General features: G+C 70.6%; 53 protein-coding genes (2 of these 53 running past the window's edge). 39 read left to right on the top strand and 14 right to left on the bottom strand.

The features are described from left to right. A protein-coding gene (locus ACFSKW_RS40510) for a hypothetical protein (RefSeq protein WP_379579250.1) crosses the window boundary here: on the top strand, positions 1–912 show its 3' portion. Its footprint begins 1,014 nt before the window's first position; 912 of the gene's 1,926 nt are visible here — the last part of the coding sequence; the start codon falls outside the window, past its left edge; its stop codon occupies positions 910–912. Positions 913–1,166: 254 nt separating this feature from the next. Here the strand turns inward: ACFSKW_RS40510 and ileS are convergent, their stop codons facing one another. Next, positions 1,167–4,313: an isoleucine--tRNA ligase gene (gene ileS / locus ACFSKW_RS40505; protein ID WP_379579248.1), complete on the bottom strand. Its 3,147-nt coding sequence runs from the start codon at positions 4,311–4,313 to the stop codon at positions 1,167–1,169. A 430-nt stretch (positions 4,314–4,743) separates the two neighbouring features. Between ileS and ACFSKW_RS40500 the strand changes: the two genes are divergently transcribed. The 3 genes from ACFSKW_RS40500 to ACFSKW_RS40490 all read left to right on the top strand — a co-directional run bounded on the left by ACFSKW_RS40500 (position 4,744) and on the right by ACFSKW_RS40490 (position 6,615). After that, entirely contained in the window at positions 4,744–5,133 is a 390-nt protein-coding gene (locus ACFSKW_RS40500) for a TraR/DksA family transcriptional regulator (protein ID WP_379579246.1), read from the top strand. Positions 5,134–5,204: 71 nt separating this feature from the next. Further along, positions 5,205–5,693 carry a signal peptidase II gene (locus ACFSKW_RS40495; protein ID WP_379579244.1) on the top strand — a complete coding sequence of 163 codons (489 nt, stop codon included), beginning with the start codon at positions 5,205–5,207 and terminating at the stop codon, positions 5,691–5,693. Beyond that, positions 5,686–6,615 (top strand): RluA family pseudouridine synthase, encoded by a 930-nt coding sequence (locus ACFSKW_RS40490; RefSeq protein ID WP_379579242.1) that lies wholly within the window; start codon positions 5,686–5,688, stop codon positions 6,613–6,615. The genes ACFSKW_RS40495 and ACFSKW_RS40490 overlap by 8 nt, the downstream gene beginning before the upstream one ends. On the opposite strand, the gene ACFSKW_RS40485 is transcribed toward ACFSKW_RS40490, so the two are convergent. From ACFSKW_RS40485 to ACFSKW_RS40475, 3 genes are read right to left on the bottom strand one after another with little or no spacing between them, the layout of a single operon-like run. Beyond that, entirely contained in the window at positions 6,612–8,057 is a 1,446-nt protein-coding gene (locus tag ACFSKW_RS40485; protein WP_379579240.1) for a serine/threonine protein kinase, read from the bottom strand. The two genes, ACFSKW_RS40490 and ACFSKW_RS40485, sit on opposite strands and share 4 nt — an antisense overlap. Before the next feature lie 31 nt (positions 8,058–8,088). Further along, the gene (locus ACFSKW_RS40480) at positions 8,089–9,633 is read right to left on the bottom strand and encodes a serine/threonine-protein kinase (protein ID WP_379579238.1); all 1,545 of its coding nucleotides are present in this window, start codon (positions 9,631–9,633) and stop codon (positions 8,089–8,091) included. Between the two features lie 9 nt (positions 9,634–9,642). Continuing rightward, on the bottom strand, positions 9,643–11,502 hold the full coding sequence (locus ACFSKW_RS40475; protein ID WP_379579236.1) for a serine/threonine-protein kinase: 1,860 nt from the start codon (positions 11,500–11,502) through the stop codon (positions 9,643–9,645). 242 nt (positions 11,503–11,744) lie between these two features. On the opposite strand from ACFSKW_RS40475, the gene ACFSKW_RS40470 reads away from it, so the two are divergent. Then, a complete protein-coding gene (locus ACFSKW_RS40470) occupies positions 11,745–12,569 on the top strand; it encodes a chorismate mutase (RefSeq protein WP_379579234.1) in 825 nt (274 codons plus the stop codon). On the opposite strand, the gene ACFSKW_RS40465 is transcribed toward ACFSKW_RS40470, so the two are convergent. Further along, positions 12,532–13,899 carry an amino acid permease gene (locus ACFSKW_RS40465; protein ID WP_379579232.1) on the bottom strand — a complete coding sequence of 456 codons (1,368 nt, stop codon included), beginning with the start codon at positions 13,897–13,899 and terminating at the stop codon, positions 12,532–12,534. The two genes, ACFSKW_RS40470 and ACFSKW_RS40465, sit on opposite strands and share 38 nt — an antisense overlap. Before the next feature lie 184 nt (positions 13,900–14,083). Between ACFSKW_RS40465 and dnaE the strand changes: the two genes are divergently transcribed. Continuing rightward, on the top strand, positions 14,084–17,611 hold the full coding sequence (dnaE, locus tag ACFSKW_RS40460) for a DNA polymerase III subunit alpha (RefSeq protein ID WP_379579231.1): 3,528 nt from the start codon (positions 14,084–14,086) through the stop codon (positions 17,609–17,611). 102 nt (positions 17,612–17,713) lie between these two features. Here dnaE and ACFSKW_RS40455 read toward each other — a convergent pair whose 3' ends face one another. Continuing rightward, positions 17,714–19,915 carry a transglycosylase domain-containing protein gene (locus ACFSKW_RS40455; protein WP_379579229.1) on the bottom strand — a complete coding sequence of 734 codons (2,202 nt, stop codon included), beginning with the start codon at positions 19,913–19,915 and terminating at the stop codon, positions 17,714–17,716. Positions 19,916–20,009: 94 nt separating this feature from the next. Beyond that, complete coding sequence (gene murA, locus ACFSKW_RS40450; RefSeq protein ID WP_379579228.1) at positions 20,010–21,320, bottom strand: UDP-N-acetylglucosamine 1-carboxyvinyltransferase; 1,311 nt, start codon at positions 21,318–21,320, stop codon at positions 20,010–20,012. Between the two features lie 66 nt (positions 21,321–21,386). Here murA and ACFSKW_RS40445 point away from each other — a divergent pair, with 66 nt between their 5' ends. After that, positions 21,387–21,905, top strand: coding sequence for a hypothetical protein (locus ACFSKW_RS40445; protein ID WP_379579226.1), 519 nt, complete (start codon positions 21,387–21,389; stop codon positions 21,903–21,905). Here the strand turns inward: ACFSKW_RS40445 and ACFSKW_RS40440 are convergent. Beyond that, complete coding sequence (locus ACFSKW_RS40440; protein WP_379579224.1) at positions 21,900–23,270, bottom strand: amidase; 1,371 nt, start codon at positions 23,268–23,270, stop codon at positions 21,900–21,902. The two genes, ACFSKW_RS40445 and ACFSKW_RS40440, sit on opposite strands and share 6 nt — an antisense overlap. A 64-nt stretch (positions 23,271–23,334) precedes the next feature. Next, the gene (ybaK, locus tag ACFSKW_RS40435; RefSeq protein WP_379579222.1) at positions 23,335–23,832 is read right to left on the bottom strand and encodes a Cys-tRNA(Pro) deacylase; all 498 of its coding nucleotides are present in this window, start codon (positions 23,830–23,832) and stop codon (positions 23,335–23,337) included. Positions 23,833–23,952: 120 nt separating this feature from the next. Here ybaK and hisD point away from each other — a divergent pair, with 120 nt between their 5' ends. From hisD to ACFSKW_RS40385, 10 genes are read left to right on the top strand one after another with little or no spacing between them, the layout of a single operon-like run. Then, complete coding sequence (gene hisD / locus ACFSKW_RS40430) at positions 23,953–25,260, top strand: histidinol dehydrogenase (protein ID WP_379579220.1); 1,308 nt, start codon at positions 23,953–23,955, stop codon at positions 25,258–25,260. After that, entirely contained in the window at positions 25,257–26,327 is a 1,071-nt protein-coding gene (locus tag ACFSKW_RS40425) for a histidinol-phosphate transaminase (RefSeq protein ID WP_379579218.1), read from the top strand. The genes hisD and ACFSKW_RS40425 overlap by 4 nt, the downstream gene beginning before the upstream one ends. Then, positions 26,324–26,920, top strand: coding sequence for an imidazoleglycerol-phosphate dehydratase HisB (gene hisB, locus ACFSKW_RS40420; protein ID WP_379579216.1), 597 nt, complete (start codon positions 26,324–26,326; stop codon positions 26,918–26,920). The genes ACFSKW_RS40425 and hisB overlap by 4 nt, the downstream gene beginning before the upstream one ends. Next, positions 26,917–27,072: a hypothetical protein gene (locus ACFSKW_RS40415; protein ID WP_358123422.1), complete on the top strand. Its 156-nt coding sequence runs from the start codon at positions 26,917–26,919 to the stop codon at positions 27,070–27,072. Before hisB ends, ACFSKW_RS40415 begins: the two co-directional genes overlap by 4 nt. After that, complete coding sequence (gene hisH, locus ACFSKW_RS40410) at positions 27,069–27,701, top strand: imidazole glycerol phosphate synthase subunit HisH (RefSeq protein ID WP_379579214.1); 633 nt, start codon at positions 27,069–27,071, stop codon at positions 27,699–27,701. Before ACFSKW_RS40415 ends, hisH begins: the two co-directional genes overlap by 4 nt. Before the next feature lie 37 nt (positions 27,702–27,738). Then, complete coding sequence (locus ACFSKW_RS40405; protein ID WP_379579212.1) at positions 27,739–28,068, top strand: hypothetical protein; 330 nt, start codon at positions 27,739–27,741, stop codon at positions 28,066–28,068. 5 nt (positions 28,069–28,073) lie between these two features. After that, a complete protein-coding gene (priA, locus tag ACFSKW_RS40400; RefSeq protein ID WP_379579210.1) occupies positions 28,074–28,796 on the top strand; it encodes a bifunctional 1-(5-phosphoribosyl)-5-((5-phosphoribosylamino)methylideneamino)imidazole-4-carboxamide isomerase/phosphoribosylanthranilate isomerase PriA in 723 nt (240 codons plus the stop codon). A 21-nt stretch (positions 28,797–28,817) separates the two neighbouring features. Further along, positions 28,818–29,222, top strand: coding sequence for a Rid family hydrolase (locus ACFSKW_RS40395; RefSeq protein WP_379579208.1), 405 nt, complete (start codon positions 28,818–28,820; stop codon positions 29,220–29,222). Then, positions 29,219–29,980, top strand: a complete 762-nt coding sequence (gene hisF / locus ACFSKW_RS40390; protein ID WP_379579206.1) for an imidazole glycerol phosphate synthase subunit HisF — start codon at positions 29,219–29,221, stop codon at positions 29,978–29,980. Before ACFSKW_RS40395 ends, hisF begins: the two co-directional genes overlap by 4 nt. A gap of 33 nt (positions 29,981–30,013) precedes the next feature. Beyond that, the gene (locus ACFSKW_RS40385) at positions 30,014–30,331 is read left to right on the top strand and encodes a nuclear transport factor 2 family protein (protein WP_379579204.1); all 318 of its coding nucleotides are present in this window, start codon (positions 30,014–30,016) and stop codon (positions 30,329–30,331) included. A gap of 9 nt (positions 30,332–30,340) precedes the next feature. Here ACFSKW_RS40385 and ACFSKW_RS40380 read toward each other — a convergent pair whose 3' ends face one another. The 3 genes from ACFSKW_RS40380 to ACFSKW_RS40370 form a co-directional block, all read right to left on the bottom strand. Then, the gene (locus ACFSKW_RS40380) at positions 30,341–31,669 is read right to left on the bottom strand and encodes a glutamine synthetase family protein (RefSeq protein WP_379579202.1); all 1,329 of its coding nucleotides are present in this window, start codon (positions 31,667–31,669) and stop codon (positions 30,341–30,343) included. A 77-nt stretch (positions 31,670–31,746) separates the two neighbouring features. Then, on the bottom strand, positions 31,747–31,908 hold the full coding sequence (locus tag ACFSKW_RS40375; protein WP_354910408.1) for a hypothetical protein: 162 nt from the start codon (positions 31,906–31,908) through the stop codon (positions 31,747–31,749). Between the two features lie 343 nt (positions 31,909–32,251). Beyond that, positions 32,252–32,881 carry a TIGR03085 family metal-binding protein gene (locus ACFSKW_RS40370; protein WP_379579199.1) on the bottom strand — a complete coding sequence of 210 codons (630 nt, stop codon included), beginning with the start codon at positions 32,879–32,881 and terminating at the stop codon, positions 32,252–32,254. A 119-nt stretch (positions 32,882–33,000) separates the two neighbouring features. Here ACFSKW_RS40370 and ACFSKW_RS40365 point away from each other — a divergent pair, with 119 nt between their 5' ends. The 15 genes from ACFSKW_RS40365 to ACFSKW_RS40295 all read left to right on the top strand — a co-directional run bounded on the left by ACFSKW_RS40365 (position 33,001) and on the right by ACFSKW_RS40295 (position 49,687). Continuing rightward, a complete protein-coding gene (locus ACFSKW_RS40365; RefSeq protein WP_379580249.1) occupies positions 33,001–34,797 on the top strand; it encodes an ABC transporter ATP-binding protein in 1,797 nt (598 codons plus the stop codon). Then, a complete protein-coding gene (locus ACFSKW_RS40360; protein ID WP_379579197.1) occupies positions 34,794–36,569 on the top strand; it encodes an ABC transporter ATP-binding protein in 1,776 nt (591 codons plus the stop codon). Before ACFSKW_RS40365 ends, ACFSKW_RS40360 begins: the two co-directional genes overlap by 4 nt. 58 nt (positions 36,570–36,627) lie before the next feature. Beyond that, positions 36,628–36,825, top strand: coding sequence for an STAS domain-containing protein (locus tag ACFSKW_RS40355; RefSeq protein WP_379579195.1), 198 nt, complete (start codon positions 36,628–36,630; stop codon positions 36,823–36,825). Positions 36,826–36,833: 8 nt separating this feature from the next. Continuing rightward, positions 36,834–37,175, top strand: coding sequence for a phosphoribosyl-AMP cyclohydrolase (hisI, locus tag ACFSKW_RS40350; protein WP_379579194.1), 342 nt, complete (start codon positions 36,834–36,836; stop codon positions 37,173–37,175). Further along, positions 37,172–37,726, top strand: a complete 555-nt coding sequence (locus tag ACFSKW_RS40345; protein ID WP_379579192.1) for a Trp biosynthesis-associated membrane protein — start codon at positions 37,172–37,174, stop codon at positions 37,724–37,726. Before hisI ends, ACFSKW_RS40345 begins: the two co-directional genes overlap by 4 nt. Next, positions 37,612–37,989 carry an HGxxPAAW family protein gene (locus ACFSKW_RS40340; protein WP_379579190.1) on the top strand — a complete coding sequence of 126 codons (378 nt, stop codon included), beginning with the start codon at positions 37,612–37,614 and terminating at the stop codon, positions 37,987–37,989. Before ACFSKW_RS40345 ends, ACFSKW_RS40340 begins: the two co-directional genes overlap by 115 nt. 39 nt (positions 37,990–38,028) lie before the next feature. Beyond that, positions 38,029–38,544, top strand: a complete 516-nt coding sequence (locus ACFSKW_RS40335; protein WP_379579188.1) for a DUF4190 domain-containing protein — start codon at positions 38,029–38,031, stop codon at positions 38,542–38,544. 14 nt (positions 38,545–38,558) lie between these two features. Further along, entirely contained in the window at positions 38,559–38,972 is a 414-nt protein-coding gene (locus ACFSKW_RS40330; protein WP_379579186.1) for a DUF2752 domain-containing protein, read from the top strand. Between the two features lie 123 nt (positions 38,973–39,095). Further along, the gene (trpC, locus tag ACFSKW_RS40325) at positions 39,096–39,935 is read left to right on the top strand and encodes an indole-3-glycerol phosphate synthase TrpC (RefSeq protein ID WP_379579184.1); all 840 of its coding nucleotides are present in this window, start codon (positions 39,096–39,098) and stop codon (positions 39,933–39,935) included. Between the two features lies 1 nt (position 39,936). Continuing rightward, positions 39,937–41,166 carry a tryptophan synthase subunit beta gene (trpB, locus tag ACFSKW_RS40320; protein ID WP_379579182.1) on the top strand — a complete coding sequence of 410 codons (1,230 nt, stop codon included), beginning with the start codon at positions 39,937–39,939 and terminating at the stop codon, positions 41,164–41,166. Between the two features lies 1 nt (position 41,167). Beyond that, on the top strand, positions 41,168–41,965 hold the full coding sequence (trpA, locus tag ACFSKW_RS40315) for a tryptophan synthase subunit alpha (protein WP_379579181.1): 798 nt from the start codon (positions 41,168–41,170) through the stop codon (positions 41,963–41,965). 327 nt (positions 41,966–42,292) lie between these two features. After that, entirely contained in the window at positions 42,293–43,630 is a 1,338-nt protein-coding gene (locus tag ACFSKW_RS40310; protein ID WP_379579178.1) for an ABC transporter substrate-binding protein, read from the top strand. Between the two features lie 491 nt (positions 43,631–44,121). Next, entirely contained in the window at positions 44,122–45,063 is a 942-nt protein-coding gene (locus tag ACFSKW_RS40305; protein WP_379579176.1) for a carbohydrate ABC transporter permease, read from the top strand. Beyond that, on the top strand, positions 45,060–45,896 hold the full coding sequence (locus ACFSKW_RS40300) for a carbohydrate ABC transporter permease (protein WP_379579174.1): 837 nt from the start codon (positions 45,060–45,062) through the stop codon (positions 45,894–45,896). The genes ACFSKW_RS40305 and ACFSKW_RS40300 overlap by 4 nt, the downstream gene beginning before the upstream one ends. 35 nt (positions 45,897–45,931) lie before the next feature. Next, positions 45,932–49,687 carry an endo-alpha-N-acetylgalactosaminidase family protein gene (locus ACFSKW_RS40295; RefSeq protein WP_379579172.1) on the top strand — a complete coding sequence of 1,252 codons (3,756 nt, stop codon included), beginning with the start codon at positions 45,932–45,934 and terminating at the stop codon, positions 49,685–49,687. A gap of 114 nt (positions 49,688–49,801) precedes the next feature. Here the strand turns inward: ACFSKW_RS40295 and ACFSKW_RS40290 are convergent, their stop codons facing one another. Further along, positions 49,802–51,544 carry a glycoside hydrolase family 35 protein gene (locus ACFSKW_RS40290; protein WP_379579170.1) on the bottom strand — a complete coding sequence of 581 codons (1,743 nt, stop codon included), beginning with the start codon at positions 51,542–51,544 and terminating at the stop codon, positions 49,802–49,804. A gap of 104 nt (positions 51,545–51,648) precedes the next feature. Between ACFSKW_RS40290 and ACFSKW_RS40285 the strand changes: the two genes are divergently transcribed. From ACFSKW_RS40285 to ACFSKW_RS40255, 7 genes are all read left to right on the top strand, one after another. Further along, the gene (locus ACFSKW_RS40285; protein ID WP_379579168.1) at positions 51,649–52,494 is read left to right on the top strand and encodes a helix-turn-helix transcriptional regulator; all 846 of its coding nucleotides are present in this window, start codon (positions 51,649–51,651) and stop codon (positions 52,492–52,494) included. Positions 52,495–52,616: 122 nt separating this feature from the next. Then, entirely contained in the window at positions 52,617–53,108 is a 492-nt protein-coding gene (locus ACFSKW_RS40280) for a MauE/DoxX family redox-associated membrane protein (RefSeq protein ID WP_379580247.1), read from the top strand. Then, complete coding sequence (locus tag ACFSKW_RS40275) at positions 53,101–53,865, top strand: DsbA family protein (RefSeq protein ID WP_379579167.1); 765 nt, start codon at positions 53,101–53,103, stop codon at positions 53,863–53,865. The genes ACFSKW_RS40280 and ACFSKW_RS40275 overlap by 8 nt, the downstream gene beginning before the upstream one ends. A 26-nt stretch (positions 53,866–53,891) precedes the next feature. Beyond that, complete coding sequence (gene lgt, locus ACFSKW_RS40270; RefSeq protein ID WP_379579164.1) at positions 53,892–54,905, top strand: prolipoprotein diacylglyceryl transferase; 1,014 nt, start codon at positions 53,892–53,894, stop codon at positions 54,903–54,905. Then, on the top strand, positions 54,905–55,612 hold the full coding sequence (locus ACFSKW_RS40265; protein WP_379579162.1) for a VIT1/CCC1 transporter family protein: 708 nt from the start codon (positions 54,905–54,907) through the stop codon (positions 55,610–55,612). Before lgt ends, ACFSKW_RS40265 begins: the two co-directional genes overlap by 1 nt. Beyond that, entirely contained in the window at positions 55,609–56,397 is a 789-nt protein-coding gene (locus tag ACFSKW_RS40260; protein WP_379579160.1) for a hypothetical protein, read from the top strand. The genes ACFSKW_RS40265 and ACFSKW_RS40260 overlap by 4 nt, the downstream gene beginning before the upstream one ends. Before the next feature lie 11 nt (positions 56,398–56,408). Continuing rightward, positions 56,409–57,020, top strand: a complete 612-nt coding sequence (locus ACFSKW_RS40255; protein ID WP_379579158.1) for a hypothetical protein — start codon at positions 56,409–56,411, stop codon at positions 57,018–57,020. Positions 57,021–57,118: 98 nt separating this feature from the next. Here the strand turns inward: ACFSKW_RS40255 and ACFSKW_RS40250 are convergent, their stop codons facing one another. Then, positions 57,119–57,326, bottom strand: partial view of a bis-aminopropyl spermidine synthase family protein gene (locus ACFSKW_RS40250; RefSeq protein WP_379579156.1) — the end only. 1,328 nt of this gene lie beyond the right edge of the window; the window shows 208 of its 1,536 coding nt (coding positions 1,329–1,536); its start codon lies beyond the right edge, outside the window — the gene reads right to left on this strand; the stop codon is at positions 57,119–57,121.

Here is a 57,326-nt window from a genome sequence, read left to right as displayed (position 1 = left end):
GTCAAGAGCGGCGAAAGACCTCAAGGCGTCAGGACCGGTGGAAAGCCGGAGGACGCCACGACCGGCGCACGGCCGGCCCAGCCCGCCGGCAAGCCGGAGGCGAGCCCTGCTCCCAAACGGCCGGAATCCCCTCAGGTGGCCGAGCGCCCCGAGGCGAGCCCCGCCCCCAAGGCCGCTCCCGCCAAGGACGGCCCGCAGGCCAAGGACGAGCGCGCTGAGAGTGCCCTCGCCGGGGCTGAGGACGACGAGGGCGACACCGCGCCGGGGGGCCTGCCCCTGCCACCCAGCGCCCCCGGCAGGCTCGTGGCGGGCACTCCAGGCGGCTCGACCGTTCCCGACCTCGGCCGGCCTCCCTCTCCCACCGCCAAGGGCGACGACGCGCCGGCCGAGAAGCCGGCGAAGGGCGGCGCCGTACCCGACGAGGACACCGCCAGTGGGGAGACCCAGCGGCTGCGCCCGCCTGCGGGCGTGAGCCGCCCGTCCGAGGCCAAGGCCTCCACCCCTGGACGGGAGCCGGAGCCCGAGCGCCCCAGCGGCGGCGCCAGGCCCGCGGAATCCGGCCGAGGGTGGTTCGACCGCCCCGAGTCGCCGGCCAAGGAGCCGGTGGAGCCGGAGGCGACCGCACCCGGGCGCGCCGGGCCTCCGGTCGCCTCCGGTCCCACCCCGACCCCCGGCGGCACGGCGGGCGCGCCCCCGGCCAGGAAGGGCGAGAGCGCCAACGAGACCGTCAGGCTCGACCGTCCCGGCATCGTCAAGGTGATCGGCGGCACCAGGCGCTTCCACAACTCCTCCTGCCCGCTGGTGAGAGCGGCCGAGGCGAGCGGGGTGCTGTCCATGCCCCAGGCCGAGGCCGAGGCCAAGGGGCTGACGCCCTGCTCGGTGTGCATGCACGACCACCAGACCGTCGGCTGACGCGCACCTCACAACCGTCCGGCGCCGCCGCCCGTGGACTTCTCGCGGGCGGCGGCGTCTTTCTGTGACCGGCACGGGCCGTACCGCACGTGGCGATTCCTCCGGCGGGCGCGGGCCGTGCCCGGACACGACGCTTGCTCCGGCGAGCGCAGGCCGTTCCCGGACACGACGCTTGCTCCGGCGGGCGCGCGGGCCGTGCCCGGACATGACAAGAGCGCGGCCCCTCGCGGGAGGGGGCCGCGCTCCTTCGTTCGTCAGGCGCGCCGCAGCTGGAAGGTCAGCCCCAGGTCGGCGTCCGACAGGACGGGCAGGCCGTCCGCCTGACCCTCGGTGAGGCTCGCGGCCAGGACCTCATCGGCGACCAGCGAGCCGCCCGAACGCAGCGCCTCGGCCAGCTCGGGCGAGGCGGCAGACCACCACAGGTCGATCCTGTCGGTGATGGACAGCCCCGTGGACTTGCGGGCGTCCTGCACCAGGCGGATGACCTCGCGGATCAGTCCCGCCCTGCGCAGCTCGTCGGTGATGGCCAGGTCGAGCGCGACCGTCTCGCCGGTGCCGGTGTCGACGGCGCCGGTCTCCACCGCCCATCCCGACTTGGGCTGCTCGGTGACGATCACCTCGTCCGCCGTGAGCGAGACCGTGCCGAGCTCGCCCGCCTCGACCGAGACGGCGCCTGCCGCGCGCAGCGTCGCCGCCAGCGTCGCGGCGTCGGCGGCGGACACGGCCGCGGCGACCAGCTTGGTCTGCGAGCCGAACCGCTTGCCGAGCGACCTGAAGTTGGGCTTGACCGTGAAGGACACCAGGTCCGAGCTGAAGCCGGACATGTCCTCCAGCGCCTGCACGTTCAGCTCGTCGGCGATCAGGTCGCGCAGCTCCGAGGTGAGCCCCGCCCAGCCGGGCGCGCCCACGAGCGCCCTGCCGAGCGGCTGCCGTGTCTTGACGCCCGAGGCGGCGCGGGCCGAGCGGCCCAGCTCCACCAGCCGCCGCACCAGCGCCATCTGGGCCGACAGCTCGGGGTCGAGCAGCTCCTCCTTCACCTCGGGCCAGGCGGTCAGGTGGACCGACGACGGCGCGTCGACGCCGCGCAGCACGTCCCACAGGTAGTCGGTGACGAACGGCGTGATCGGCGCCATGAGCCTGGTGACGGTCTCCAGGCACTCGTACAGCGTCGCGAACGCCTCGGGCGAACCCTGCCAGAACCTGCGGCGCGAGCGCCTGACGTACCAGTTGGACAGGTCGTCGAGGAACTCGGCCAGCCTGCGTCCCGCCCGCACGGTGTCGAAGGCGTCGAGCGCGCTCGACACCTCGGCGACCGTCCTGTGCAGCTCGGCCAGTGCCCACCTGTCGATGAGCGGGCGCTCGGCGACGGGCGGCGCCTCGGCGGCCAGGGAGGGCGACCACGACTCGGCGTTGGCGTACAGGGTGAAGAAGGAGGTGGTGTTCCAGTAGGTCAGCAGGACCTTCCTGACGATCTCCTCCAGCGCGTTGTGGCCGACCCTGCGGGCCGCCCACGGCGAGCCCGAGGCCGCCATGAACCAGCGAAGGGCGTCGGCGCCGTGCTCGTCCATCAGCGAGATGGGCTCCAGCACGTTGCCCAGGTGCTTGCTCATCTTGCGGCCGTCCTCGGCCAGGATCAGGCCGAGGCAGAGCACGTTCTCGTAGGAGGACTGGTCGAAGACCAGCGTGCCGACCGCCATGAGGGAGTAGAACCAGCCGCGCGTCTGGTCGGTCGCCTCGCAGATGAACTGCGCCGGATAGACGCCCTCAGGCTTGCCCTTGGCGCCCCACTGGGCGAACGGCATCGAACCCGAGTCGTACCACGCGTCGATGACGTCGGGCACCCTGCGCGCCTCGGCGCCGCACGAGGGGCACGGGAAGGCGATGTCGTCCACGAAGGGGCGGTGCGGATCGAGCGCCGACAGCTCCTGGCCTGCGTAGGAGCCGAGCTCCTCGAGCGAGCCCACGCACGTGATGTGCGACTCGTCCTCCGAGCACACCCACAGGGGGAGCGGCGTGCCCCAGTACCGCGAGCGGGACAGCGACCAGTCGACGTTGTTGCGCAGCCACTCGCCGAAGCGGCCCCACTTGATGGTCTCGGGGTACCAGTTGGTCTTCTCGTTCTCCGCCAGCATGCGGTCCTTGACCGCGGTGGTGCGGATGTACCAGGCGGGGAGCGCGTAGTAGAGCAGCGGGGTGTGGCAGCGCCAGCAGTGCGGGTAGCTGTGCTCGAAGTGGCCGCCGCGGAACAGCAGGCCGCGGGCGCGCAGGTCGGCGGTGAGCTCCTCGTCGGCGTCCTTGAAGAACGTGCCGCCCACCATCGGGACGTCGGGCAGGAAGCGGCCGTCGGGGCCGATCGGGTTGACGATCGGCATGCCGTAGGTCTTGCAGACGGTCATGTCGTCGGCGCCGAAGGCGGGAGCCTGGTGGACCAGACCGGTGCCGTCCTCGACGGTGACGTAGTCGCCCAGGACCACGTAGTGCGCGCCGGGGATGTCGACCAGCTCGAACGGCCTGGAGTAGGAGGTGCGCTCCAGCTCGCGGCCGGTGAAGCGGGCGACCTCGGTGAAGCCCTCGCCGAGGACCTGCGCCAGCAGCGGCTCGGCGACGACCAGCACCTCGCCGTCCGCGGTGCGGGCGGCGACGTAGGTCACCTCGGGGTGGACGGCCACGGCCGTGTTGGACACCAGGGTCCACGGCGTGGTGGTCCAGATCAGCAGCGAGGCGTTCAGCTCGGCCAGCGGGCCCGAGGTGACGGGCATCCTGACGTAGACCGACGGCGAGGACACGGTCTCGTAGCCGCCGGGCTGGCCCAGCTCGTGGTCGGACAGCCCGGTGCCGCAGCGCGGGCAGTACGGCGTGATGCGGAAGTCGCGGAACAGCAGGCCCTTGTCGAAGATGACCTTGAGCGACCACCAGACGGACTCGACGTAGTCGGGGTCCATCGTCCGGTAGGCCGTGGACAGGTCGATCCAGTAGCCCATCCGCTCGGTCAGCTCTTCGAAGGCGTCGACGTGGCGCAGGACCGACTCGCGGCACTTGGCGTTGAACTCGGCGATGCCGTACGCCTCGATGTCCTTCTTGCCCGTGAGGCCGAGTTCCTTCTCGATGCCCACCTCGACAGGCAGGCCGTGGCAGTCCCATCCGGCCTTGCGCGGCACGCTGAAGCCGCGCATGGTCTTGTAACGGGGGAAGAGGTCCTTGAAGACCCGCGCCTCGACGTGGTGGACGCCCGGCAGGCCGTTGGCGGTGGGCGGGCCCTCGTAGAAGACCCAGGAGGGGGCGCCTTCGTTCTGCTCGATGGAGCGCTCGAAGATCTTCCCGTCCCGCCATCGGTCGAGCACCTCACGCTCGAGCGCGGGCAGGTCGACCTGCGCGGGTAGAGAGCGGAAATAGTGGGACATCTCGGGCGGGACCTCCACATGTCAGACTCGGTGTGACGGTGTGAAGGGACGAAGCCGCACGGCTCCGCGGTACCACCCCTCTTGACCCCCGGAGGGACCCACTTCATTTGGTCTGCGGCCGGGTCTAGTGAGCTCAGGCGAGCCGTTCTTCCGGCGGCTCGGGAGTGATCTCCCTGTGATGTCCGTCACAGGGCTCCGTCAACGCCTTGCAGGCTAAAACCATAACGCAGAGTGGAGGCTGCCTGCTTCCCGCTATCCATCGGAGCAAATGGCGACAAAGAACCGGGAATGGATGCTTATGGTGAGGAGTTGATTGGTCGAGGCGGGATAGTACGGGAGGGGTAATACGTACGGCGGGTCGTTTGCCGAGTCGTTATCCACGGCCTAAGCTGCCCGCACCGTTTGAGCCTTGATCAGCATGGAGGCAGCCATGGCGGCAGTCACGCAGACCACGACCCCTTCGATGTGGTCGGCAGAGGAGCTGGCCGAGGTGCGCGACGCGCTCGTACAGGAGATCGCCGAGCTGGAGGCGGACATCCTGCGGCACGAGTCCGAGATCGCGTCTGGAGATGTCACGCAGGGCGCCGGCGACGACCAGGCCGACGCAGGGGCCAAGACCTATGAGCGCGAACGCGAGATCGCCCTTACCCTGAACACACGCGACCTGGTCGCGCAGAACGAACGTGCGATCGCCAGGATCGACGCAGGGACCTATGGAGTGTGCGAATCGTGCCACAAGCCGATCGGCAAGGAGCGGCTGCAGGCGTTCCCGAGGGCGACGCTGTGCGTGACATGCAAGCAGCGGGAGGAGCGCCGCTGAGGGCTGGCGGCGAGGTAGGTGCGAGGCCGGTCGGGCGACGCCTGATCGGCCTTCTCGCGCTGATCGCGGTCGTGATCTACGGGCTCGATCTGCTCACCAAGACGCTGGTGCTGCGGACGTTGGAAGGCGAGCCGCCGCTGGTGGTGATCCCGGGCCTGCTGCAGTTCCGGGTCATCTTCAACTCGGGCGCCGCCTTCAGCATCGGCACGGGGATGACCTTCGTCTTCACCCTGGTGGCCACGGGCGTGGTGGTCGCGATCCTGCGCACGGCGCGCAAGCTGCGCAGCCTGCCCTGGGCGATCACGCTGGGCATGCTGCTCGGCGGCGCGCTCGGCAACCTCACCGACCGGCTGCTGCGCTATCCCGCCGGCTTCGGCCGTCCCGCCTCGGGTCAGCTGCAGGGTCACGTGGTCGACTTCATCGAGACCTTCCCCGGGCACTTCCCCGTGTGGAACGTCGCCGACTCGATGATCGTGTGCGGCGGCATCGTCGCGGTGTTCCTGGCCTGGCGCGGCTACCAGATCGACGGCACCAGGGAGGTGTCCGCCAAGAATGGCTGAACAGCGTAGTCTGCCCGTCCCCGACGGACTCGAGGGGGAGAGGCTCGACGCGGCCCTGTCGAGGCTGTTCGGCTTCTCCCGCACGCGCGCGGCCGAGCTGATCGGCTCGGGCGACGTCCTGGTCGACGGCTCCGAGGCCGCCAAGTCCGATCGGGTGCACGCCGGCGCGTGGCTCGACGTCACGCTTCCGCCGCCGCCCACCACGCCCATGCCCGTGGCCGAACCCGTCCCCGGCATGACGATCATCTACGAGGACGACGACATCGTCGTGGTCAACAAGCCGATCGGCGTCGCGGCCCACCCCACCGTGGGGTGGACGGGGCCGACGGTGATCGGGGGCCTGCTCGGCACCGGCCACACGGTGGCCACCAGCGGCGCGGCCGAACGGCAGGGCATCGTGCACCGCCTGGACGCCAACACCACGGGCGCGATGGTCGTGGCCAAGAGCGAGCACGCCTACTCAGTGCTGAAGCGCGCCTTCAAGGAGCGCACGGTCGACAAGCGCTACCACGCTCTGGTCCAGGGCCACCCCGACCCGTTCAGGGGCACGGTCGACGCGCCCATCGACCGGCACCCGTCGGGCGACGGCAGGTTCGCGGTGGTGGCGGGCGGCAAGCCCTCGGTGACCCACTACGACACCGTCGAGGCGTTCAGGGCGGCGTCGCTGCTCGACATCAAGCTGGAGACGGGCCGGACGCACCAGATCCGCGTCCACATGGCGGCCCTGCGCCACCCGTGCGTCGGCGACATGATGTACGGCGCCGACCCCACGCTGGCTGCCAGGCTCGGGATGACCAGGCAGTGGCTGCACGCGGTCGCGCTCGGCTTCGAGCACCCGTCGAGCGGCGACTGGATGTCCTTCAGCAGCGACTATCCCGACGACCTGCAGAAGGCGCTCGACACCGTGCGGGCGGAGTCCTAGGACCAGCCCTCGATCTCGGCCTCGCCCTGGGCCTCCTGGCCCGGGTCCTGCCGGCCAAGGTCCTGCTGATCCTGGTCCTCCCGGCCAAGGTCCTGCTGATCCTGGTCCTCCCGGGTCCGCCGCTGGCCCTGTCCCTGGCCGTCGTCCGGATCCACCTGTCCTGGCTCGTCGGACGGCTTCCCTGTGTCGGTGACCGGCGGTGACGTCTTCTCCTTCGGCTTGGTGGGAGAAGGGCTGTCGGGGGAGGGCCGCTGGGAGCGCTTCTCGTTCGGTGCCGAGTCGCTCGTGGCAGGGGAGCCATCCGGGCGCCCGTCGTAGGTGCCCGTGCTCCTGCCCTGCCCTGTGCCCTCGCGCGTCAGCTCGGGCGACGGCGGCGGCGCTGAGGTGGCCGACGGGGTGCTGACCACCAGGGGCACGGAGGCCGGCTGCCGGCTCTCGGGCCCAGGGTCGCGGCTCGACATCCAAGCCATCCCGCCGGTGACCAGCGCCACCGCGAGCGCCGCCACGGCGAGCGCGACCAGCCGGGCCCGCCGCTCCCGGCCGCCCGCGCGCCCCGCGGCCCGCCGTACGGCAGGCAGGGGCGGAGCGCCGCCGATCGGGACCGGCGCGGTCGACTCGGGCGCGATGCCCAGCACGATCATGCGCATCCGCCGCTCGGCCTCGTCCAGGCTCATGCGCCGTCCCGGGTCTTTGCGCAGCAGCCCGCAGATGACGGGCGCCAGCGGCCCGGCCGCCGACATCGGCAGCGGTTCCTCGTGCATGACCGCCGCCATGGTGGCCAGCGGATGACCGCGCTGGAAGGGCGAGTGCCCCTCCACGGCCGTGTAGAGCGTGACCCCGAGCGACCACAGGTCGGAGGCGGGCTCGGCGACGCCTCCCGCGGCTCGCTCGGGCGCGATGTAGGCGGGGGTGCCGAGGAGGACGCCGGTCCTGGTCACGGGGGCGTCGCCGTCCGTGGTGGCGATGCCGAAGTCCGTCAGCACGGCCCTGCCGTCCTCGGCCAGCAGCACGTTGTCCGGCTTGACGTCACGGTGCAGCACGCCCGCGGCGTGCGCGGCCCGCAGCGCGGCCAGGAGCTCCAGCCCGATGGCGGCCGCCCTGGCGGGTTCGAGCGGCCCGACCTCGCGCACCATGGCGCCCAGCGTCCTGGAACGGACCAGCTCCATCACGATCCACGGATGGCCCGACTCCTCGACCACGTCATAGACGGTCGCCACGCCCGGGTGGGCGACCCTGCCGGCGGCCCTGGCCTCCCGCAGGGTGCGCACGGTGAAGACCTCGCGCTCGGGCCCCGTCAGGTCGGGAGGCGGCACCACCTCCTTGATGGCGACGTCCCGGCCGAGCACCTCGTCATGGGCGTGCCACACCGTGCCCATCCCACCGCGCCCGATGGTCTTGATAAGCCGGTAGCGCCCGCCGATGATCGCCGAAGATTCGGACATGAAGGACGGACTACCCCGGAATCGCCGGAGCTCACGTGGGCTGGAAAGTCTCCACGAACCTGTCGAAGTACGGCAGGCCCTCCCGCCACGAGGCTTCGGGCGTCTCCCAGTAGACGGCGTACGGCCTGCCGTCGGCCAGCCGGAAGCCGCGGTTGACCACGTGAATGATCTCCTCGCCCTTCCTCCTGGTGAACTCCCAGTCGGCGGCCGGCATCCCGAGGTAGGTGAGGGGGCGGATGCCCACCCGCTTGTAGTCCGTGAACTCGCCCTTGGCCTGGATCTCCTTCTCCAGACGCCGCCAGGCCTCGACGGGATCCTTCACCGGGTCCTCTGCCTCGGTCCATTCGATGATCAGCGCGCCCGGCGCGCCCGGCCCCGTGACGATGACGCTGTCGCGATCGGCGATCTTCTTCGCGCTCCATCCCTGCGGCACGGAGACGGAGAAGCGCCCCAGCCTGCTGGTGAGCAGCCGCCACTCGCCCGAGCTCGCCGTCCCGCCGGGCGTCGGAGCCGTGGTGGGCGGCGCGCTCTTCGTGGGGGTCGCGCTCCCGCTCGCCGTCGTCGTTCCATGAGCGGTGGTGGGGGCGGACGTGGGCGGCGCGGTGTCGGAGGGGGCCGGCCGCATCGCCAGCCAGACGCCGCCGCCTGCGAGTCCGGCGGCCAGCAGGATGCTGGGGACGGCCCAGAGCAGCGGGGAGCGCCGCTTCACCGGCCGCTCCAGCGTCGCGGGAGCGTCGGGTCCCTGAGGGCGGGGCCGGGCCTCGGCCACGGCATGCCCTGCGGACTCCAGCGCCGCGAGCCTGGCCATGACCTCCTGCGCGCCCATCCGCGTCGCGGGGTCCCGCTGGAGCAGTCCCGTGATCACCGGGGCCAGAGGCCCCGCCAGGCGCGGCGGCTCGGGCGAGTCACGCAGCACCGCCGCCACCGTCGCCGCCCATGAGTCCCTCTGGTACGGCGCGCCGCCCTCAACGGCCGTGTGCAGCGTCGCGCCCAGCGACCACAGGTCGGAGGCCGGCGTGGCGGGCAGGCCGTTGAGCCGCTCGGGCGGCATGTAGGCGGGCGTGCCCACCAGGTTGCCCGTCGCGGTGAGGCCCGCCTCCGCGTCCACGGCGGCGATGCCGAAGTCGGTCAGCACGACCCTGCCGTCCTCGGCCAGCAGCACGTTCTCCGGCTTCACGTCGCGGTGCAGCACGCCCGCCGCGTGCGCGGCCAGCAGTGCACCCAGCACCGCACCGCCGATCCTGGCCACCTCGGGGACGGGCAGCGGACCCCGCTGCCTGATCGTCTCCGCCAGCGACCGCGAGCGCACGAGCTGCATCACGATCCAGGGGCGGCCGTCCTCCTCGATGACGTCGTGGATGACGATCACGTTCGGATGGTCGAGCCTGCCCGCCGCCCGTGCCTCCCTGATGGTGCGCTGGTTGAGCTGGGCGCGCTTCTGCTCGCCGATGCCGGTGTAGCGGACCTCCTTGATCGCCACCGTCCGGTCGAGCAGGTCGTCGTGGGCGCGCCAGACGATGCCCATGCCGCCCTCGCCGATGGACTCGATCAAGCGGTACCTGTTGCCGACGCGCACCAGCGAAGCCTACTTGGCGGGTTTGAAAGTCGCCGCGAATGTGTCGAAGAAGCGCAGGTCACGCTTCCAGTTCTCGTTGAGCGTGTGCCAGTAGAGCGCGTAGCCGCGGCCGTTGTCGGTGACGAAGCCGCGGTTGCGCACCCTGGTCTCTCCCGTGTTGGTGTTCCAGATGAACTCCCAGTCGGCGGCGGCCTTCATGTAGTCGACCTTCTTGATGTCGAGCAGCCTGTAGCCGCCGAAGCCGTGCTTGGCGCTCGGCTCCTGCTTCTTCCAGTCGCCGTAGGGGTCGTCGCCCGGGTTCGAGGCCTCCTCGATCATCAGGTAGGAGTTGGACGAGGCGCCGGGGCCGCGGAAGTAGACCTGGTTGCCCTTGCGCTGGTACTCCTCCCACTTCGGGGGCAGGCCGACGGAGAAGCCCATCTCCTTGTCCTTGTACATCCGCCAGCCCTCGGGCAGCGCGGCCGCGGGGTCCGAGGAGGAGGCCGAGGGGGTCGCCGAAGGGGTGGCCGAGGCCGAGGGCTGGGCGGCGGCGGTCGTCGCGGTCGCCGTGGCGGTGACCGTGGTGGTCACCTTCTCCGTGGGTTCGTTCGAGGTGCGCGGGTCCTCGTTCCCCGCCGAGCGCAGGCCGAGCAGTCCTGCGACGCCGCCCACCACGAGGATCGCGATGGCGACGGCGACGAAGGGGAGCGCACGCCGTACGGCGGGCTTGTCCGCCGACGCCGCCGTGGGCGTCTCGGGCAGGCGCATGCCCGTCTCGAAGAGTTCGGAGGGCGCCTCGCCCACCGCGGGCGGCATGGCCGCGGTGGGCTGCGCGGGCGCGGCGACCTCGGGCACGGGCTCGGGCGGCGCGGCCTGCGGCTTGGGCGCGGCGGACGCGGCCGGCTTCGCCGTGCCAGGCCTGGGCTTGGGGACGGACGGCTTCCTGGCGGCGGGCCTGACCGAGGGAGGCGGCGCGATCGCGGGCAGGCTGGGGTCGGTGGGCGTGTCGTCCACGTTCACATCGACGACGACGGGCGGGCGCTCGACCCTGACCGTCTCGTTCTGGGCCTGCCCGATGATCCTGCGCAGCATCCTGGCGGTCTCGTCGACGGTCAGCCGCTGGACGGGCTCCTTGGCCAGCAGACCGTCCAGGACGGGCTTGAGCGGCCCCGCCTTGGTCGCGGGCGCGGCGTCGTCGTTGAGCACGGCCATCATGGTCGCCATCGCCATGCCGCGCTCGTGCGGCGCCTTGCCCTCGACCGCGGTGTAGAGCGTGGCGCCCAGCGACCACAGGTCCGACTCGCGCCGCGCGGGCAGGCCCTTGAGCCGCTCGGGCGCGATGAAGGCCGGCGTACCCGCCAGGCCCGTCATGGTCAGCGCGGTCTCCGTCTCCAGTGTGGCGATGCCGAAGTCGGTCAGCACGACCCTGCCGTCCTCGGCCAGCAGCACGTTCTCCGGCTTGACGTCACGGTGCAGCACGCCCGCGTCGTGCGCGCCCTTGAGCGCCTCCAGGACGGCCAGGCCGATCTCGGCCACCTTCCTGGGCGGCAGCGGTCCCTCGGTCTTGATCACCTGCCCCAGCGAGCGGGAGGGGACCAGCTGCATGACGATCCACGGCCGGTCGTCCTCCTCGATCACGTCGTGGACGACGATCACGTTCGGATGGGTGAACCTCGCCGCCGCGCGCGCCTCGCGCATGGTACGGCGGTTGAGCAGCTGCACCTCGTCGCCGAGCACGGCCGCGTACCGGACCTCCTTGACCGCGACCTCGCGGTCGAGCAGCTCGTCATGGGCACGCCAGACGATGCCCATGCCACCTCGTCCGATTGGCTCCTTCAGGTGGTACCGACCGGCGACGCGGCGTCCGGCGTGCTGCTGTCCATCCGACATCAACGGCCTCAAACCCCCTTCTAAGCCTAGAAATACTCCCATAGGGATCGGGTAGCAGCGACCCGTGTAGTCTTAGATCCATGACTCCTCGCTACACGTTTATCGAGCCGGCTCCCGGAGGGCCGGTCATGCGGTAGCGACCACCTGGAGCCGGCGACAGGCGAAGACCCCGAGGTCTTCGCCCTTTTTCTTTCCTGGAGAACGCCGGCTCCGCTCGGACCGGCTTGAGCGTTGGGATCGAGATGTCTTCCACCCTCGAAACGCGTCCTCTCATCACCAGATGGATCAGCCTGCGCCCGCACCACGGACGGGTGCGGGCCGAAGACGTGCTCGACGGACCCCTGTTCGTCGAGCCCTTCTCGGCCGACGACCTGCCCGCCATAGCCGAGCGCGCGGCGGGCGTGGTGGTGGGGGCGGCGTGGATGCAGGACTTCCAGCTGGTGCGCGCGGTGGCCAGGCTCGGGCTGCCCGTGCTCGTGCAGCGCGGCCATGCGGCCACCCTTGAGGAATGGCTCGCCATCGCCGACTACTGCGTGGCCGAGGGCAACGACCAGGTGGTTCTGTGCGAGAGCGGCACCCGCACGCACACGGGGCACCTGGCCCTCGACCTGTCGCTGCTGCGCGCGGCCAAGGCGCGCTCGGGACGGCCCGTGCTGGCCGACGTCTCCGCCGACCCGTCCCTGGCGGGCGCCGCCATCGTGGCGGGCGCGGACGGCCTGCTGCTGTCGCCGTCGGCCGATGAGGAGGAGGTCGCGCAGGTGCGCGAGGCCGTCACGCTCTTCAGCGCCCTGGCCGGCCACGACACACCCGCGACGCTGCCCGCGGCCAGGGCCGCCATCGACAGGGTGGACGCCGCCCTCGCCACCCTGCTCGAACGGCGGGCGGAGCTGGCGGGCGTCGTCCAGTCGCTGAAGCCCGTCGGCGGTTTCGCGGGCCGCGACATGGAGCGGGAGCGTCAGCTCGTGGCCAGGATGGCCGAACGCGCTCCCAGGCTCGGTGTGAAGCGCCTCACGCCGATCATGAACGCGGTCATCGAAGCGGGCCTTCACCTCTCCGAGGAGAGCTGACCACCTTCCAGCCGGCGGCGATGGCCACCGCGAGCACGGGGATGAGGAAGAAGGCGACCCGCTGGTCCTCGTCGGCGAAGGCCATCAGCACCACCACCAGCGCGAGGAAGCCCAGCGTGAACCAGTTGGTGTACGGCGTGCCCGGCATCGCGAAGCTCGAGCGGTGCCCGGTGCGCCGCAGCAGCAGCTGGCAGTACACCAGGGTGCCCCACGTGGTGATCACGCCGAGCGAGGCGACCGCGGTGGCGATGTCGAAGGCGCGCTGTGGCACGAAGTAGAACAGCCCCACGCCCCCCAGGAACACCGCCGCGGTCATCAGGATCCCGCCATAGGGCACGTGGCGGGAGCTGAGGTTGCCGGTGAAGTACGGCGCCTCGCCCTTGAGCGCCATCGCCCGCAGGATGCGCCCCGTGGAGTACAGGCCCGAGTTGCAGGAGGACGTGGCGGCGGTGATCACGATGAGGTTCATCGCGTCGGCCGCCCACGGCGCGCCCAGCTTCGCGAAGACCGTCACGAACGGTGACTCGTCGGCGCTGTAGAGCGTCCAGGGCAGCACCATCGCCAGCAGGACGATCGAGCCCACGTAGAAGACGGCGATGCGCCACACGACGCCGTTGATCGCCTTCGGCATCACCCGCTCGGGGTTCCTGGTCTCGCCCGCGGCGATGCCGACCAGCTCGATCGAGGCGTAGGCGAAGACCACCGCCTGCAGGCTCATGAGCACGACCGGGAAGCCGTTGGGAAAGAACCCCTCGTGCGCGGTGAGGTTGGCCACACCCGCCTGCGTGCCGCCCACGTTCGCGCCGGTGATCACCAGGAACAGGCCGACGACCAGGAACGCGCAGATGGCCAGCACCTTCAGCAGCGCGAACCAGAACTCCAGCTCGCCGAAGACCCGCACCGACAGCAGGTTGACGACCAGCACGAAGACCAGCGCGATCAGCGCGGTGAGCCACTGGGGGAAGCCGGGCGCCCAGTAGTTGACATAGGTGGCGATGGCGGTCAGCTCGGCGATGCCGGTGAACGCCCAGTTGATCCAGTACATCCAGCCGCTGGTGAACGCGGCCCACGGGCCGACGAACTCGCCCGCGTACTCCACGAAGGAGCCCGAGGTCGGCCGGTAGAGCACCAGCTCGCCGAGAGCGCGCATGACGAAGAAGGCGGCCAGGCCCGCGACCGCGTACGACAGCACCAGAGCGGGGCCCGCCGCGGCCAGGCGTCCGCCCGCGCCGAGGAAGAGCCCCACGCCGATGGCGCCGCCGATCGCGATCATCTGGACCTGGCGGTTGCCGAGGGCGTGGGAGTACCCCTCTTCAAGCTGCGCGCACACCGTGTCTCCTTCGTCACGGAAACGATATATGTGCAGGCCGGAGGGCGGTTCGGGGGCGCGCCGTGCAGTCTGTAGCCGAGGCCGTACACCTCGTCAAAGGGTGGCGGCGGCGGCCGGAAAAGTCGGTGCGGACCACTAGGCTCGAAGCCTGCACATCCGGTCTCGATCGAGGAGGCGCCGCTCCATGTCGTCCAGCGACTCGTTTGTACACCTGCACGTGCATACCGAGTACTCCATGCTGGACGGGGCCGCCCGCCTCAAGCAGATGTTCAAACAGGTCGGCGAGCTCGGCATGCCCGCCATCGCCATCACCGACCACGGCAACATGCACGGCGCCTTCGACTTCTACAAGCAGGCGACCGCCGCCGGGATCAAGCCCATCATCGGCATCGAGGCCTACGTCGCCCCCGAGATGCGGCAGAACAAGAAGCCCGTGCTGTGGGGCGAGCCGCACCAGAAGAAGGACGACGTCTCCGCGGGTGGCTACTACACCCACATGACGATCTGGGCGCGCAACAAGACGGGCCTGCACAACCTGATGCGCCTGTCCTCGCGCGCCTACACCGAGGGCTTCGTGCGCAAGTGGGCGCGCATGGACGCCGACATCCTCGCCGAGCACGCCGACGGCCTCATGGCCACCACCGGCTGCCCCTCAGGCGAGGTGCAGACCAGGCTGCGCCTGGGCCAGTACGACGAGGCCGTCAAGGCGGCGGCGAAGTTCCAGGACATCTTCGGCAAGGACAACTACTTCCTGGAGATCATGGACCACGGGCTCGACATCGAGCGCAGGGTCCGCGACGGGCTGACCAGGATCAGCAAGGAACTGGCCATCCCCCCGCTGGTCACCAACGACTCGCACTACACCTACGAGTCCGACTCCGCCTCCCACGACGCGTTGCTGTGCATCCAGACCGGCAAGCAACTGTCCGACCCCGACCGCTTCCGCTTCGACGGCTCCGGCTACTACATCAAGTCGGCCGACGAGATGCGCGCCGTCGACTCCTCCGACCTGTGGGCCGAGGGCTGCCGCAACACGCTGCTGGTGGCCGAGAAGGTCGACCCGACGGGGTTCTTCACGCACAAGAACCTCATGCCGACCTTCCCCATCCCCGACGGCATGAGCGAGGAGGCCTACTTCCGCCAGGAGGTGTGGAAGGGCCTGGAGCGGCGTTTCCCCGCGGGGGTCGACGAGGAGCACCGCGCGTGGGCGGAGAACGAGCTCGGCGTCATCATCCAGATGGGCTTCCCGAGCTACTTCCTCGTGGTCGCCGACTTCATCATGTGGGCCAAGAACAACGGCATCAGAGTGGGCCCTGGCCGTGGTTCGGCCGCCGGTTCGCTGGTCGCCTACGCGCTCGGCATCACCGACCTCGATCCCATCCCGCACGGGCTGATCTTCGAGCGCTTCCTCAACCCCGAGCGCGTGTCCATGCCCGACGTCGACATCGACTTCGACGAGCGCAGGCGTGCCGACGTGATCCGTTACGTCACCGAGAAGTGGGGCGCCGACAAGGTCGCCATGATCGCCACCTTCGGCACCATCAAGGCGAAGGCCGCCATCAAGGACGCGGGCCGCGTCCTCGGCTACCCCTACGCCCTGGGCGACAGGGTGTCCAAGGCGTTCCCGCCCGCGGTGATGGGCAAGGACATCCCCCTGTCGGGAATCTTCGACAAGGACCACCCCCGCTACCAGGAGGCGGGTGAGCTGCGCAGGCTCTACGACGAGGACGTCGACGTCAAGTCGACGATGGATCTGGGCAGGGGCCTGGAGGGCCTGATCAGGCAGACCGGCGTGCACGCCGCCGGCGTCATCATGTCCTCCGAGGTGCTCACCGACTACATCCCGATCATGCGCCGCGACTCCGACGGCGCGATCATCACGCAGTTCGACTACCCGACCTGCGAGACGCTCGGCCTGCTGAAGATGGACTTCCTGGGCCTGCGCAACCTCACGATCATCGACGACTGTCTCAAGGCCATCGAGCTCACCACCGGTGAGCAGATCGAACTGCTCGACCTGCCGCTCGACGACGCGAAGACCTACGAACTGCTGGCCCGCGGTGACACGCTCGGCATCTTCCAGCTCGACGGCGGCGGCATGCGCTCGCTGATGCGTCTCATGCGTCCCGACAACTTCGAGGACATCTCCGCCGCCCTCGCGCTCTACCGCCCCGGCCCGATGGGCGCCAACTCGCACACCAACTACGCGTTGCGCAAGAACGGCCAGCAGGAGATCACCCCGATCCACCCCGAGCTGGAAGAGCCGCTCAAGGACATCCTCGACACGACCCATGGCCTGATCGTCTATCAGGAGCAGGTCATGGCCATCGCCCAGCGGGTCGCCGGCTACTCCCTCGGCGGCGCCGACCTGCTGCGTCGCGCCATGGGCAAGAAGAAGAAGTCCGAGCTGGACAAGCAGTACGAGTTCTTCGAGAAGGGCATGAAGGACAACGGCTTCTCCGCCGCTGCCATCAAGTCCCTGTGGGACATCCTGCTGCCGTTCTCCGACTACGCCTTCAACAAGGCCCACACCGCCGGTTACGGCCTCGTCGCGTACTGGACCGCCTACCTCAAGGCCAACTACCCGGCCGCCTACATGGCCGCGCTGCTCACCTCGGTCAAGGACGACAAGGACAAGTCGGCCCTCTACCTCAACGAGTGCAGGCGCATGGGCATCAAGGTCTTCCCGCCTGACGTCAACGACTCCGACTTCGACTTCACCCCCCGCGGCACCGACATCCGCTTCGGCCTGTCGGCCATCCGCAACGTCGGCGGCAACGTCGTCGACGGCATCCTGTCCGCGCGCAAGGAGAAGGGCCGCTACGGCGACTTCAAGGACTTCCTGCGCAAGGTGCCCGCGATCGTCTGCAACAAGCGGGTGATCGAGTCACTGATCAAGGCGGGCGCCTTCGACTCCCTCGGCCACGTCCGCAAGGGCCTGGTCATGGTGCACGAGCAGGCCGTCGACGCGATCATCGACATCAAGAAGAACGAGGCCATCGGCCAGGACTCCCTGTTCGGGGCGGTCGAAGGCGGCGAGGACCAGACCTTCGACGTGCAGATCCCGGTCGGCGAGTGGGACAAGAACACCCTGCTGCAGTTCGAGCGGGAGATGCTCGGCCTGTACGTCTCCGACCACCCGCTGTTCGGCGTGGAGCACATCCTGGCCTCGGGCGCCGACTGCTCGATCGCGGCCCTGCAGGACGAGAGCCGTGCCGACGGCCAGGTCGTGACGGTCGGCGGCATCCTGTCGGGCGTGCAGCGCAAGGTCACCAAGAAGGGTGACACCTGGGTGCTGACCCAGTTGGAGGACCTCGAAGGCGCGATCGAGGTGATGATCTTCCCCTCGTCGTACCAGCTGTGCTCGACGATCCTGGCCGAGGACGCGATCGTCTTCGTCAAGGGCCGCATCGACAAGCGCGAGGACGTCGCCAAGATCATCGCAATGGAGGTGACGGCGCCCGACCTCACGCAGGAGGCGGGCGGCCCGCTCCTGGTCAGCCTGCCGCTGAGCCGGTGCACGCCGCCGGTGGTGGGCAGGCTGAAGGAGATCCTCACCACCCACCCCGGCACCTCGGAGGTCCACCTCCAGGTGCACAACGGCCCCAAGACCACGGTCATGCGGGTGGAGGACCGCCTGCGGGTGACCCAGTCCCCTGCCCTCATGGGCGACCTCAAGCAACTGCTCGGCCCCGCCTGTCTGGGCGGCTGACGCCCGGCCGCCCTGGTCGCGGGGTCATCCGCCCGGGCCGGCGGGTGCCGTCCGTTCCCGTCCCCGGGTCGTGGGCGCCATCCGCCCGGGCCGGTCGGGGACTCAGCGGCGGGGGCGGCGGTAGGGGCCGCCGTACCTGTCCATCCACCTGTAGAAGCGGCGATAGCGCTCGCGGTACTGCCTGAAGAAACGGTGGATCTCGGTGCGGCGGGCCGCGGCCTCCGCCTTGGCCAGGCCAGGGGTGTGGCCACCGCCGAAGCGGGACATGTCGGGCCGGGTGAAGGACGTCTCCCTGGTGTCGCGCAGCGCCGACTCCATCGAGTCCACCCAGATCGGGCCGGGCAGCGACGCGCCCTGCACCTGGCCGTACGACTCGTCGCCGATCGTGACGTTGCGCAGCGGGTAGCGGTAGGAGCCGCGGATGTCGCCGACGCTCACCGCCGCCGCCAGGTCGGGGGTGTAGCCGGCGAACCAGGCCGAGGTGTAGCCGTTGTTGGTGCCGGTCTTGCCGGCCGCGGGCCTGCCGATGCTCTGGCCCTTCATCGTGCCCTTGGTGAACACCCCTGACAGCACGTGGTTGACGGCGTCGGCCACGCCCCGATCGAGCGCCTGCGCGCAGGCCGGCCGTACGGCGGTGCGCAGCCCCTCCCTGTCGGTGATGTCCACGATCGCCTGGGGACGGCAGTAGCGGCCGCGGGCGCCGAAGGCGGCGAACGCGGCGGCGACGGTGAGCGGGTCCATCTCGTTGACGCCGAGTGTGAAGGTCGGCACCTCGCGCAGCGGCTTCCCGTCGGCCCTGGCGACGCCGAGCGACCTGGCCGTCTCGACCACGGAGCACAGGCCGACCTTGCGTTCCAGCATCATGTAGAAGATGTTCACCGAGTTCCACGTGCCGGTCTCGATGCTCTGCGGGCCGCCCTTGCCCTCGCCGCTGGCGTTGTAGATCGTCGCCCTCGGCGCGTTGACCGGCTTGCCCGCGCAGTTCCGGTAACCCTCGGAGGGCACGAGTTCGCCGGGCGTCATGAAGCCCTGGCCGAAACGCCAGCCCTGCTTGAGCGCCGTGGCCAGGGTGAACACCTTGAACGTCGAGCCCGCCTGCAGCCCCATCCCGCCGCCGTGCCGTACGTCGGCGGGCAGGTTGAAGGTGGTCCTCGGCCCGTTGTTCCTGTTGTCGGGGTTGCGGCCGAACCGTTTGCTGGCCGCCAGCGCCCTGATCTTCCCTGTGCCAGGCTCGACCATCGCCTCGGCCGCGACCTCGCTGTCGCCCGCGTGGACCCGCTCCCTGATGGCCCGCTCGGCGGCCCGCTGGGCGAGCGGGTCGAGGGTGGTGCGCAGAACGAGCCCGCCCCTGGCCAGGCGGCGTTGCCGTTCGAGCGAGGTGTCGCCGAAGGCGGGGTTGGTGAGCAACTCCCGCTGCACGTAGAGGCAGAAGAAGGGGAACTCGCTCTCGGCGCACCCGCCGGGCTCGGGCCGCAGCCTGATGTTGAGCGGCAGCCGCCTGGTCGCCGCCGCCGTCTCCTTGGAGATCATGTTCAGGCCCGCCATGCGGTCGAGCACGATGTCACGGCGCTCCAGCAGCCGCGCCTGCCGCTCCGGCCCCAGCGCGGGGTCGGTCGTGTACGGCAGGCGCACCGCCCCCGCCAGCGTCGCCGCCTGCGCCAGCGTGAGCTTGGCGGCCGTGGTGGAGAAGAAGCGCCTGGCCGCGGCCTCGACCCCGTAGGCGCCCGCCCCGAAGTAGGCGATGTTGAGATATCGCTCGAGGATCTCGTCCTTGCGGTACTTGTCCTCCATCGCCAGCGCGTAGCGCAGCTCGCTGAGCTTGCGGGAGAGGTTCGGCGCGCGGGCCGCCTCCCGCTCCTTCTCCGTCGTGGCGTTCTCGACCAGGATGTTCTTCACCAGCTGCTGGGTCAGCGACGAGCCGCCCTGCCTGATGCCGCCCGCCTGGGTGTTGGTGATGACCGCGCGCAGCGTGCCCTTGATGTCCAGGCCCGCGTGCTCGTAGAAGCGGGCGTCCTCGATGGCCACGATGGCCTTGCGCATGACCGGGGCGACCTGGTCCAGCGTCACCGGCGTCCTGTTGGCCTCGTAGAACTGGGCGAACACCTTGCCGGTCCTGTCCAGCAGCGTGGTGAGCTGGGACAGCGGCTCCTCTCGCGGCGCGGGCGGCAGGTCGGTGAAGGTGGTGGCGGCGTCACGCACGGCGATTCCGGCCCCGCCGACGGTCGGGACCGCGACCGCCGCGGCCAGCACGCCGCCGATCGCCCCCGCCATGCCGAGGCCGGCGAGGGATTTGAGCACAGTCACTTAGATGATCTGCGACGAGAGGAAGGTGGTCAAACGCCTGCTTCAACAGCCTTTGCGAACAGCAAACGCGACCATGGCGTGATCGCCGCCGCTGTCAGCCCTCCCTCTGGAGGTTCAGCCCGAGCGAACCGAACTGCTCGAACGGGCGGTGGTAGCCACGCTCGATGTGCTGGACGCCGCGCAGCCTGGAGGGCCCGTCGGCCACCGCCGCGGCCAGCACCGCGGAGAATCCCGCCCTGATGTCGGGCAGCATCACGTCCGCGCCGCTCAGCTTGGACACCCCGCGCACCACCGCCGAGTGCTTGGCGTTGGTGTCGTGGTAGCGGCACGCCGGCCCGCCGAGGCACTGGTCGAAGACCTCGATCTCGCAGCCCATCTGCTGCAGCGCGGGCACGTAGACCAGGCGGTTCTCGAAGACCGTCTCGTGCAGCACCGACATGCCCTGGCTCTGGGTGAACAGCACCATCAGCGGCGTCTGCCAGTCGGTCATGAACCCCGGATGGGTGTCGGTCTGCACCGCCGCCGAGCGCAGCCCCTCGGGGGGCGCGGTGGCGCAGATGTAGTCGTCGTTGATGTCGAACTGGGCGCCCATCCTGGCCAGCGTGGTGATCGCGGTGACCAGGCGGTCCTGCGGGCAGCCGTGCACGCGCACCTCGCCCCTGGTGATGAGGCCCGCCGCCAGGTAGGAGAAGGCCTCGATGCGGTCGCCTGCCAGCCAGGTCTGCGCGCCGTGCAGCTCCGGCACGCCCTCGATGACGATCCGCCGGTCGGGGGAAAGCTCGATCCTGCCGCCCATCCGCTGCAGGAACAGCGCCAGCTCCACGACCTCGGGTTCCATGGCCGCGTTCTTGATCACGGTCTTGCCCTCGGCGAGCACCGCCGACATCAGGATCGTCTCGGTCGCGCCGACACTGGGATAGGGGAGCTCGATCCTGGCGCCGCGCAGCCTGGTGGCCTTGGCGTGGATGCCGTCCTCGGCCACCTCGACCTCGGCGCCCATGGAGCGCAGCGCCTGGACGTGGAAGTTGACGGGCCTGCGGCCGATGGGGTCGCCGCCGACCAGCGGCACGAACGCCTCACCGGCCAGGTGCAGGAGCGGGCCCAGCATGAGGATGGGGATGCGGTTCAGGCCGCTGAAGGCGTGGGGGACGCGGGGCCTGATCTCCTGCCCCTTCGCGATCCTGATCTCCTTGCTCGTGATCTCCACATGGATGCCGAGCGCTTCGAGCATCGCCGCTGTGATGCCGACCTCGCCGACCTCGGGGGCATTGTGGATGGAGCTCTCGCCGGTGCCGAGCATGGCCGCCACCATGTGCTTCGACACGCCGTTCTTGGATCCGCGGACCTCCACATCGCCACGCAGCGGACCGGAGGGTTCGATCAGCCAGACCTTGTCTTCAATCACGGCACGAGCCTAGCCGGGGGATACCATCGAGCAGGTTCGGACACACTTGTGAGGGGGAGTGGCCTGGTGGGGCATGTGCGGGCTTTCGCGGTGACCGTTCTCGCGCTGGCCGCCCTCGGCGTTCCCGCGGGCCTGGCGTGGTCCCTGCTCGCGCCGCGCGCGCCGTACGCGGTCGCCGCGGGTGAGGTGGTGCTGGCCGACCCCTCGACCCAGGCTCTCATCGCCGCCGACGGGTGGTACGCGGTGATCACCGGGGGCCTCGCGCTCGCCTGCGCGGTCGTGGCCTGGAACCTGGCACGTGACAAACGCCTGGAGGTGCTGCTCGGGCTGGCGGCGGGCAGTGGGATCGCGGCCTTCGTCACGCAGTGGGTCGGCACCACCTTCACCCTCGGCGCGGTCACGGTGGAGGCCGCCGCCGCGGGTCCTGGCGTGAAGGTGGTCGCCGGCGCGCTCGCGCTGACCGCCAAGGGCGTGCTGGTGACCTGGCCCCTGGTCGCGGTCGGGCTGTACGGGACGATGGAGGCCGTGGTGGCCTACCGCGAGTCGCCGCTGCGCCAGACGTACGGGGAGATCGACCGGCTATAGGCCGGGGCGGCGCGTGCCGTACCCGGTGGCCTGCTCGAAGGCGCGCGCCACGCGCAGCACCCTGGCGTCGGCGAACGGGCGGCCGACGATCTGCACCCCCACCGGCAGCCCCGCAGAGGTGAAACCCGCGGGAACCGACGCCGCGGGGGCGTGCAGGACGCTGATCCAGTACGCCGAGCGCATCCAGGACAGGTAGTCGGGCAGCTTCACGCCGTTGATCTCGTCGACGTAGGGTCGCTCGACGGGGAACGGCGGCACCTGGCTGACCGGCGCGATCAGCACGTCATAGGTGTCGAAGAAGGCGGCCATGCGCTGGTAGAGGCCGCTGCGCAGCTTCTCGGCGCGCGCCAGGTCGGCGCCGGTGACCTTACGGCCCTGCTCGACGTTCCACGCGGTGTTGGCGCCCAACCCCTCGAGGTCGCCGAAGCTCAGCGCGTAGTACCAGGCCCGGTAGATCCTGAAGGCGTCGTCGGCGTCGGACAGGTCGAGATCCACCTGCTCCACGCGGGCGCCGAGCCCTTCGAACACCGTGACCGCCGACGCGGTCACGGCCGCGGTCTCGGGGTCGACGGGCAGCCCGCCGAGGTCGGGGCTGAAGGCCACCCGCAGGCCCTTCACGGAGGTCTCGGGATCGGGAGCGAACGGCTCCTTGATCGAGTACGGCGAGCGAGGGTCGAATCCCGACATCACCGAGAGCATCAGCTCGAGGTCCTCGACCGATCTGGCCATCGGCCCCGAGACGGCCAGCGTGTACCAGGCCGCGGTGTCGGAGATGTCGGGGACGCGGCCCGGCGTCGGGCGCAGTCCGACCACGTTGCAGAAGCTCGCCGGGTTGCGCAGCGATCCGCCCATGTCCGAACCGTCGGCCAGCGGCACCATCCCCGTGGCCAGCGCCGCCGCCGCGCCCCCGCTGCTGCCGCCTGCCGACCTCGACAGGTCGTAGGGGTTGCGGGTGGCGCCGAACACCTCGTTGACGGTGTGGGAGCCGGTGCCGAACTCGGGTGTGTTGGTCTTGCCGACCGTGATGGCCCCGGCCTTCCTGAGCCGTTCGACCAGCAGGTCGTCCTTGGCGGGGACGTGGTCGGCGAACAGCGGCGAGCCGTACGTGGTCCTGATGTTCGCGGTGTCGGCGAGATCCTTGTGTGCCACGGGCACGCCGTGCAGCGGGCCTTTCGGCCCGGCGGCGTCGGCCGCCTTCGCCTCGTCGAGCGCCCGCTCGGCGACCAGCGTCACGATGGCGTTGACGGCGGGATTGACCTGCTCGACGCGCGCCAGGTGGGCCTCGAGCAGCTCGACGGCGCTCACCTCGCGAGCCCGCAGCAGGCGGGCCATCTCGGTGGCGGTGAGGTAGTGCAGTTCGGTCACTCTTGCGATCCTGCCGCATGTGTCCGCGTACGGCGATGGCAAGGTTTGCCCAGGCGGGCGGCCCCTAACCGGATTTCGCGATGGGCGCGGTGGCCGCCTTGGTCAGCTCGATCAGGTTCTTCGGCGAGGTCTCGATCTGCAGCCCCCGCTTGCCCGCGGAGAAGTAGATCGTCTCGAAGTCGAGGGCGGAGGCGTCGACGACGGTGGGAAGCTGCTTGCGCTGCCCGAGGGGGCTGATCCCACCGACCACGTAGCCGGTGACCCGCTCGACCTTCGCCGCGTCGGCCATCGCGGCCCGCTTGCTGCCCAGCGCCGCGGCGAACGCCTTGAGGTCGAGCTTCCCCGAGACCGGCACCACCGCCACCGCGAGCCCGCTCTCCACCTCCGCCACGAGCGTCTTGAAGATCCTGCCGTACGGCAGGCCCAGCGCGTCGGCGGCTTCCTCCCCGTAGGCCTGGGCGTTGGCGTCGTGCTCGTAGGGGTGCAGCGTGAAGTCGACCTGTGCCTTGGCCAGTGCGACCGTCGCGGGTGTGCCCTGCCCGCCCTTCTTCGCCTTGCTCACTGTCCCGATCGTAGAGGATCGGCGGCCGGGCCATCGCGGGTGAAATGTCACCCGATACCGTGGCTGTCCCGCATTGTGGACAGAACCAGATGAGGCGGAGACACTCCGTAGACTGTGTGGGTGATTTCCCGTATCGACCTGCGCGGCTCTCTTCCGGAGAACCTGCGCGACGTGCTGCCCCGCGCCGAACTCGACGTCGAGGCCGCCCTGGAGAAGGTGCGGCCCATCTGCGAGGACGTGCGCCATCGCGGGGCGGTGGCCGTTCGCGAGCTGACCGCCAGGTTCGACGGTGTCGAGATCCAGTCCGCCCGAGTCTCCGCCGAGGCGATCCAGCGGGCGCTGGACGAGCTCGACCCCAAGGTCAGGGCGGCCCTCGAAGAGGCGATCACGCGGACCAGGAAGGTGCACCGCGACCAGCGGCGCACCGACACCACGACCCAGGTCGTCCCCGGCGGCACGGTCACCGAGCGCTGGGTGCCCGTCGAGCGCGTCGGCCTCTACGTGCCCGGAGGGCGCGCCGTCTACCCCTCCAGCGTGGTCATGAACGTGGTGCCCGCCCAGGAAGCGGGCGTCGAGTCGCTGGCCGTCACCAGTCCCGCGCAGAAGGACTTCGGCGGGCTGCCGCACCCCACGATCCTGGCCGCGTGCGCGCTGCTCGGCGTCGACGAGGTCTACTCGGTCGGCGGGGCGCAGGCGGTGGCCATGTTCGCCTACGGCACCGAGGAGTGCCCCTCCGCGACCATGGTGACGGGTCCCGGCAACATCTGGGTGGCCGCGGCCAAGCGGCTGCTGAAGGGCGTCATCGGCATCGACTCCGAGGCGGGACCGACCGAGATCGCCATCCTCGCCGACTCCACCGCCGACCCCAGGCACGTGGCCGCCGACCTGATCAGCCAGGCCGAGCACGACGTCATCGCCGCGGCCGTGCTGGTCACCGACAGCGTGGAGCTGGCCGAGGCGGTCGAGAAGGAGTTGCCGGGACAGGTCGCCGCGACGCGCCACTCCGCGCGGATCGCCGAGGCGCTGTCCGGCAGGCAGTCCGGCATCGTGCTGGTCGACGACCTGGCCGCGGGGCTCAGGGTCGTCGACGCCTACGCGGCCGAGCACCTGGAGATCCAGACGGCCGACGCCGCCGAGGTGGCGGCCAAGGTCCGCAACGCCGGCGCGATCTTCGTCGGGCCCTACAGCCCGGTGAGCCTGGGCGACTACCTCGCGGGTTCCAACCACGTGCTGCCGACCGGCGGATGCGCCTGCCACTCCAGCGGGCTGTCGGTGCAGTCGTTCCTGCGCGGCATCCACGTGATCGACTACACCAGGCAGGCGCTGGCGGACGCGGCCGAGCACACGTGCGTGCTGGCCGACGCCGAGGACCTGCCCGCCCACGGGGCCGCCATCCGCGCCAGGTTCGACTGGGAGATCCCCTCATGACGCTCGACGACCTGCCGATCCGCGACGACCTGCGCGGCAAGAAGCCGTACGGCGCGCCGCAGATCGACGTGCCCGTGCAGCTCAACACCAACGAGAACCCCTACCCGCCCTCCCAGGCCCTGGTCGACGACCTCGCCGAGGAGATCAGGCGCGGCGCGGCGGCCCTCAACCGCTACCCCGACAGGGACGCGCTCGCCCTGCGCCAGGACCTGGCCGACTACCTCGGCCACGGGCTCACCCGCGACATGGTCTGGGCGGCGAACGGCTCCAACGAGGTGCTCCAGCAGATCCTGCAGGCCTTCGGCGGACACGACCGCACCGCGATCGGCTTCGAGCCGTCCTACTCCATGCACCCGATCATCACCACGGGCACCAACACCGAGTGGATCTCCGGCGCGCGCGAGGAGGACTTCTCGCTCGACCCCGACAAGGCCGTGGCCGCCGTCGAGGAGCACCGCCCCGACATCGTCTTCCTCACCTCGCCGAACAACCCGACCGGCACCTCGCTGCCGCTCGAGACCATCGCCAGGGTCGCGAGGGCGGCGCCCGGCATGGTCGTGGTGGACGAGGCCTACGCCGAGTTCGCCCGCACCGGCACCCCCTCGGCGCTGACGCTGCTGCCCGAGCACCCCAGGCTGATCGTGACCAGGACCATGTCCAAGGCGTTCGCGATGGCGGGCACGCGGCTCGGCTACCTGGCCGCGCACCCCGCCGTGGTCGAGGCGATGCTGCTGGTGCGCCTGCCGTACCATCTGTCGACGGTCACGCAGGCGACGGCCAGGGTCGCGCTACGGCACCGCGCCGAGCTGCTCGGCACGGTCGACGCGCTCAGGAAGGAGCGCGACGACATCGTGACGTGGTTGCGCGAGCGGGGCTTGACGGTCGCCGACTCTGACGCCAACTTCGTGTTGTTCGGCCGGTTCGGCGACCGGCGCAAGATCTGGGAGGGACTGCTCCAGCGGGGCGTCCTGATCCGTGAGGTCGGGCCGCCCGAGTGGCTGCGCGTGTCGATCGGCACCGGCGAGGAGATGACGGCATTCCGTGCCGCCCTGGAGGGGGTTCTGTGAGCGAGCGCACTGGTCGCGTCGAGCGCACCACGAAGGAGACGTCGGTCCTGGTCGAGGTGAACCTCGACGGAACCGGCATCGTCGACGTCGCCACCGGGGTCGGGTTCTACGACCACATGCTGGCCCAGCTCGGCAAGCACGGTCTGTTCGACCTGACCGTCAAGACCGAGGGCGACCTGCACATCGACTCCCACCACACCATCGAGGACACCGCGCTGGCGCTGGGCGCCGCCTTCCGCGAGGCGCTGGGCGACAAGTCCGGCATCAGGCGGTACGGCAACGCCTCGTGCCCGCTGGACGAGGCGCTCGCCGAAGTGACCGTCGACCTGTCGGGGCGGCCCTACCTGGTGCACGCCGAGCCCGACGGCATGGCGCCGATGATCGGCCCCGAGTACGACACGACGATGACCAGGCACATCCTCGAGTCGTTCGTGGCGCAGGCGGCGATCTGCCTGCACGTGCGCGTGCCGTACGGGCGCAACGCCCACCACATCGTCGAGGCCCAGTTCAAGGCGCTGGCCAGGGCGCTGCGCGAGGCCAGCGAGCTCGACCCCCGCGCGACAGGGGTCCCGAGCACCAAGGGTGTGCTGTGAGCGACAACTGGACGGCGATCGTGATGGTCTTCATCGGCCTGTTCCTGGTCGGCGGCGTGGTGTCGCTGATCAAGCAGGGGTTGAAGATCGGCGCGGTCGTCTGCGGAGTCGGCGCCGCCATGGCGCTGCTCGCGGGGGTGCTGTGGTGGTGAACAAGAACGTCGTCATCCTCGACTACGGCTCGGGCAACCTGCGCTCGGCCGAAAGGGCGCTGGCCAGGACGGGCGCCCAGGTGACCGTCACGGCCGACTACGACGCCGCCATGAACGCCGACGGACTCGTCGTGCCGGGCGTGGGCGCCTTCGCGGCCTGCATGTCCGGGCTGAAGAGCGTCGTCGGCGACAGGATCATCGGTCGCCGCCTGTCGGCCGCTCGTCCCGTGCTGGGCATCTGCGTCGGCATGCAGATCCTGTTCGAGCGCGGCGTGGAGCACGGCGTGGAGACCGAGGGCTGCGGCGAGTGGCCGGGCACGGTCGAGCGCCTGGAGGCCCCCGTACTCCCGCACATGGGCTGGAACACCGTCAAGGCCCCCGCCGACAGCGTGCTGTTCGCCGGCCTCGACGCCGCCACCCGCTTCTACTTCGTCCACTCCTACGGCGTGCGCGACTGGCAACTGCACCCAGGCCCCGGCTTCACCGCGCCGCTGGTCACGTGGGCCGAGCACGGCGTGCCGTTCGTGGCCGCGGTGGAGAACGGCCCGCTGATGGCCACCCAGTTCCACCCGGAGAAGTCCGGTGACGCGGGCGCGGCCCTGCTGAAGAACTGGGTCGGCACGCTGTGAACGGGCCGCCGCCCACCGGGTGGCCCGAGGAAGCCCCGTGAGCAAGGAACGGGCGCGGCGGCGGGCGGCCCGCGAGGCCGAGCGGGAGCGCGCGGCCCGGCTGAACGCCGAGCGGATGGCCCGCAGGTCGCGCAGGAAGGCGCTGGTCAGGGGGCTCGTCCCCCGCCCTGTCCGCTTCGCCAGGCAGGGCGGGCTGCTGGCTCGCCGGCAGCGGGCGCAGAACGGCGTCGTCGCCCTGCTCTTCCTCGTCGTGCAACTGCTGGCCTGGCTGCTGTGGTCGTCGTGGCAGGTCAGCCTGGCCGTGTTCGTGCTCTCCCTGCTGTTCGTCCCTGTGATCGTCACGCTCGCCTTTGACCGGAGGACCTGAAGACCATGTCGTTCGTACTGCTGCCCGCCGTGGACGTCGTCGACGGCCAGGCCGTCCGCCTCGTGCAGGGGGAGGCCGGCACAGAGACCGGCTACGGCGACCCGCTGACCGCGGCGCTGGCCTGGCAGGAGGCGGGCGCCGAGTGGATCCACCTGGTCGACCTGGACGCGGCCTTCGGCCGTGGCTCCAACAGGGAACTGCTCGCCGACGTGGTCGGCAAGCTGGACATCCAGGTTGAGCTGACCGGAGGCATCCGTGACGACGCCTCGCTGGAGGCGGCGCTGTCCACCGGCTGCCGGAGGGTGAACATCGGCACCGCGGCCCTGGAGGACCCGGCCTGGTGCAGGAGGATTATCGCCGAGTATGGTGACAAGATCGCAGTTGGTCTGGACGTGCGTGGCACCACGCTCGCCGCGCGCGGCTGGACCGAGGCGGGCGGCGATCTCTGGGAGGTGCTCGACCGGCTCGAAGCCGACGGCTGCCCGCGTTACGTGGTAACGGACGTGACCAAGGACGGAACACTGCGCGGCCCGAATCTGGACCTGCTGCGCCAGGTCTGCGATCGAACCGACAAGCCTGTCGTCGCGAGCGGAGGCGTCTCCTCTCTCGACGATCTCATCGCCCTCACCTCTCTCGCGCCCCACGGCGTGGAGGGCGCGATCGTGGGCAAGGCACTCTACGCGCAGGCTTTCACGCTGGAAGACGCCCTGGCCGCGGTACGCGGCTAGGGCCAGAGAGAGGATCGCGTGATGGGCCAGGCAAGCTGCGTGCGCGAGGGGATGAGGATCTTCTCGGGCGGCGTCTGGGAGCAGAAGTACGGCTACGCCAGAGCCGTGGTGGCGGGACCGCGGGTCGTGGTCTCCGGATGCACGGCCACGGTCGACGGCGAGGTGCAGCACGAGGGCGACGCCTACCTGCAGGCCATGACGGCCTTCGACATCGCGCTCGACGCGGTCGAGGCGGCCGGCCTGACCAGGGAGGACGTGGTCATGGTGCGCTACTACGTGGTGGACGGGCGCCACTACGACGCGGTCGGCACGGCGTTGTCGGAGGTGCTCGGCCACGTCAGGCCCGCGTGCACGGGCGTCCAGGTGGCGGGACTGATCGACCGGCGGATGCTGGTCGAGATCGAGATCGAGGCGTTTCGGGCATGACAGTCGCGGTTCGAGTCATCCCGTGTCTGGACGTGGACGCGGGACGTGTGGTCAAGGGCGTCAACTTCGAGAACCTGCGCGACGCGGGCGACCCGGTGGAGCTGGCCCGCCGCTATGACGAGGAGGGCGCCGACGAGCTGACCTTCCTCGACATCACCGCCTCCTCGGGCGAGCGGGAGACGATGTTCGACGTGGTCCGCAGGACCGCCGAGCAGGTCTTCATCCCGCTGACGGTGGGCGGCGGCGTCCGCTCGGTCGAGGACGTCAACAGGCTGCTGCGCGCCGGCGCGGACAAGGTGTCGCTCAACACCGCGGCCATCGCCCGTCCGGAGCTGCTGACCGAGGCCTCCAGACGGTTCGGCGCCCAGTGCGTCGTGCTGTCGGTCGACGCCCGCAGGGCGCCGGGCACGGCGTCGGGCTTCGAGGTCACCACGCACGGCGGGCGGCGCGGCACCGGCATCGACGCCGTTGAGTGGGCGGCGCGCGGCGAGGAACTGGGGGTGGGCGAGATCCTGCTCAACTCCATGGACGGTGACGGCACCCTGGACGGCTATGACCTCGCGATGCTGCGCGCGGTGCGGGCCGCGGTCAGGGTGCCGGTGATCGCCAGCGGCGGCGCGGGGCGCCTGGAGGACTTCCCTCCCGCCGTCGCCGCCGGCGCCGACGCGGTTCTCGCCGCGTCGGTGTTCCACTTCGGCACGCTGAAGATCTCCGAAGTCAAGGACACTCTTCGTACGGCGGGCCACCCGGTCAGGTAGTGACGTTGACCGTCGGGCACGTTCACTGTCGTCATGACAACTGCCAACAACCCGGTGGTCGCCAAGGCGATCGACGCGATCAACAGCGGTGACAGGGCGGCGTTCGTCGCCCTGTTCACCCCGGGGGCGACGATGTCCGACGACGGCAGCGAACGCGACCTCGAAGGATGGATCGACCGCGAGATCTTCGACGCCGACGGTCACTTCAGGATCCAGAGCCAGGACCCCGACGGCCTGACCATGCTCGTCCGCTTCACCAACTCCACCTATGGGGCGATGAACACCAGGTGGCACTTCGTGCTGTCCGACGACGGCGCGAGCCTCCGGCGGTTCGAGACGGGCCAGACCTGAGCCTGCGGCTCAGAAGACGCGCATGTGCTGGGACACCTCGAAGTCCGCGCCGCGTTCCTTGAACGCGGCCGCCTCCGAGCGTTTCACCGCCAGGTAGGCCCCGGCGCGCAGCGGCCCGAGCGCCGCCATGAGCAGCTCGTCGTCCTCCAGGGCGTCGAGCGCCTCGTCGAGGGAGCTAGGCAGCCGCGGGTAGAGCCCTGGCCTGGTGTCGGGGTCGACGAGCACGGGATCGCCTGGGTCGAGCTCGCGCCTGATCCCGTCGAGGCCCGCGTGGATGACCGCGCCCAGCGACAGGTACGGGTTGGCCGAGGAATCGGACGGTTTGAGCTCCAGGTTGGCCGAGCCCTGCTCGCCCACAGGGGAGCAGACCCGAACGGCGGCCTCCCTGTTGTCGGGCCCGTAGACGGCGTAGGCACTCGACCACATGCGCGGTGCCAGCCGCCGGAAGCTGTTGACGCTGCCGCAGGTCAACGCCGTGAGAGCGGGCAGATGGGCGAGCAGCCCGCCGACGAAGCGGGTCATCAGCTCGGGCCGGTCGTCGAACAGGTTGGTGTGCAGCGAGGAGTCCCACAGGGACAGATGCAGGTGGGCGCCGTTGCCGGCCTGGTCGGCGATCGGCTTGGGGGCCAGCGACGCCCACATGGCCATGCGCATCGCCACGCCGCGGACGGTCTCCCTGTAGAGGACGTGGTTGTCGGCGGCCCTGAGGGCGGGCGCGTGCCGGATCGACAGCTCCTGCTGGCCGTGGCCGAGCTCGGGGTGGTAGTGCTCGACCCGAAGACCCTGGGTCTCCAGCGCGCGGACCAGCGTGATCGCGTAGTCGTGGGCCAGGTCGAAGCCGGTGGTGGCATAGCACAGGCTGTCGTCGAGAGGCACCAGCCGGTCGGGACCGCCCGAGGGGTCGGGCAGGCGGCGGCCGAGGGTGAACTCGGGTTCGAAGGCCGCCACGAGCGCGTAGCCCTCGCTCTCGAGCTCGGCGACCGCGTCCTTGAGGAAGGTGCGCGGGCAGGCGCCCCACGGCGTGCCGTCCAGCTGCACCAGGTCCGAGACCATGGCTGCGGCGCCAGGAGAGTAGGGGAGAGGAACGAATGTCGACGGGTCCGGCATGATCCGGACCTCGCCGACGGGCCCGAACTGCTCGACCTCCTGGAGCTGGTCGAGCATGTTCATCGCCATCATGGCCACCGTGTGCCCGATGCCGGAGGCGAGCCGCTCACCCAGCCGGGTGCGGGACGCCGCCTTGCCACGGATCACTCCGCCGTGGTCGGCATAGAGGAACCGGACGAGTTCGATGCCCTCGATCTCGGCCCGCTCGATGACGCTTCGGCGATCTCTCATCGATCGACTCTACGCTCTTCGATCTCAGGTTCGGTGACAACACGCACGACCCGCTGCCAAGCGGGCCGTGGAGCCTGTCAGGTCACGACGTTGGTGAAGAATACGGCCAGTTGGTTGGCGCCGTTCACGATGCCGTCGAAAACGCTGTTGACCGCCGCCGCCGCGTTTCGCGGCTGGGTGAACAGGTAGAAGACGACGAAGGCCACGGCGAGATACGTGAGGACCTTCTTGACCTGCATGGGGGGCCTCCTGCAGTCCATTCCCAGCCGTATATACCCGGATCTGGGCGATCACTGGCATCTTCTATGAAGATGTTCTTGATCATAACCGGGGGGCGTCTTTACCTGGCCATCGTACGGCCATCGGCCCGAGTTGGCGCGGGGACTCGCGATCGGATCGGGAAATCCGCCGCCGGTTCCGCGGGGTGATCGGTGTCGCCGGAGCCCGCGTCCTGGTCCCCGGCTCCCCACCGCTCGTCCGTGTGGGCCGGATCACCGTGATCGCGTCCGCCGTGCCGTCCGGGGCCGGCGCCGCGCGCCGCGACCGGCCCGCGCCACGCGGGCCCGTGAGAAGCCCGAGCCGTCAGAAGCCGAGCGGGGCGTGGGTGAGCCGGGCGACGGCGTCGGGGTCGCCGGTCAGGTCGACCCTCGCGTGCTCCTGCCGCCCGAAGCAGAACAGCAGCAGTTCGCTCGCCTTCCCCGTGACCTCCACCTTGACGCCGTCCTTCGCTCCGCCGATGGCCACCCCGCCGCCGAGCCGGTGCAGGATCACGCCGACCGGCGACCTGCGCAGCATGAGCTTGGCCCCCATGTCGAGCCGCCGCCACAGCAGCCGCTCCAGGTCGTCGGGCAGCTCCCGCGGCTCCCATGACGGCTGGGCACGGCGCACGTCCTCGTGGTGGACGAAGTACTCCAGCGTGTTGACCGCCTCGTCGAGCGGGGGCAGCAGGCCGTACACGCCGCCTGGCCTGCGCACGAGGCCGACCAGTTCGGGGAAGGGGTACTTGGCCTTGAGCCCGTCCTGGACCGAGGCGGTGTAGCCGGCCAGCGGCTTGAGCGCGATGCCCGGGTTGGCGTCGATCCTGCGCTCGCGCAGTACGAGGTGGGCGGCCAGGTCGTAGGTGCTCCAGCCCGTGCACAGCGTCGGCGCGTCGGGGCCGAGCGTGTCGAACAGGTCGCACAGAGCAGAGCGTTCGCCGCGAGCGTGAGTCACCAGACGATTCTACTGGGGCGTGGGAATATCCAGATGATCGACCATGATAGGGACTTAAGTACAAATTTCCCCATTGGAAGGACCTTCCTCGAGTGGCGACCAAGGTCACCTCAGCCGTGATGCGCCAAGGGCTCCGTGTTCTCGGGGTGGCCATCCGCACGGAGAAGTCGGTGTTCGCGGCCGCCGTCATCAGCAGCGGCCTGTACGGCGGCATGACCGTCGCCTCCGCCTGGGCGCTCGGATGGGCGACGGAGAACGCCGTGCTGCCGGCCTTCGCCAGGGGCGAGATCGGCGCGGGCGCGCTGTGGATCTCGGTCCTTCTCATCATGGGCACCGCCCTGCTGAAGGCGATCGGCGTGGCGGGCAGGCGCATCCTGGCCGGCGTCCTGCAGTACCGCATGCAGGCCAGGTCGCGCAGGGACGTCACCAAGCAGTACCTGCGCCTGCCGCTGGCCTGGCACCACCAGCACCCCACGGGGCAGCTGCTGTCCAACGCCAGCGCCGACGCCGAGGCCGCGTGGGCGCCGCTCGCGCCGCTTCCGATGGCGGTTGGCGTCATCGTCATGCTGGTCACGGCGGCGGTCGCGATGCTGATCACCGATCCCGTGCTCGCCCTCGTCGGCTTCCTGATCTTCCCCGCCATCGCGGGGCTGAACCTCGTCTACCAGCGCAGGCTGAGCCCGCTGGCCACCCACGCCCAGCAGTTGCGCGCCGAGGTCAGCGAGATCGCCCACGAGAGCTTCGACGGCGCGCTCGTCGTCAAGACCCTCGGCCGCGAGGACCTGGAGACCGAGCGGTTCGAGCGCCGCGCCCACGAGCTGCGCGACGCCAACATCGCCGTCGGCAGGGTCCGCGGCCTGTTCGACCCGATGCTGGAGGCGCTGCCGACACTCGGCGTGCTGATCGTGCTGATGGTCGGCGCGATGCGGCTGCAAGGCGGGTCCATCAACTCGGGCGAGCTGGTCCAGGTCGCCTACCTGTTCACCCTGCTCGCTTTCCCGATCCGCGCGCTCGGCTGGGTGCTGGCCGAACTGCCCCGCAGCGTCGTCGGCTGGCAGCGGGTGCAGGCGGTGCTCGAGGCGACAGGCTCCATGGACTACGGCCAGGCCCGCGTGCCAGGCTCGGCGCCCGCGGGGCTCCAGGTCTCCGGCCTGTCCTACGCCTACGGCAGCGCCGAGGTTCTGCACGACGTCACCTTCGACGTCCCTGCCGGCCGTACCGTCGCGCTGGTGGGGCCGACGGGCTCGGGCAAGTCCACGCTCGTGCAGACGCTGGTGCGCCTGGTCGATCCCGACAAGGGAGAGGTGCGCCTGGACGGCGTCGACCTTCGTGAAATCGCTTACGGCGGCATCGCCGACGCGGTCGCGCTGGTGCCGCAGCAGACGTTCCTGTTCGACGACAGCGTGCGCGGCAACATCACGCTCGGCCTCGACGTCTCCGACGAGGACGTGTGGGCCGCGCTGCGCCTGGCCCAGGCCGACGGCTTCGTGGCCAAGCTGGCCTCGGGGCTCGACACCAAGGTCGGCGAGCGCGGCACCACCCTGTCGGGCGGCCAACGGCAGCGCATCGCCCTGGCCCGCGCGGTCGTCCGCCGCCCGCGCCTGCTGATCCTCGACGACGCGACCTCCAGCGTCGACCCCCAGGTCGAAGCAAAGATCCTCTACGGCCTGCGTGACCTGAACGCGGCCGGCGAGCAGGGCGAGGCCTCGACCGTCGTGGTCGTCGCCTACCGGATGGCCACGATCGCCCTGGCCGACGAGGTGGTCTACCTCGACCGTGGCAGCGTCGTCGACCGCGGCACCCACGAGGAACTGCTCGAGCGCTGCCTGGGCTACCGGAACCTGGTCACCGCCTACGAGCGCGAAGAGGCCGAGAGGGCCGCGATCGCGGCGGAAGAGGAAGAGGTCGTGGCATGAGCGTCGCTTTCCAGGACTCGGGCCGGTCGGCGCTCGCCACCGTGCGGCACGGGCTCTCGCTCACGCCGGAGTTCCGTAAGGGGCTGGCGGGCACACTCGCCCTCGCCGTGATCGCCACGATCGGCAAGATCATCGTGCCGATCGCCGTCCAGCAGACGATCGACACGGGACTCAAGGGCGGCACGCCTGACATCTCCTACATCTCCACGGCGGTGCTCCTGTGCGCCGCGGCGGTCGTCATCACCGCCCTGTGCGGCTACGTGATGAACGTCCGGCTCTACAGGGCCACCGAGGCCTCCCTCGCCACGCTCAGGGTCCGCGGCTTCCGGCACGTCCACGACCTGTCCGTGCTCACCCAGAACTCCGAGCGCCGCGGCGCGCTGGTCTCCCGCGTGACCAACGACATCGACCAGATCAGCAACTTCATGCAGTGGGGCGGGCTGATGATCATCGTGGCGTTCGGCCAGCTGCTGGTCGCCACCGGGTTGATGTTCGTCTACTCGTGGCAGCTCACGCTGCTGGTCTGGGTCTGCTTCATCCCGCTGATGATCGTCCTGCCGCGCTTCCAGCGCTGGCTCTCGGCGGCCTACTCCACGGTCCGCGAGCGCACCGGCGACATGCTGTCCGCCGTCAGCGAGTCGGTCGTCGGCGCGGCCGTCATCCGCGCGTACGGCTCCGAGCGCCGCACGTCCGAGCGCATCGACAACGCGATCAACGCCAACAGGAGCGCGCAGGTCCGCGCCCAGAAGATCGTCGGCCTCGTCTTCCCGCTCACCGAGATCGTCGCCGCCGCGGCCATCGCGGGGATCGTCCTGCTCGGCGTGCGGCTCGGCATCTCCGGCGACATCAGCGCGGGCAGGCTGGTCGCCTTCCTGTTCCTCGTCACGCTGTTCGTCTCTCCGCTGCAGATCGCCACCGAGGTGCTGAACGAGGCGCAGAACGCGGTCGCCGGCTGGCGGCGCATCCTGGGCGTGCTCGACACCCCGCCCGACGTCGCCGACCCGGGAGACGAGGGCGTCACCCTGCCCCGCGGGCCCATCGCCGTGGCCTTCGAGGACGTGCACTTCGCCTATCCCGGCGGCGCGCCCGTCCTGCACGAGCTGTCGGTCTCCATCCCCCCGCGCACCCGCATCGCGGTCGTCGGCGAGACGGGGTCGGGCAAGACCACCTTCGCCAAGCTGCTCACCCGCCTGATGGACCCGGTCGACGGGCGCGTCACCGTCGACGGCCACGACCTGCGCCAGGTGCGCTTCTCCTCGCTGCGCGAGCGGATCGTCATGGTGCCGCAGGACGGCTTCCTGTTCGACGGCACGCTCGCCGAGAACATCCGCTTCGGCAGGCCGGCGGCCACCGACGACGAGATCGCCCTGGCGATGACCGAGCTGGGCCTGGCCGACTGGGTGGAGGGCCTGCCCAAGGGCCTGGCCACCCCCGTGGGCCAGCGCGGGGAGTCGCTGTCGGCGGGTGAGCGCCAGCTCGTCGCCCTCGCCCGCGCCTACCTGGCCGACCCCGACCTGCTGCTGCTCGACGAGGCCACCTCCGCCGTCGACCCCGCCACCGAGGTACGGCTCGCACGGGCGCTGGAGGGGGTCACGAGGGGAAGGACCGCGATCTCGATCGCCCACCGCCTCTCGACGGCCGAGAACGCCGACGAGGTGTTCGTCTTCGACGCGGGCCGACTCGTCCAGCGCGGCCGGCACGCCGAGCTGGTCGAGGAGCCGGGCGTCTACGCCGACCTCCACGCCTCGTGGGTCTCCGCCGCCCACTCCTAGCCTCCTCCCGGCGGGGGCGGCGCCGCGCCGCCCCCGATATCGGGCTGACATCACCGGCGTGACCTTCGTCGACACGACCGGCCTCGGGCTGCTGGTCAGGCTGCTGGCCGAACTCCGCGACAACGGAGGCGACCTCGCCCTCGTCGCCTCGGCCGACTGCGGGGCGCTGCGCAGGCTCAGCAGCATGAACCTCGCCGGTCTGTTCAGGGTCTTCGACGCGGTCCCAGGCGCGGCGGCGCTGCCCGCGACTGGTTGAATGGCCGCATGTCCCTCGACCCGAAGGTCGCTTCGCGACTCAAGCGCACTCCTGACGGGCTGGTGCCCGCCATCGTCCAGCAGTACGACACGGGCGAGGTCCTCATGCTCGCCTGGATGGACGACGAGGCGCTGCATCGCACGCTGACCACGGGCAGGGCCACCTACTGGTCGCGCAGCCGCTCCGCCTACTGGGTCAAGGGCGACACCTCGGGTCACGTCCAGCACGTCAAGTCCGTGGCGCTCGACTGCGACGGCGACACCCTCCTGCTCAAGGTCGACCAGGTGGGCGCCGCCTGCCACACCGGCGACCGCACCTGCTTCGACGCCGACCAGCTGCTCCTGTCGTGAGACGCGAGCTGGGCATCTGGCTGCTGCTGTGCGCGGCGGGCGCGGGCCTGCCGCTGCTGGCCGCGGGCCGCGTCTGGACCTCCGTCACCTACGGCGCCGCCGCCCCCGTCGAGCTGGCGGGCGGCGACCTGGCGCCTGCCGTACAGCCGCTGGCCCTGGCCTCGCTCGCCGCGGTGGTGGCGCTGTTCGCGACCAAGGGCGTGTGGCGCAGGATCGTCGGAGGCGTGCTGGCGCTGTGCGGGGCGGGCATCGCGCTGCTGTCGTGGCAGGGCGTCGCGGGCTCGGCCGCTCGGGAGCTGGCCGCCCGGCGCAACCCCGTCGGGGCGGCGACCCAGGACGTCACGGCGATCGCGCACACCGCCTGGCCGTACCTGGCGGCGGCCGGCGGGGCGCTGCTCATCGCGGGCGGCGTGCTGGCCGTCCTGCGCGCCACGGGGTGGGCGGGCATGTCGGGCCGTTACGACCGCCCGGGTTCGGCCGCGGGTCCACGCGACGACAAGTCGCTGTGGGAGGCGATCGACAGGGGAGACGACCCGACCGAGGAACGCTGACGACGGCCGGGCACGACCACGGCGACTCGCCCGCCGCGTGGACCGTTGCGAGGCTCATCCCTATCGGATCCGCGCCGGCAGGTCTCGGCCTGGTGCCGGACTCGGGTCTAGGCTTCTGTGCAGGGCTCGTCGTGATGGCAGGGGGCGCCGCCGTCGGAAAGGTCATGCAGATGTGGGGCTCGGCAAGCAGCACGGCTGACCACAGGGTTACAAAAGGCCCACAATACGGTCGCTTCCTCACGTGGCAGACAGCTTCTCGCTAAGCTCTGCGGGCAATTCGCTATTCATGAGGAGTCGTCGGTATGAGCTACGGAAACCAGGGCGGTAGCGGGGGCTACGGCGAACAGCCGCCCGGGGGTGGTTACGGCCCTCCGGCTGGTGGTCAGGGCTCCGGTGGATACGGTCCGCCTCCGGGTGGTCAGGGTTCGGGCGGTTACGGCGCGGGCCAGGGTTCGGGCGGTTACGGATCGGGTGGCTATGGCGCGCAGCCTCCCGGCGGCTACCCGCCTCCTCCCGGTGGCGGCTACGACCCCTACGGCGGCTACGGCGCGCCGCAGCCGAACAAGACCAACGGCATGGCGATCGCCGCCCTGATCAGCGGCATCGTGGGCCTGGTGACCTGTGGTGTCGCCTCCATCGTTGGGGCGATCCTCGGCCACATCTCGCTCGGTCAGATCAAGAAGACCGGCGAGGAGGGCAGGGGCATGGCCCTGGCGGGCCTGATCCTGTCCTACGTGGGCCTCGCGGGCTGGGTGATCTTCCTGGTCATCTGGATCGGGTTCCTCGGCTACGCGGCCAGTGTGAGCAGCTCTTACTAGGTATCGTTGGCAGCGTGGTCACCGACACGCGCGGCAGGAAAGCCGTTCTCGCACCGCTGGGCGTCGCCCTCGCGGCGGGGGCGGCTTTCGCCTATGTGGGGGTGGTCGATCCCAACGAGTCCGGCCACTATCCGAGCTGTCCCTTCTTAGCGCTCACCGGGTGGTTCTGCCCGGGTTGCGGCGCGCTGAGGGCCACGCACGCTCTCGCCCACCTCGACCCCGTGGCCGCGCTGAAGCTCAACCCGCTGCTGGTCCTCGCCACGCCGGTCCTCGTCTATTTCTGGATCCGGTGGATGGCGGGCGCCTGGCGCGGGCGGCCATGGCGGCCGACCGCCCCGCGGCCCGCCCACATCTGGACACTTCTGGCGCTCGTCCTGGTCTTCTGGGTCGTCCGCAACCTGCCTTTCGGCGCTTTTCTCGCCCCGTAGCAGGGGGGCTGTGGCGAGGTGAGCCCGGTGCGGCCGATACCATCGCAAGACAAGACGGGGAGCGGACGCCGACGCGAACTCCTCGTCGCCCCCACCACTGTCGACCGGAGGGACCTTGATCGCGTGAACGAGCGGAGCCTGAGCGGGACCGTTCTCGACGACATCCTGGCCGGTGTGCGAGAAGATCTGGCCGAACGGCAGGCGGCGGTGTCGCTCGACGAGCTGAAGGAGCGCGCCAGGCGCGCCCCCGCGCCGAGGGACGCCTACGCGGCGCTCGGCGGCGACAAGGTCTCGGTCATCGCCGAGGTCAAGCGGTCGAGCCCGTCCAAGGGCGCGCTGGCCGCCATCGCCGACCCGGCGGCGCTGGCCGCCGACTACGAAGAGGGCGGCGCCCACGTCATCAGCGTCCTGACCGAGCGGCGCCGCTTCGGCGGCAGCCTGGACGACCTCGCCGCGGTGCGCGCGAGGGTCGACATCCCGATCCTGCGCAAGGACTTCATCGTCACCTCCTACCAGCTGTGGGAGGCGCGCGCCCACGGCGCCGACCTGGCCCTGCTCATGGTCGTCTCGCTGGAGCAGCCCGCGCTCGTCTCGCTCATCGAGCGGGCCGAGTCGATCGGCCTGACCCCGCTGGTCGAGGTCCACACCGAGGAGGAGGTCGAGCGGGCGGTCGCGGCGGGCGCCAGGATCATCGGTGTGAACGCGCGCAACCTCAAAACTCTGGAAGTGGACCGCGACGTCTTCACCAAGCTCGCACCGAAGATTCCCGACGGCATCATCAAGATCGCCGAGTCGGGGGTTCGCGGCCCGCACGATTTGCTAGCGTACGCGCGGGCGGGGGCTGACGCCGTCCTGGTCGGCGAGAGCCTGGTGACCGGCAAGGACCCGCGCAAGGCGGTGGAGGCCCTGGTCACGGCCGGAGCCCACCCCGCCACTCGACCCGACCACGGATCAGAGGGATGAGATGACTGTCCTCACCGCCGCCGACCTGGCTGGCAACGGCGCCCGCGGCGACGACCCCGACAGCGGCGGCAAGTTCGGCATCTTCGGCGGCAGGTTCGTCCCGGAGGCGCTGATCCCCGCTCTCGACCAGGTGGCCTCCGTCTACGCCGAGGCCAAGACCGACCCGGCGTTCGTCGCCGAGTTCGACCACCTGCTGCGCACCTACGCGGGTCGTCCCACGACGCTGACGGAGGTGCCGCGCTTCGCCGAGCACGCCGGCGGCGCCAGGATCGTGCTCAAGCGTGAGGACCTCACCCACACCGGGGCCCACAAGATCAACAACGTGCTCGGTCAGGCGCTGCTCACCAAGCGCCTGGGCAAGAGCCGTGTGATCGCCGAGACCGGCGCGGGCCAGCACGGCGTGGCCACGGCCACCGCCGCCGCCCTCATGGGCCTGGAGTGCGTGATCTACATGGGCGCCGTCGACTGCGAGCGCCAGGCGCTCAACGTCGCCAGGATGAAGCTGCTCGGCGCCACGGTCGTGCCCGTCACCAACGGCAGCCAGACGCTGAAGGACGCCATCAACGAGGCCTTCCGCGACTGGGTGACCAACGTCGACAACACCCACTACCTGTTCGGCACGATCGCGGGCCCGCACCCGTTCCCCGAGATCGTCCGTGACTTCGCCCGCATCATCGGCGTCGAGGCCCGCCGCCAGATGCTGGAGCTGACCGGCGGGCTGCCCGACGCCATCTGCGCCGCGGTCGGCGGCGGAAGCAACGCCATCGGCATCTTCCACGCCTTCCTCGAGGACCAGGACGTCGCCCTGCACGGCTACGAGGCCGCAGGCAGGGGCCTGGAGACGGGCGAGCACGCGCTCACGCTCACCGCGGGATCGGTCGGAGTGCTCCACGGCTCGCGCACCTACGTGCTGCAGGACGACGAGGGTCAGACCATCGAGTCCCACTCCATCTCGGCGGGGCTCGACTACCCGGGCGTCGGCCCCGAGCACGCCTGGCTCAAGGACAGCGGCAGGGCCACCTACCACGGCATCACCGACGCCGAGGCCATGGACGCCTTCGCCCTGATGGCCAGGACCGAGGGCATCATCCCTGCCATCGAGTCCTCCCACGCCCTGGCCGGAGCGCTGAAGCTCGGGCGCGAGCTCGGCCCCGACGCTACGATCCTGGTCAACCTGTCCGGCCGCGGTGACAAGGACATGGGCACCGCCATGAAGTACTTTGGGCTGTGAGATGACGACTCTTCAGACGGTGTTCGCCAAGGCCAAGGCCGACAACAGGGCGGCGCTCGTCGGCTACCTGCCCGCCGGGTTCCCGACCAAGGAGGGCGCGGTCGAGGCCGCCACCGCCATGGTCGAGGCGGGCTGCGACGTCATCGAGATCGGCCTGCCGTACTCCGACCCGCTCATGGACGGGCCGACCATCCAGGACGCCGTCCACCGCTCGCTGGTCAACGGCACCCGCATCGCCGACGTGCTGCGCACGGTCGAGGGCGTGGCCAAGACCGGCGCGGCGACGCTGGTCATGACCTACTGGAACCCGATCGACCGCTACGGACCCGAGCGCTTCGCCCGCGCCCTGGCCGACGCGGGCGGCGTGGGCACGATCACGCCCGACCTGACGCCGGAGGAGGCGGGCCCGTGGCGGGCCGCGTCCGCCGAGGCGGGCATCGACACCGTGTTCCTGGTGGCTCCCAGTTCGACGGAGGAGCGCATCAAGGCCGTCGTCGAGTGCTGCACCGGGTTCGTCTACGCGGCCTCGCTGATGGGCGTCACGGGCGCCAGGGAGACCGTGAACGTGGCCGCCGAGGACCTGGTGGCCCGCACGAGGGCGCACACCTCGCTGCCGGTCTGCGTCGGGCTGGGCGTGGGCACGGGCCGCCAGGCGGCCGAGGTCGCCGCCTACGCCGACGGCGTCATCGTGGGGTCGGCGTTCATCCGCCGCCTGCTGGACGCGCCGGACTCGGCCGCGGGCCTCGCCGACGTGCGCCTGCTGGCCGGCGAGCTGCGCGCGGGCGTCTCGGCCCGCTAGATCCCCGTACGGCAAGCGCCCGCCCAGGCCACCCAGGTCACCGGCGGGCGCCCCTCCATCACGCCACTCCAGCCGACTCCGGCCGGGCGCCCGACGTGACGGCGACCATTCCGCAGGCCCTTCACGGCCCTCCACACACGTCACAGAAGCAACGCGGCTGCCGTAACAGGACAGCCGCGTTTCTGTTTCTGTGCGATATCGCCGTCCTGTGAGCACGTAAGTACAAGGGCTGCTCATCGTTTGTCCATGGCCGCCGCGCGGCACGCGGGCCATGGTTACGGGCATCGGACGCGGGCTGTGCACCCGCGTGGCCTGGAGGGAAAGACGATGGGCAAGTCAAGGACGATCCTGGGCGCCACCGGAGCGCTGGTCTGTGTGTCGCTGGTGGCCGCGTGCGGCAGCCAGGCGGGACCCACGAGCTCGGCGGCTCCCTCCGCCGCCGCGTCGACGGCGGCCGCGGGCGGACCCGTGACGCTGGAGTTCTGGGGCTGGGCGCCGGGCTACGAGGACGCCACCAAGGCGTGGAACGCGGCCCACCCCGACGTCCAGGTGAAGTTCACCCAGACGCAGCCGGGCTCGCAGGGCGGCTACCAGCGCATGCTCGCCGCCGTGAAGGCGGGCAACGCGCCGTGCCTGGCCCAGGTGGGCGCGGAGACGCTGCCCAGCTTCCTGGTCGAGGGCGCGCTCGAGGACATCACCGCCCAGGCGCAGCCGTACAACGCCAGGTTCGAGCCGTGGACGCTCAAGACGGTCACCTTCGGCGGCAAGCAGTTCGGCGTCCCCGTCGACTCGGGACCGATGGGCCTGTTCTATCGCAAGGACATCTTCGACAAGCACGGCATCGAGGTGCCGAAGACCTGGGACGAGTTCGCCGCCGCAGGGGAGAAGCTGCGCAAGGCCGACCCCGACGTCTCCATCACCACCTTCACCCCCGACGACATGTACCTGTTCGCCGGCTACGCCCAGCAGGCCGGCGCCAAGTGGTTCGGCATCGAGGGCGACGCGTGGCAGGTCAAGATGAACGACCCCGCCACGGTCAAGGTCGCCGACTACTGGCAGAGCCTGATCGACAAGAAGGTCGTCGACGTGCTGCCGGGCTGGTCGGACGCCATGTGGAAGAACTACGCCGACGGCAGGAGCGCCACGGTCGTCGGCGCCGTCTGGATGTCCAAGGTGCTCGAGGACTCCGTTCCCAAGACCAAGGGCAAGTGGGCGGTCGCGCCGATGCCGGTGTGGGACACGGCCGGCCCCGCCGTGGGCAACGCCGGCGGCTCGCCGAACGCGGTGCTGAAGGGCTGCGGCCACATCAAGGAGGCGGTCGACTTCGCCGCCTGGATGTCGACCGACGCCACCGCGTTCAACGACCTCATCGCCAAGGGCGGCCTGTTCCCCGTGACCGTGGACGGCGGCTCGCTGCCGAACATGAACGCGGGCCGGCCCTTCTACGGCGACCAGAAGGTCTTCCAGACGTTCGCCGAGGCCAGCAAGAACGTCAACCCGGACTTCGGGTGGGGACCGACGATGCCGGCGGTGAACGCGGTCTTCGGCGAGGAGTTCGCGAAGGCGGCCAACGGCAAGGGCGGCACGCTGGGCTCGGCGCTCACGACCATCCAGGAGAAGGCGGTCGCCTCCCTGAAGGACAAGGGCCTGACCGTGGCCCCCTGACCTTCGGGCGCCGGGGCAGGGCCACGGACCACCGGCTCCGGCCCGGACACGCCGGGGTAGGGTCCGGCACCCCAGCACCCCAGCACCCCAGCACCCCAGCACCCCAGCACCCCAGCACCCCAGCTCTGGGCCGGCACCCCGGGGTAGGGCCCCGGCACCCCGGGGTTCCGGCTCTGCACCTCTGGGCTTCCGGCCTGAACCCGGGGCCGACCCAGCACGCCGGGCTCCAGCCCAGGACCCCTTCGGGACTCGGAGCAGGTGGAACTCCCCGAGGAGGATCCCCGGGGAACTCCGGCGGAGCCCGGACCACCTCGGATCGCCGGGCGACCGTCCGGCCGCCGGGCCCGGCGACACCGAACCCCGCGTAGCCGGGGCCTGGGCCTGACGACAAGGCCGTGGGCCCGGCCATCCGCAAGAGCGAAGAGCACGACCCCCGCATCTCCGACCGTGTGACCGTCACCGTCCCCGCCGGACGGCGACGTGGAGGACCGATGGCAACAATCCAGCTCGAAGCCGAAGAGACCCGCGCCGCCCCGCCGCGCAGGAGGAGGGCCAGGCCGACCAGCAACAGGGCGGCGTTCGTCTTCCTGCTGCCGTTCTCGGTGCTGTTCGTCGTCTTCTTCCTGGTCCCGATCGGCTACGCGATCAACGAGAGCTTCTACCGGGTGAAGCGCTCGGGGCTCGGGTTCGGCACACCCGAGCGGGTCTTCTCGGGGCTGGACAACTTCACCGCCGTCTTCGCCGACGGCGGCTTCGTCAGGGGCGTCGGCAGGCTGCTGCTGTTCGGCGTCGTCCAGGTACCGATCATGCTGGGCCTCGCCCTGGTGCTCGCCCTCCTGCTCGACAGCGCGAGCGCCAGGTTCAAACGCTTCTTCCGCCTGACGTACTTCCTGCCGTACGCGGTGCCCGGCGTGATCGCCGCCATCGTCTGGTCGTTCCTGTACACCCCCGACATCTCCCCGCTGGCCGACCTGCTGCCCTTCGACCTGCTGTCGGACAACCTGGTGCTGTGGTCGATGGCCAACATCGTCACCTGGACGTGGGTCGGCTTCAACATGCTGGTCATCTACGCGGCGCTGCAGTCGATCCCGAGCTCGCTGTACGAGGCGGCCGAGCTGGACGGCGCGGGCGGCTGGAAGACCGCCTGGTACGTCAAGGTGCCGCTGGTGCGCCCTTCACTGGTGCTCACCGGCGTCTTCTCGATCATCGGCACCCTGCAGCTGTTCAACGAGCCGATGGTGATCAGCAGGATCACCCCCTCGGTCGGCAAGGACTACACGCCGCTGATGAGGTCGCTGCAGGTCGCCCTCGACAACAACGACTACGGCCAGGGCACGGCCATCGCGCTCACGCTCGCGGTGATCGCGGCGGGCCTGTCCTACCTGTTCATCCGCCTTTCGGCCTGGCTGACCGCCCGAGGAGTGAACCGATGAGACCGACCGTGCGCTCCCGCACGCTGACCACGGCGTTCATGTTCCTCGTCGCCGTCTACATCCTGCTGCCGATCTGGTGGCTGCTGGTCTCGGCCACCAAGTCAGGCGGCGACCTGTTCGACACGCCCGCGTTGTGGTTCGGCGACATCAACCTCGGCACCAACCTGGGCAGGTTGATGGAGCAGGACGGCGGCGTCTACCCGCGCTGGCTGCTGAACACGGTCGTCTACTCCGTCGGCGGCGCGCTGGGCGCCACCGTGGTCTCGGCCATGGCGGGTTACGCGCTGTCGAAGTACCCCTTCAGGGGGCGCGGCGCCGTCTTCGCCACGATCATGTTCGCGGTGCTCATCCCGATCCCGCTGCTCGGCCTGCCGCTCTACCTGCTGCTCACCCAGATCGGGCTGCTCAACAGCATGTGGGGCGTGCTGCTGCCGAGCATGGTCAGCCCGTTCGGCGTCTACCTCGCGAGGGTCTACGCGGACGCGGCGGTGCCCGGCGAGCTCCTGGAGGCGGGGCGGCTGGACGGCGCGGGGGAGCTGCGCATCTTCTTCACCGTGGCCGTCCGGCTGATGGCGCCCGCCCTGGTCACGCTCTTCCTGTTCCAGTTCGTGGCGATCTGGAATAACTTCTTCCTCCCGATGATCGTGCTGAACGACGAGTCGCTGTGGCCGATCACGCTCGGCCTGGTCAAGTGGAACAGCCTGCGCTACGGCTTCTACCGCGACATGGTCATCACCGGCGCCTTCGTGTCCGTCATCCCCGTCATCCTCGCCTTCGTCGGCCTGCAGCGGTTCTGGAAGGCCGATCTCGCCGCGGGCGGCGTCAAGCTCTGATCCCCCATCCCCCCTACAACGCAGGAGCGATGCCCATGCGTCTGCTGTCGGCTGCCCTCGCAGGCGGCCTCACGCTGTCAGGATTAGCGCTCTCCCCCGCGGCCGCCGCGGAGGAGACGATCACCCTCACCTCGCCCGAGCTCACGGTGGCCGTGGCCGGCGACTTCCCCCGCGTGCTGAGCTACACCGCCCCTGGCGGCGCCAGGCTGGGCGGCTCGTCCGCACCGGTGACGGACGTGGTGCTGAACGGCAAGCCGTACCCGGTCAAGGGCGTCTCCACGGGAGGCGACGCGGCGAGGGCCGGCTACCGGCTGACCTTCGACGCGCTGCCCGGTGTGGAGTTGAACGCCAGCATCGCGCTGGACGGCAGGACGACGACGTTCAGGATCGACGAGGTCAAGGACACCGAGGCCTTCAGGGTCGGCACGATCGACATTCCCGGCCACGACCTGGTGTCGGTGGCCAGTGACCAGCAGGGCGCGGCCACCGCCTTCACCAGGCTGGACCCCGACTCCACCCGCACCGCCGACAGGTTCGCGCAGGTCACCGCCGTCACACCGGCCGAGGCGGCGCCCGTGGGAGCGACCTACGCGATCGTCAACACCGGCGAGCTCGCGGCGGCGATCGAGTCGAACTCCAGCTTCGACCGGCCCTCGGGCGCCACCAACACGGACGCGGCCAGATTCTGGCACCAGGCCCGCAAGGACGCGGCGGGCAGGGTCGCGGTCGGGGTGTGGAGCGGCCAGTGGACCTACCGGGCCTCGGGCGCGCCGTTCACCGAGGAGCTGCCTTGGGCCAAGGTGATCGTCACGCCCGACGCCAACGGCGACGGCGGCGTGGACTGGCAGGACGGCGCGGTCGCCTTCCGCCGGATCGGCCTCCAACCGGTCGGCGCCGACCAGACCCGCGAGCGCGTGGTGACCCACATCCCGTTCAACTTCGCCAGCCAGGCCACCCACCCGTTCCTGCGCACGCTGGACGACGTCAAGCGCATCTCCCTGGCCACCGACGGGCTCGGCCAGCTGGCCATCCTCAAGGGCTACCAGTCGGAGGGGCACGACTCGGCCCACCCCGACTACGGCGGCAACCACAACAAGCGCGCGGGAGGGCTGAAGGACCTCAACACGCTGCTGCGCGCGGGCAAGGACTGGAACGCCTCCTTCGGCGTCCACGTCAACGCCACCGAGGCCTACGCCGAGGCGAAGGCGTTCGACGAGAAGCTCGTGGACGAGAACGCCAGGGGCTGGGACTGGCTCGGCCAGTCGTACTACATCGACCAGCGCACCGACCTGGCCACCGGCAACCTGGCCAAGCGGTTCAGGCAGCTGCGGGAGGAGACCGACCGCAACCTCGCGCTGGTCTACCTCGACGTCTACTACACCCACGGCTGGGTGGCCGACCGCACGCTCGCCGAGCTGCGCGAGCAGGGCTGGCAGGTCGCCAGCGAGTGGGCCGACAAGCTGGAGCGCGCCTCCCTGTGGTCGCACTGGGCCGCCGACCTCAACTACGGCGGCGCCACCAACAAGGGGCTCAACTCCCAGATCATCCGCTTCATCCGCAACCAGGAGAAGGACGTCTGGAACAGCCACCCCATCCTGGGCAACGCCCGTATCGAGGAGTTCGAGGGCTGGACGGGCGAGATCGACTGGGCCGCCTTCTACCGCAACATCTGGGAGAACAACCTCCCCGCCAAGTACCTCCAGCACTTCCCGATCATGGACTGGAACGCCGACGGCATCGTCTTCGGCGACGGAGTGCGCGGCACCGTCGTGAACGGCAAGCGCGAGGTCTACGCGGGCGACGCCAAGGTGATCGACGGCGGCACGTACCTGCTCCCGTGGGACGGCAAGTACTACCACTACAACCCGGCGGGCGGGGCGACCACGTGGGACGCCACCACAGAGATGCGCGTCTACAAGCTCACCACCCAGGGCAGGGTGGAGGCCGGCACGGTCGTCCCGGTCAACGGGAAGATCACGCTGCAGGCGGAGGCCGGCGTGCCGTACGTGCTCTACCCCGGCAAGGCGCCCAAGCAGGTCAAGCCGCGGTGGGGTGAGGCCGGCGGGATCGCCGACCCCGGCTTCAACGGCGACTCGATGGACGGGTGGGAGACCGGCGGCGCGGTGAGCGTCGAGACCACCGCCACGGGCCAGCGGGTCGCGCTCCTCGGCGCCGGGCAGCGGGCGGAGCTGGCGCAGCGCCTCAAGGGACTGACCCCCGGCGCCACCTACAGCCTCTCGGCCTGGGTCGAGGTCGAGCCGGGCAAGTCCCGGCGCACCACGCTGAGCGTGGACGGGGCCCGCGGGCTGAACGCCGCCGCCTTCCTCGACCGCTCGACGGTGAAGAACCACGTCGCCGCGGACGAGAAGCACGACACCTACTTCCAGCGGGTCAAGGTGGTCTTCACCGCGCCCAAGGACAAGGCGACCGTCCGCCTCACCGCCGAGGCGGGCGAGGCCGCCGTGCGCGTCGACGACGTACGGCTGGTGCGGACCGAACCCGCCGGCAAGGTCGAGGACTTCGAGCACGTCGACCAGGGCTGGGGCCCGTTCGTGAAGGGCGACGCGGGCGGCAGCACCGACCCGCGTACCCACATCGCGCAGAAGAACGCCCCGTACACCCAGGCAGGATGGAACGGCAAGGCCGTCGACGACGTCATCGGCGGCCAGGAGTCGCTGAAGGCGCACGAGGAACGCAGGGGCCTGGTCTACCGGACCGTCCCGTGGACGGCCAGGTTCGAGCAGGGACACGCCTACGAGGTGTCCTTCCGCTACCAGAACGCCCTGCCGAACACCTTCGCGTGGGTGACCGGCTACGACAAGGCGGGCCAGTCGGTCGAGCTGCGCCAGACCCCGCTGGAGCAGAAGCTCGCCACCGCCACGTTCACCGAGCGGGTCGTCGCGGGCTGCGGCGAGGTCTGGGTGGGCCTGCGCTCGTTGCAGGCGGAAAGGGACGGCGCCGACTTCGTCCTCGACGACTTCTCCGTCACCGATCTCGGACCGGCTCAGGACCAGCTCGCGTGCGCCTCGCTGGCGGTGCGGCCCGCCGCCGAGACGCTGGAGCCGGGACTGCCCAACGACGTGACGACCGTGTTCGCCAACCTGGAGGACGCGGCCGCGCGGAACGTCTCGGTACGGCTGGACGCCCCGCAGGGCTGGACGGTCACGGGCGAGGGCGGCGCGCCCTCCGTCGACCCCGGGCAGCAGCTGTCCACCACGTGGAAGGTGACGCCGCCCGTCGACGCGCCCTACCAGCCCTACCAGCTGAAGGCCACGCTCACCTACGAGGTGGGCGGGGTGACCAAGACGCTGGAGGCGGGCGCGGCCGTCCGGACGATGCCGCCGCCGCCCACCGGCGATGTGTACGTCAGCGACATCGACTGGACCTCGGCCGTCAACGGCTGGGGGCCCGTCGAGCGCGACCAGTCCAACGGCGAGCAGGGGCAGGGCGACGGCAGGCCGATCACGATCGGCGGGAAGGTCTTCGCCAAGGGCCTGGGCACGCACGCCCCCGCGTCGATCACGTACTTCCTCGGCGCGCGGTGCACGGCCCTGTCCGCTTCGGTCGGTGTCGACGACGTGCAGGCGACGCGCGGCTCGGTGCAGTTCTCGGTCGTGGCCGACGGCAGGGTGGTGGCGCAGAGCCCCGTCCTCAAGGCCGCCGACGCCGCCTACGAGCTGACGGCCGACCTCACCGGCGCCAGGAACGTCCAGCTCCGCGTCGCCGACGGAGGCGACGGCAACGGCAACGATCACGCCGACTGGGGTGACGCCAGGCTCTCCTGCCACTGACGGTGTCCCGACGGAGAACGGCCCCGGAGGTGACTCCGGGGCCGTTCTCCGTCTCCAGCCGGCCTATGACGGCTTCGGCGAGGACTGCGTGCCGTGCCGGACGGCGGAGGGCGGTCAGCCGAGTTCGGGTTCGGCGCGCACGAGGAGTTCAGGGGAGCCCGCGTGGTCCAGCTCCAGGATCACCACCTCGTTCTCGCCGGCCCGCAGCAGCGGCCACGGCAGGTACAGCGTGTGCTGCGGGCCCCTGTCCCAGTAGCGGCCGAGCAGGAAGCCGTTCACCCACACGTAGCCCTTGCCCCACCCGGGCAGCGCGAGGAAGCCGTCGCCGGGCTCGGCCACCGCCAGCGTGCCGCGGAAGAAGGCGGGCACCGGGGCGGCCGGCCCCTCCTCGTACGGCAGGGCCGGCAGCTCCTGCAGCGGGATCGGCCTGGCCGTCACGCCGTGCAGGTACTGCCTGTCGTGCATGAGCGGCGCCATCAGCCCCTTCCGCTCGCCGAGCGCGGGCCCGTAGTTGGTCCTGCCCATCGACTCGACCAGCAGCTCCAGACTGGCAGGGCCCGGCACCTCCAGCACCGGCTCCTCGCCGCCGCGCTCCAGCACCGCCGCCAGCTCGCCGTCCACGTACAGGTGGGCGCGGTCGTGCACTCCGCCTACCCGCAGCCGGTACGGCCCGCGCGGCCCCGGCACCTCGACCTGGTACAGCGCCAGGCCGTGGACCAGGCCGAGATCCTCGAACGACGGCGGCAGGGGAGAGGTCACCGAGGGTCCCGCCACCTGGTCGAGCACGTCGCGCAGCGCCGCCGACTCCACCAGCGGCACCACCGAGGGCGGCAGGGACGGCGGCAGCTCGGGAACGTCGGGCGGCGAGGGGTTGTAGCGGGACAGGATCTCGCGGAAGCGCCAGAACTTCTCCGTCGGCGCGCCGCGCTCGTCGATCGGAGCGTCGTAGTCGTAGGAGGTGGTGGTGGGCCGGTACTCGCCGTCGGCCAGCTCGCCGACCCTGTTCGCGCCCGCGGTGGTGCCGAAGTTGGTGCCGCCGTGCGCCATGTACAGGTTCACGGACGCGCCCGCGGCAAGGATCCGCTCCAGGCTGTCGGCCGCGTCGGCGGCGTCGCGGGTCACGTGCCCGTGCCCCCAGTGGTCGAACCACCCGCACCAGAACTCCATGCACATCAGCGGATCGTCCGGGCGGTGCTCGCGCAGCTTGGCGAAGGCGGCCTCGGGTTCCGAGCCGAAGTTCACGGTCGCCAGCACGCCGGGGACGGTGCCGCCGGTGAGGTAGAAGTCGCCGGCGCCGTCGGAGGTGAACAGGGGCACGTCGACGCCGTGCGCGATCAGGTCGTCGGCCAGGTGGCGCAGGTAGACCGCGTCGCTGCCGTAGGAGCCGTACTCGTTCTCGACCTGCACCATGATCACGTTGCCGCCCCTGGTGACCTGCCGGTCAGCGATCAGCGGGACGACCTCGTCGAAGAAGCGCTCGACGTGGGACAGGTACTCGGCGTCGCGGGTGCGCACCCTCGGGCCCAGCTCGGCGGTCAGCCACGAGGGCAGACCGCCGTTGTCCCACTCCGCGCAGATGTAGGGGCCGGGCCTGACGATCGCCAGCAGGCCCTCGTCCGCGGCGGCGTCGAGGAAGGCGGCCAGCTCGTCCAGCCTGCGGAACTCTCCCTTGCGGGGCTCGTGGAGGTCCCACGGCACGTAGGTCTCCACCGTGTTGAGACCCATCGCCCTGAGCGTTTTCAGCCGGTGGCCCCACTGTTCGGGCAGGACGCGGAAGTAGTGCAGGGCTCCCGACAGGATCCTGAACTCCTCGCCGTCCAGCAGGAAGGCGCCACCATCTATCGTGAAATATCGCATCTTGCCCCTTGAGATAGGATTCCGCGCGTAGCAGCTTGCCGATTCCGCAGCTCAGGGACCATGGACAAAGCTGGTCAAGTTGTTGGACGGAAGGGGGGATCGGGATGGCCGAGGACTTCCGGCGGTGGATGCACTACCTCACCCCCGGCCCCGCGCACCGCAGGCTCGGCCTCGTCTGTCTCGGCGTCGGCCATCTCGAGGGCCGGCTGCCCACGGTCGGCCCCCGCGCGCTCGACCACCACGTCGCCGTCGTCGTCACCCAGGGCAAGGGCTGGTTCTCCCACGCCGGAGGCCTGCCCGTCGAGGTCGTCGCCCCGTCGGTCCTCTGGCTGCTACCGGGCGTCAAGCACCACTACGCCCCGCACGACACCGGCTGGGTCGAGTGGTTCGTCGACTTCACAGGACCCGCCGCCACCGCCTACCAGGACCTCGGCTTCGTCGACGCGGCCACGCCCGTCACTCCGCTGACCACCGCCGAGCCCGCCGCCCACGCGATCGGCCGCATCGCGCAGGCCATCCGCAGAGGCGGGCCGTACCTGGAGGTCGAGACCTCGGCGCTGGTCCACGAGGTCCTCGTCACACTGCGGCACGCCAGGGCCGACGAGGACGCGGCGGGCGACCCCGTGCTGGCGGGCCTGGCCAGGGACGCCTGCCTGCCCATCTCCGTCGCCGAGCACGCCAAACGGCTGGGCATGACGGTCGGCGACCTGCGCGTGGTCGTGCGCCGCCTGGCGGGCTGCAGCCCCAAGGACTACCTGCTGTCGATCAGACTCAACCGGGCCAAGGACCTGCTGGCCGGTTCGGAGCTGCCTGTCGCGGCGATCGCCAGGCGGGTCGGATACGACGACCCCGCCTACTTCACCAGGATCTTCACCCGCAGGGCGGGACTACCGCCGAGCGAGTTCCGCGCTCAGCAACACGGCGGCCTCGTAGCCGCCGACCTTAGTTGAGTCTTATCCGGCACGTGATCAGATGGCATCCAGGTACTGTGCGCATTCCAGATGCGACAACAGAGGAGAGGCATGTGACCGCGTCGCAACGGCTACGCACCGCTAGTGTGGCGGTACCCTTGGTGACGACCTTGGCCAGGCTGGTGCTGGGCGGAGTGCTGATCGTGGCCGGCGGCCTGAAGATCGGCAGCATCTACAACTCCGTCCTGGCGGTCAAGGCCTACCGGCTGCTGCCCGACGCGCTCGCCCAGACCGTGGGTTACGGCCTGCCGATCGTGGAGATCGTCGTCGGCGTGCTGCTGGTGGTCGGCCTGCTCACCAGGGTGGCGGCGATCGTCGGCGGGCTGCTCATGCTGGCCTTCGTCTTCGGCATCGCATGGGCGTGGGCCAACGGGTTGCGGATCGACTGCGGCTGCTTCGGCGGCGGCGGCGAGCTCAAGGCGTGGGAGGAGCCGAGCTACCTGCTCGACATCATCCGCGACTTCGGCCTGGTGCTGCTGGCCGGATGGATCGTCCGCTTCCCGCCGGGGCGCTTCGCCCTGGACGCCGCCCTCGGGCTGGCGGGCAGGCACGGGGGCGACACTGATGACTTCGAAGGGGACGAGGATGAGTAAGGCCCAGCGGCAGCAGTCCGCCCGGGACAGGATCAAGGCGCAGCGTGAGACCGAGAAGAAGCAGGAGCAGCGCAAGCGCATCGCCACCTACATCAGCGTCGGTGTGGTCGCCGCGGCGGCGATCGGCGCCGGCTGGTTGTTCGCGGCCAACCAGAGCCAGTCCGAGCAGGCGAGCGCGAACCTGGCGCCCGTCACGCTCCAGAGCGACGGCACCGTGGCGATGGGCAACGCGGGCGTCACCGCCCCTGTCATCGACATCTACGAGGACTTCCAGTGCCCCGCCTGCAAGCAGCTGGAGGAGACCAGCGGCACGACGTTCAAGAACCTCGCCGCCGAGGGCAAGGCCAAGGTCGTCTACCACCCGCTCACGATCTTCCCGCCGCAGATGAACAGGGGCATCACCAGGGGAAACTCCGTGCGCGCAGGCGCCGCGGCCCGCTGCGTCACCGACGGCAAGCAGTGGATGGCCTACCACGACAAGCTCTTCGCGAACCAGCCCGACGAGACCGTCGAGGGCTTCAAGACCGCGGAGCTGGTCGAGCTGGGCAAGGAGGCGGGCGTCACCGCCCCTGACTTCGCGACCTGCGTGACCTCGCAGAAGCACGCCGACGCCTACGTCGCGGCCAGCGACAAGACCATCGCGGCCAACAGCCTGTCGGGAACGCCGACGGTCAAGCTCAACGGCAAGAAGATGGACCAGAACACCGCCTTCGTGCCCTCCGAGCTGCGCCAGGCCGTTCTTGATGCCGCCAAGTAGGCGCGGGTCCGCTACTCTCCACTGACATGCCCCTTGCCTCGATTCCCAGCCCCTCCCAGGGGGTCTGGTACCTCGGCCCGATCCCGATCAGGGCCTACGCGTTGTGCATCGTTCTGGGCGTCATCGTCGCGGTCTGGATCAGCGAGCGCCGCTGGCGGGCTCGTGGCGGAACGCCCGGCACGATCGTCGACATCGCCGTTCCCGCGGTGATCTTCGGCCTGATCGGTGGCCGCCTCTACCACGTCATCACCGACTGGCAGCTCTACTTCGGTGACCGGGCGCCCAACGAGCCGTACGAGGCGCTGTTCATCTGGAACGGCGGCCTCGGCATCTGGGGGGCGATCGCGCTCGGCGGCGTCGGCGTGTGGCTGGCCTGCCGCAAGAGGGGCCTTTCGCTGAGCGCGGTGGCCGACACCGTCGCGCCCGGCATCGCCTTCGCCCAGGCCATCGGCAGATGGGGCAACTACTTCAACCAGGAGCTGTTCGGCGGCCCCACGACGCTGCCGTGGGGCCTGGAGATCGAGCCGGGCAAGGCCGGCACGATCGAGGGCTACACCGGCCTGTACCACCCGACGTTCCTGTACGAGTCGCTGTGGAACGTCGTGCTCGGCTTCGTGCTGATCTGGGTGGGCAAGCGTTTCGCGCTGCGCCACGGCAGGCTGTTCGCGCTCTACGTGGCCGGCTACACCCTCGGCAGGTTCTGGATCGAAGGGCTGCGGGTCGACCCCGTCGGCGGCGTCGACCACGCCGTCCACTTCCTCGGCCTGCGGATCAACCAGTGGACCGCGCTCGTGCTGTTCATCGGGGCGCTGGTCTACTTCTGGGCGACCAGGAACAAGGACACCGAGGAGATCGTCGTCACGCCGTCGGCCGAGCCCGGCGGCGAACCTCCGGCCGAGTCCGGCAGCGAACCTCCCGCCGAGTCGCCTGCCGGGTCCTCCGGTGACGAGCAGGCCGCCGACGGCGACACGGATGACAACACCCCTGACGGGGAAGGGGACGGCCAGGCGCAGGCCGTACCGGAGGAAAAGAAGTCCTGATGAGCGGGCGCGCGGAGATCCATCACGAACATCGCGACGTCAACGGCGGATGGTTGCGGCCGTCGGTCTTCGGCGCGATGGACGGGCTGGTGTCCAACTTCGCGCTCATCGCCGGTGTCGCAGGCGGCACCGACGACACCAAGGTGATCGCGCTCGCCGGCGTCGCGGGGCTTGCCGCGGGCGCGTTCTCCATGGCAGGGGGCGAGTACGTCTCCGTGGCCAGCCAGCGCGAGCTGGCCCTCGCCGAGATCGACGTCGAGCGGCGGGAGATCGCGCGGCACCCGGATGCAGAGCAGGAGGAGCTCGCCCAGGGCTACATCGACAAGGGCGTCGACCCGGCGCTGGCCGCCGAGGTCGCCAGGCAGATCTCCCTCGATCCGAGCCAGGCGCTGGAGGTGCACGCGCAGGCCGAGCTGGGAGTCACGCCCGCCGACCTGCCCGCGCCCAAGATCGCGGCGGTGTCGTCGTTCCTGTCCTTCAGCGTGGGCGCGATCCTGCCGCTGCTGCCCTACCTGTTCGGCGTCACGAGCCTGTGGCTGTCGGCGGTGCTGTCCTGCCTGGCGCTGTTCGCGGCGGGGGCGCTGGTCTCCACCGTCACCGCGCGCAGCTGGTGGTACTCGGGCCTGCGCCAGCTCGTCGTCGGCGTCGTGGCGGCGGGGCTCACCTTCGGGCTCGGCAACCTGATCGGAGGAACAGGCGGGCTGTGAGCACCAGGAAACGCCGAAGGACGCCTGCGTCCGACTGGAACCTGCCCATCCTCACCGACTGGGGGCTGAAGCCACGGCAGCAGCGCCTGCTGGTGATCATCGCTTCCATCGCGGGCGTGCTCGTCGCGGCCGTCACGCTCACCACGGTGATCGCCGCGCTGGGCTCGGACGCGAGGTCCGACACCCAGCAGGCCGCCGGGTTGAGCCCGGAAGGGACGCGGCCGGAGAAGTTCGAGGGGTGGGCCTCGCCCAAGGTGTTCGCGCCCATCGCCGAGCGGGCCAAGGACGCCCAGCCCGTCACCGCCAAGGAGCTCTTCGCCGGCAAGACGCTCACCGGCGCGCACAAGGTCACGCTCAAGCTGGCCGAGAAGAGCGTCGACACCGACTGCTCGGCTGCGCTCTGGGGCGCGGAGCTCATCGCCCAGGTCGGCGACGCGGGCTGCTCCCAGGCCGCGCGAGCCGCCTACACCAGCACGGACGGCCGCTATCTCGCCCAGTTCACGCTGCTCAACCTGAACGACGCCAAGGTCGCGGGTGAGCTGGTCGAGTCGCTGAAGTCGCTGCACAGGGGCGGCTGGGTGCGCCCGCTCGCCCCCTTCCCCCCCGACGCCTACACCGAGGGCGGCGCCTACGCGCTCGGCCACTACGTCGCGCTGGTGTGGCTGTCGCGCGCCGACGGTGCCGAGCCCTCGCCCAGGGACGACTTCGCCAACCTCGCCCTCACCGTGCGGGCGGCCGAGAAGCCTCTGTTCAAGAGGGTCGTGGCGCTGACCGGCGCCTCCTAGGCTTGTTGACCATGTCTCGCCGCGTTCTCATCCCCGTCCTGGTCGCCCTCGTGGCGCTCGCCGCCGCCGCGGCCTTCGTCTTCCTGCGCGGCGACGGCCCGCGGCCCGCGGTCTTCGCCGGGGAGCGCACCTCGGCGCAGTACGCGGTCATCGACACCGCCGCGCTCGATCCCGGGCCGCTCACCGAGGCCGAGGTGCTCGGGCCCGCCACCGCGACGCTCTCCTCCGGCGGGGTCACCATGGCGCGCGGCCCGTCCGGCCTGCTGACCGACTGCGGCGAGGCGCTGTGGGGGGTGGCGGCCGACGGATGCACCCAGGTGCTGCGCGCCTCCTACACCAGCTCGGACGGCACGGTCGCGGGCGAGTTCTTCCTGTTCAACCTGAGTGACGGGCGGGCGGCCGACGCGCTGGTGTCCGCGCTGGGCACGAGCGGGTTCGTCCAGCAGGGAGCGGAGTTCGACGTCTCCCGTAGCAGGGCGCAGGCCAGGGCTCTCGGGCATTTCGTCACGGTGAGCTGGGTCGGCCCCGTCGGCGGCGGAAACCACGATCTGGCGCATCCGCAGGTCGCCCTCGACAGCCTCGGCCGTACGGTCGTCTCCGCCCGGGTCATCGCCGCCACCTGACCTCCCGCCGGAGCCCTGCCCCCGCCGTCGGAGTCCCGCTGCCTCTGCCGTCGGAGTCCTGTTCCCCACCGATGCCGACGCCCGGGGACGTCCGCGGGTCAGCCGTTGAGCGCCGCCAGCGTCGCGGCGACGGCGGCGGGCAGCGACTCCAGGCGGTGGAGCGGCGCTTCCAGCACCGTGACCGACTCCGACCACGGGGCCGCCGCCCTGATGAGCGTGCGGGCGTCGTTCTTGGTCAGCGTCATCCCCCGAGCCGTCGCGGACGCGATCAGCCCCTCCCGCCAGGTGTTGGCCAGCTTCCCGTGC

The sequence above is a fragment of the Nonomuraea mangrovi genome, from assembly GCF_042681425.1.
Lineage (GTDB): Bacteria > Actinomycetota > Actinomycetes > Streptosporangiales > Streptosporangiaceae > Nonomuraea > Nonomuraea mangrovi.
This window is presented reverse-complemented; position numbering and strand designations above follow the sequence as displayed.

Coding starts and splice junctions, on each gene's coding strand:
- ileS (WP_379579248.1), bottom strand. CDS start 4,313: ATGTCCCACTATTTCCGCTCTCTACCCGCGCAGGTCGACCTGCCCGCG.
- ACFSKW_RS40500 (WP_379579246.1), top strand. CDS start 4,744: ATGGCGGCAGTCACGCAGACCACGACCCCTTCGATGTGGTCGGCAGAG.
- ACFSKW_RS40490 (WP_379579242.1), top strand. CDS start 5,686: ATGGCTGAACAGCGTAGTCTGCCCGTCCCCGACGGACTCGAGGGGGAG.
- ACFSKW_RS40485 (WP_379579240.1), bottom strand. CDS start 8,057: ATGTCCGAATCTTCGGCGATCATCGGCGGGCGCTACCGGCTTATCAAG.
- ACFSKW_RS40475 (WP_379579236.1), bottom strand. CDS start 11,502: ATGTCGGATGGACAGCAGCACGCCGGACGCCGCGTCGCCGGTCGGTAC.
- ACFSKW_RS40470 (WP_379579234.1), top strand. CDS start 11,745: ATGTCTTCCACCCTCGAAACGCGTCCTCTCATCACCAGATGGATCAGC.
- dnaE (WP_379579231.1), top strand. CDS start 14,084: ATGTCGTCCAGCGACTCGTTTGTACACCTGCACGTGCATACCGAGTAC.
- ACFSKW_RS40425 (WP_379579218.1), top strand. CDS start 25,257: ATGACGCTCGACGACCTGCCGATCCGCGACGACCTGCGCGGCAAGAAG.
- priA (WP_379579210.1), top strand. CDS start 28,074: ATGTCGTTCGTACTGCTGCCCGCCGTGGACGTCGTCGACGGCCAGGCC.
- ACFSKW_RS40395 (WP_379579208.1), top strand. CDS start 28,818: ATGGGCCAGGCAAGCTGCGTGCGCGAGGGGATGAGGATCTTCTCGGGC.
- hisF (WP_379579206.1), top strand. CDS start 29,219: ATGACAGTCGCGGTTCGAGTCATCCCGTGTCTGGACGTGGACGCGGGA.
- ACFSKW_RS40385 (WP_379579204.1), top strand. CDS start 30,014: ATGACAACTGCCAACAACCCGGTGGTCGCCAAGGCGATCGACGCGATC.
- ACFSKW_RS40380 (WP_379579202.1), bottom strand. CDS start 31,669: ATGAGAGATCGCCGAAGCGTCATCGAGCGGGCCGAGATCGAGGGCATC.
- ACFSKW_RS40375 (WP_354910408.1), bottom strand. CDS start 31,908: ATGCAGGTCAAGAAGGTCCTCACGTATCTCGCCGTGGCCTTCGTCGTC.
- ACFSKW_RS40365 (WP_379580249.1), top strand. CDS start 33,001: ATGCGCCAAGGGCTCCGTGTTCTCGGGGTGGCCATCCGCACGGAGAAG.
- ACFSKW_RS40360 (WP_379579197.1), top strand. CDS start 34,794: ATGAGCGTCGCTTTCCAGGACTCGGGCCGGTCGGCGCTCGCCACCGTG.
- hisI (WP_379579194.1), top strand. CDS start 36,834: ATGTCCCTCGACCCGAAGGTCGCTTCGCGACTCAAGCGCACTCCTGAC.
- ACFSKW_RS40335 (WP_379579188.1), top strand. CDS start 38,029: ATGAGCTACGGAAACCAGGGCGGTAGCGGGGGCTACGGCGAACAGCCG.
- trpB (WP_379579182.1), top strand. CDS start 39,937: ATGACTGTCCTCACCGCCGCCGACCTGGCTGGCAACGGCGCCCGCGGC.
- trpA (WP_379579181.1), top strand. CDS start 41,168: ATGACGACTCTTCAGACGGTGTTCGCCAAGGCCAAGGCCGACAACAGG.
- ACFSKW_RS40310 (WP_379579178.1), top strand. CDS start 42,293: ATGGGCAAGTCAAGGACGATCCTGGGCGCCACCGGAGCGCTGGTCTGT.
- ACFSKW_RS40305 (WP_379579176.1), top strand. CDS start 44,122: ATGGCAACAATCCAGCTCGAAGCCGAAGAGACCCGCGCCGCCCCGCCG.
- ACFSKW_RS40300 (WP_379579174.1), top strand. CDS start 45,060: ATGAGACCGACCGTGCGCTCCCGCACGCTGACCACGGCGTTCATGTTC.
- ACFSKW_RS40295 (WP_379579172.1), top strand. CDS start 45,932: ATGCGTCTGCTGTCGGCTGCCCTCGCAGGCGGCCTCACGCTGTCAGGA.
- ACFSKW_RS40290 (WP_379579170.1), bottom strand. CDS start 51,544: ATGCGATATTTCACGATAGATGGTGGCGCCTTCCTGCTGGACGGCGAG.
- ACFSKW_RS40285 (WP_379579168.1), top strand. CDS start 51,649: ATGGCCGAGGACTTCCGGCGGTGGATGCACTACCTCACCCCCGGCCCC.
- ACFSKW_RS40275 (WP_379579167.1), top strand. CDS start 53,101: ATGAGTAAGGCCCAGCGGCAGCAGTCCGCCCGGGACAGGATCAAGGCG.
- lgt (WP_379579164.1), top strand. CDS start 53,892: ATGCCCCTTGCCTCGATTCCCAGCCCCTCCCAGGGGGTCTGGTACCTC.
- ACFSKW_RS40265 (WP_379579162.1), top strand. CDS start 54,905: ATGAGCGGGCGCGCGGAGATCCATCACGAACATCGCGACGTCAACGGC.
- ACFSKW_RS40255 (WP_379579158.1), top strand. CDS start 56,409: ATGTCTCGCCGCGTTCTCATCCCCGTCCTGGTCGCCCTCGTGGCGCTC.